Origin of the sequence: Bacillus cereus group sp. RP37, assembly GCF_040459695.1 — a bacterium.
In the GTDB taxonomy this organism is placed as follows: Bacteria; Bacillota; Bacilli; order Bacillales; family Bacillaceae_G; genus Bacillus_A.
In genome coordinates this window covers 625,172-681,564 of the sequence record NZ_JARVHP010000001.1, presented here as the reverse complement: position 1 = coordinate 681,564, position 56,393 = coordinate 625,172, and the positions used below count along the sequence as shown (strand labels likewise).

The window sequence follows — 56,393 nt, the reverse complement described above, 5'->3', positions numbered from 1 at the left end:
CAAACCGTAAATTAATTGGTGATGATGAGCATGGTTGGTCTGATAACGGCGTATTCAATATTGAAGGCGGTTGCTACGCAAAATGTGTAAACCTTTCTCACGAGAAAGAACCACAAATTTTCGATGCAATCAAATTTGGATCTGTTTTAGAAAACGTTATCATTAATAACCAAACGCGTATTGCAGACTATAACGATACTACTTTAACAGAAAATACTCGTGCTGCATACCCTATGCATGCGATCGACAATATCGTACTGCCAAGTGTTGCTGGACACCCAAATACAATCATTTTCTTAACTGCTGATGCATCTGGCGTATTGCCTCCAATCAGTAAGTTATCAAAAGAACAAGCTATGTACCATTTCTTAAGTGGCTACACTAGTAAACTAGCAGGAACAGAGCGTGGTGTTACATCTCCGCAAGCAACATTCTCAACTTGCTTCGGTTCACCATTCTTACCACTTGATGCATCTCGCTATGCTGAAATGCTTGGTGAAAAAATCGAGAAACACGATGCGAAAGTATTCTTAGTAAACACTGGCTGGACTGGTGGCGAATACGGCGTTGGTAAACGTATGAACTTAGGTTACACTCGTGCAATGATTCAAGCTGCATTAAGCGGTGAACTTGCGAAAACTGAAACAGCTACACATAACATCTTCGGTCTTGAAGTTCCACTTCACGTACCAGGTGTACCAGACGAAGTGTTAATGCCTGAACAAACTTGGGCTGATAAAGCTGCTTACAAAGCGAAAGCAATCGAGCTTGCAAATGAATTCAAAGCTAACTTCAAAAAGTTCGACAGCGTTTCTGAAGATATTATTAACTTAGGCGGTCCAATCGCTTAAGTGCAAACTTTCTTTTGGAATCATCCTTTTACTCATATGAATAAGTGTCGTGTAACCGTAAAGTTCCGCGTACTCACCGACAAAACCCAATGCGGCTTAACGGTTACACACACTTACATAAAAAAGAAGCTTACGTTTTTGCGTAAGCTTCTTTCTATATCTTATATAAAGTGAAACGTTAATCTCTTCATCTGTGGCTTAGTTTGTTAATTTACAGAAATTTCAATTTATATTTATTTACTTTTAGTTTTTCATGATACAATTTACATATATAGGAAGGGGTGAAGCCTATGAGAAATTTTTCTCGTACAGGAAAAATTTTATTCAGTTATGGAGCGATCCAAATGTTTTGGGGACTTGTGATGCTTAACGCTAATTTATTCGAGCATACAAGTGAAACAATAAAATATATTATTCTAATTACCGGAATAGCTTTTTGTATTATATCCAACTTTTTCAAAAAAACTAAGAGTCATACTAATACGTGATTTCATATTAACTTATTAGAAGCGTAAACCTGTATTTTATGCAAAGTTACGCTTCCTGTTGTACTATTCATCGCTGGATCTCTTATTCCAGGGTAAATCCATTTTCACACGTACAACTTACGGATTCGAACATATGAATTATATCTCTACTCGCTACATCCTTCTGGTTTTACTCCGCGTGGGGCTCAAACAGGCCCTAACCGCTTCTATCCCCCGCCGGATCCTCTATCCCATCTAAAAAGAGGCTTTTTATCTTTTTAGCTCTTCGTTAATTCTTCCTCATCTTTCATACTATAGTATCCTAAATTCACAACAATTAAGAAATAGCCGCCCATAATCCCTACTGCAAATGCCCACATCACCATGTGGTGCTCAATTTCGTACATAATAATAGCACCTAAAATAGCAGCTGCAAAGCGATTAAACATACCGAGCGTTGGTGCTTTCGTTTTCTTTACGATACTATCTCCAAGCTTTTCAATCCGTCTTCCTAAAAGCCAAACGCAATACATACTTACGATAAGTCCAATTCCAGCACCTAGGAAATGAGCTGAAAACGGTGTTAACATCCAGCCTAGTAAAAGAAAACCTAGTAAATAATACGATTGAATTTTAAACGATCTTAATGACATACTAATCATGCTGTTCTCCTCTTCAGTAATTTTTATCCCACATTAACGGGCAGTAAGACCCTCACCTCAAAATTCAGCGGAAGCAAAGAAGTTAGGTGGGGGATCAACCACCCGTAAAAGCCCGATTGGTTCAACTAATAATTTCTTTCAAGTTTATACTGCTTACATCCATTTCAATCAAATTAAAAACAACATAAACGATATGTTTACGTTGTTTAAATGTTTTTAGGAAATAATATTATACAAGATTTCAAACATCATATTCTTATAATTTGTGACGTTTTTCCAAACATTTTTCGTCCATTTTTGAAAAAATTGATATCAATCTATGAACATACGGATATGATGTAATAAGCACACAAATAAAGGGGGCGTCTAATGATTTATTTTTTAATGGCTCTCATTCACCTTATTATCCCTGCACTTATTGGACTTTCATTGTATTGGTACACGAAAAATCATAGTATTTTCTACGCTGTCCTCGGTGTCCTTCTTCCGGGTATTATTCTTATCACACTCTTCCGCATTCCAGTTTTAAACTTAATTCCACTTATTACTGCTATCTTATTTCTCGTCTTCTTACCAAAAATAAAAAAATAGGAAAGCAGATCATAGGTGATCTGTTTTCCTATTTTGATATAGATTCCTCCACAGTAGAATGCATTTTTACTTTCTCCGATTTCACAAACCATAAACCGAAGAAAATAATAATTCCACCGATTATTTGTTGAAAGGATACATATTCATTTGCCCATACAGCTGCAAATAAAACAGCTACAAGTGGCGTTATATACATATATACCATCGTATGTGACGCCCCAATTTTTTGAACACCAACATACCACATCACTAGACCGAATACCGTTACGAAGAAAATCGAATATAGTAAAGCAAATAGTGTCATTCCATGTGTAATGTGAAATGGCATAATAAATACGTATGGTCCACTTAACAATAAGAGCGGAATCGCACCAACTAATGCTGACCATGCGGTAACACGTAGTGCTGAATATTTTTTAATTAATGGACTTGCTAAAACAGGATAAAGCCCCCAGCATATTGATGTAATTAGTCCAATTCCATTTCCATAAAAAGAACTAGCAAGTGAATGTCCTGCTACTAAAACTAATATTACACCACCAAAGGCAATGATAGAACCGATGAGCTTTCGAGAAGAAAACTTTTCTTGTTTCAAGAAAATCGCAAATAAAGTTGTAAAAATAGGTGAAATAGAAATGAGTAAAGAGGCATTTGTAGCGGATGTATATTTGACAGTTTCCATAAACAACGTTTGATACAGTACAATACCTACAACGCTAACGATGATTAATCTAGGTATATCCTTTCGTTCCATATAAACCGACTTTTCAATAAAAAATGTAAGGAGTAACATAAGCGGTGCCGCCGATATCATCCGAAGTGCAGTAAACTCAATTGCTGTAAATTCTAAAAGTCCATATTTCGCAATCGTAAAATTAATCCCCCAAATAATAACGACTGCTAAAATTAATAACTCAATCCCCCATCTTCTCATGCGTATCCCCTCCGCAAATAAAATTATACAGAAAATTCAATCACATGTACATTTCATTATGTGAAAAAATCTTTGTATTGTATGCAACGTTTTAATGAACTTATATCGGCGATTTTTTAAATATATCGATTTATCAACAAAAAACGATAATAATAGCGACTTATACAATAAAAAAGGTGATTCCAAAATACATTTTGGAATCACCTTTTCTTTACTACACTCGAACGTGTAACTTCATATTTGGATTATAAAATTGGCTTGGGCTCTTCAACTGAAAAGTTCCTCCACCTTCATGCCAATCAACTGTTAACTTATCATCCATAAATACAAGCTTTGTGCGATCTGCGATAAAACTAAACTGGCTTGATTCAATATCTACATCACGCTCATCTTTTTCTGCTACAGCTACTAAATCGATGATTCCGCTCATTACACAACCGCAACCTTCATTATCGTAAAATAACTTTATATATTTTGCTTCACTTGGAATCGTATCCACAATCTTTTTATATGCTGCTTCTGTTACAGTAACGTACATACGTTATTCATCCTCTCTTCTCACATCATTCATATATTGTACCACTATTTTTCTAAATCATTGTATACAAAAAATTAAGACTAACACATGTGATAAAGGAGACTGTATCACAATGTGTCTCTAAATATTTAGTGAAAGAAAAATTGATATATGATTGGTTTAATGCGAATTTTGATGTGAATATTACTTTGCTTCCGCAAGAAAAATGGTTCCTCTAAAACTATTCAATTCTCCTCCCTACTTTTGTAAATCTATATACACAATACAATCGACCACACAAAAATATAGAATTCATAATATATATATAGTAGTTCTATTTTTAAAACTAGGTTTTCAAAACAGAGAAAGGAGAAAATATATGTACCCACGTAATTGTTTTAGTTGCGATGGCAGACGCAACGGCGGTTCTATTGGTAGCACCGGCGCCACTGGACCGACTGGGGCCACTGGACCGACTGGGGCCACCGGACCGACTGGTAGCACTGGATCTACCGGAGCTGGTTTACAAAGTACTACCGCCTTTAGTCTAGCAGCAGCCCCTAACTATAAAACCGGACAAGTGGTCACTTATACGAGCAGCGGCTATGTTGTAAAAAAAGATGCACCTCAAGGGTTTCCCAATATATCTCCAGATTATATCGTATTAGTAGAAAGTGGACCTACTGGTAGCACCGGGTCAACCGGGAGCACTGGACCTTCTGGCAATACCGGACCTACGGGGATCACTGGGCCTTCTGGCAATACCGGACCTTCTGGTAGCACTGGGCCTTCTGGCAATACCGGACCTACGGGGATCACTGGGCCTTCTGGCAATACCGGACCTTCTGGTAGCACTGGGCCTTCTGGCAGTACCGGACCTTCTGGTAATGCTGGAACTACTGGGAGCACTGGACCTACTGGCAATACCGGACCTACTGGTAATGCTGGAACTACTGGGAGCACTGGACCTTCTGGCAGTACCGGACCTTCTGGTAGTACTGGGCCTTCTGGCAGTACCGGACCTTCTGGTAGTACTGGGCCTTCTGGCACCGCGGGTAGTGCCTCATCAAAAAGTATTGTTTTTCAAGGAACAAATGCTGGTTTTCAACGTATAGCGGGTTCTCCTGGAATTGACTCCAATGTTATTCCATATGTTACTGCTGGATCCGGTAGTATAGTCGGATTTTCTGCGTCTATAAATGTAAATAACTTACCTGCTGCTGTTTATACGATTGATATTAGCAGGAATGTCCCAACAAACCTCAATGCCCCTACCTCTAGTTACATCCTATCCACTATTACCTTAACTACTACTGACAAAATTACTGGAACTATGATATTTTCAATTAAAGCGACAGATACTGGATTGGGACAAATTCAAGTGTTTAATCCTACTCCAGCAGTAGGTCCCGCTACTGTAACTTGGACTAGCATTACAACTGGAAACCTCGTTTCGAGAGGAGATGCTATATCCCTTTATATTACTCCTGGAATTACTGCCAGTGCTGTATATTCTGTTTTTCTAATCACTAATATTTAGTTCCCTCTTAAAAATAATTTATTTAACAAAAAAAGCCCCAATAATTGGGGCCAACAAATAGAAATGCAAATGAATTAAAACAAATAACAGACAAGTCTAGTATATACTATTATTGTTAATGTATCCATATTTTGGTTTTTAAATTATATATACTGTACAAATAGGGTAAACACTATCGAATTTTTATTCACAAAAAAGGAGATCATTCTCAAATAAGTGATCTCCCTTTTAAAAATATTTTTTCATTACATCGGCAATACAACCTTTACAGTCGTTCCAACCCCAACTTCACTTTCAAAACTCATTTTACCGTTGTGGTCTTTAATAATTTTTTCTGTAACTACTAAACCTAAACCTGTTCCCGTTTCTTTCGTTGTGTAAAAAGCTTCATTTAGCTTCGGAATTTTGTCTTTTGGAATGCCGCAACCCTCATCCTTAACTTGAACAATGATTGCATCTTCTACAGTCACTTTAATCGTAATCGTTCCGCCAACTGACATTGCTTCGATCGCATTTTTAATTAAATTAAAAAATACTTGTTTTAATCGTTTTTCATCGCATGTAATTGATGGTATGTCTTTACTATATATACCTTGTATGTGCACGCCTTGCTTTAAAGCAGGCTTCCCCATAACTCGAATAACATAAGCGATAATTTCTTCTATATTATGAGTTTCTGATTCTGGTGATTTAGATTTCTCAAATCCACTAAGTTCTGTAGCAATTGTATGAATTCGTTCTACTTCTTGTTTCATAATATCACTATATATTTTATCCTCTGGATATTTATTTGCTTGCTTATTCACAAATTTCTTCAAATTCGCTAGAGGTCTTCTAATTTTGTAGCCAATAACTGTTGCCATTTTCCCAACAGTTGCTAATTTTTCTGTTTGTTGTATTTCTTTATCCATCATCTCAAGCGTACGAACGTAAGACTGAAACCTCAAAAACATAATCCAACATATGATAGTAAATACGCTATATAATGCCATTGGGATTAAGACGAGTGACGATTGAATAATGATTCCTATAAGAGCGTACTTTCCAACAAGTATCCCCGGAACTAACCAAAAATACCTTTTGTTCACAAAGATTGGTGCAAATAAAATGAAAAATCCTTCTACTATATTTCCACCATCAAATTCAGCATCACTACCATAGTAAATCATAAAATTATGAATAAAATCTAATAGATTATATCCAATTAGAATAATATACTTTACTGCAAATGGATTTTTCCATTTCATAAAGTATACTCCAGTACAAAATAAGATCACCATCAGAAAATAAAGCCATAAACCTAAACCATCTTCAAATTCTCCTACGCCGTCTTGCTCTCCTCCTAGGAAAGGTACAATAAATTCGTAGGCAAGATCGTATACAAAAAATATAATAAAAAATAAACTTAAAAATATTTTCAGCGCCTTTATTTCTTCATTTTTAAATATATCGTCTTTATTCATATGGTAACTCCTAGCTTTTCTCCCACTTGAATTTCATTATTTTCACGCTGCTTTGGGAGAATGATATCTATTCTAGTTCCACTATCTCTTTCACTTGAAATATGTAATTCACCTAGGTGCTGCTCGGTAACAAGTCGATTCGCTACCGTAAGTCCCAGGCCAATTTTATCCTGTTTCGTTGTATAAAAGGCCTCTGTAACACGGGCCAAATTTTCCTTCTTAATGCCGTATCCATTATCGATTACACTTAGCATTACATAATCTTGTCCTTTATTTTCTAGTCGTAAATCTAATGTGCCACCTTGCTCCATCGCCTCCAGAGCATTTTTTATGACATATAGCAAGACTCCTCTTATTTTCCGCTCATCACATTCAACTTCTATCGCCTTTTCTTCCACATTAGAAATAAGCTGAACGTTAGATTCATTCATTTTTTCGCGAAGAATTGTTACTGCTTGTAATGCAATTTCTCCTATATTATGTTTCTTATAGATAGAAGGTTTACATGTAGCAACTTCCATCAACTCACTTATCATACTATTCATATTTTCTATTTCAAAAATCATCCGTTTGTAAATAGGGTCCTCTCCATGCTTCTCTCGTTGTAATTGCGTAAACCCTTTTAATGAAGCAAGTGGATTTTTAATTTCATGTCCCACTGTCGCTGCCATTTTTCCGATTACTGCTAATTTTTGTGATTCACTAGCAATCTTAATACTTTCCTTTACAGCTGAAAGGTATTGTATAAATCGATTTAAAATGATGTATACTGCTATTAATACGAGTGTATACATAATGAGGAACATAAACGCTTTTACTTCCCCTAATACAAATAAATAAATTAAATATTTCCCTATAATAGTGACAAGTAAGCACACAAAAAATCTTTTATTTATAAATATAGGTACAAAGAAAATGAATATAATTTCTATTATATTCGTCGCATCAAATGCCACCTTATTATAAAGAATATACGAAAGTATATTCACTATTTCTATCCCTATGTATATAAATATACATGTATATTTAACAAGGTTTGCTTTCTCTTTTTTTACTAAGTATATATTCACGCATAGTATTGCTACTCCACATAAAGCTTGCCACATTCCTTTATGCCAGTTTTCTATTAATGCTTTATTTTCTAATACAATTGCATAAGAAACTTGGTATACACCAACAGTGACATACAACACCCATAAAAAAATTTTCGCATTCCTTTCTTCTTCTTTATATGATAGAAAACTCTCTTTCACTTCAACACCCCTTCAAAATAATATCTCGAAGAATACCATTTATTATAATAAATGATTTTCATAGACAAACAAAGATAAATCGAACAATTGAGGAAAATCATCCCAACATTGCAATCTCCTCAGACTATATGTAAGCATAAAAACTATAAATAATAATACGTATATTATGGGAGGTGCTTTATATGGACGGCAAAAAAAATAAAAAGACAGAACAAATGGAATCCTTCACGCGTGAGAATGAAGGAAAGGAAATGACAACAAATACAGGTGTCAAAATTTCAAATGATGAAAACTCTTTAACCGTCGGCGATCGTGGTCCTACCCTTCTAGAAGATTTTCTTATGCGGGAAAAACTTGCTCATTTTGACCGTGAACGAATTCCTGAAAGAGTCGTTCATGCAAGAGGATACGGCGCACATGGTATTTTCGAGCTATATGAATCTTTAGAAGAGCTAACAATGGCCCACTTTTTACAAGACCCTTCAAAAAAAACACCCCTTTTTGTTCGCTTCTCTGAAGTAGCTGGATCAAAAGGTGCGAATGAAACAAATCGAGATGTACGAGGGTTCGCTGTTAAATTTTATACAGAAGAAGGAAATTTTGATTTAGTAGGAAACAATATTCCCATTTTCTTCATTCAAGATGGTATTAAATTCCCTGATCTTATTCACGCCCTTAAACCTGAGCCGCATAATGAGATTCCACAGGGACAAACAGCACATGATACATTTTGGGACTTCATCGCCAATAACCAAGAATCCGCTGCGATGATGATGTGGATTATGTCTGATCGTGCCATTCCAAGAAGTTTTCGAATGATGCAAGGGTTTGGCGTTCATACATTCCGCTTAGTAAATAAAAACGGAAAGTCGCGATTCGTAAAATTTCACTGGAAGCCAAAGCTCGGCATTCACTCATTAATTTGGGATGAAGCTCAAAAACTAGGGGGTGCCGATCCAGATTACCATCGCCGTGATTTATGGGAAAATATTAATGCTGGAAACTATCCTGAGTACGAACTCGGCATTCAAATTTTAGAAGAAGAGGATGAATTTAAATACGATTTCGATATATTAGATGCGACGAAAATTTGGCCTGAAGAAGATTTCCCCGTTAAAATCATCGGGAAAATGACATTAAATCGCAACGTCGATAATGTATTCGCGGAAACGGAACAAGTCGCACTTCATCCTGGAAGTATCGTCCGTGGTATTGATTTCACCAATGATCCGCTCTTACAAGGGAGGCTCTTTTCTTATACCGACACTCAATTGGCACGCGTCGGTACAAATTATCAAGAATTACCGATTAACCGTCCAATCTGCCCATTTCACAACAATCAAAGAGATGGTGCATCTAAATATATAATCGATAAAGGAAAAATTGCTTACCATAATAATTCCTTAGCAAATAACACTCCTTACACTGTCCCCGGTACAAAGGGTGGGTTTGTTACATATCCTTCTACGGTGTCAGGGCATAAAACGAGAGAAACAGCCGCCAGTTTCAAAGACCATTTCTCTCAAGCACGTCTATTTTGGAATAGTATGAGTAACGTCGAAAAGGTTCATATTATGCAAGCCTTCTCCTTTGAATTAGGAAAAGTAAAAAGTACATCCGTCCGCCAACAAGTCGTAAATATGATTGGCCATATTAGTACTGAATTAGCTACGTTAGTCGCTGAAGCGGTCGGAGCAAAAGTCCCAAATATTCAAGAATCCAGCGTTACAAAATCATCGCCAGCACTCAGTATGGCAAATACGACATTTAGTCCTAATACATTACGAGTAGGTGTCATTGTTGCAAATGGATATGACGGACGAAGCGCGCAATATATAATGAATCAATTCAAACAAGTTGGACTACAGCCAGTGATTGTTTCCGAGCGATTAGGTATTGTGCAAGGAACGCAAAATATACGTTGGGACGTGAATGATACTTTCTTAACAGGATCATCACTTCTTTATGACGGTCTACTTCTTATTGGAGGAAATCTTGATGAACAGTTTCTTAATAAAGCGAGTTCATTTGTCGTAGAATCATATAATCACTTTAAGCCAATTGGTGCCTTCCAAAACGGCTCTACTGTTATTCAGTCTTTAAATATCGAAGGAAAGCCTGGTGTCTTAATAGAACAAAACCCTACGCTCCTGGCGAATGAATTTATTAAAGCTATGACGAAACAACGCTTTTGGGATAGAGCTTATGAATAGGATAGGGGGATAATTTATGTTTGTTACCGTCGAAAAAGATGTGCATATTTTTGTGCAAGACGTGAATCCCGGTCCCGGTAGTAAAACTGTGTTCTTCGTCCACGGCTGGCCTTTAAATCATCAAATGTACCAATATCAACTCAATGTGTTACCACAACATGGTTTTCGCTGCATCGCTATGGATATACGCGGAAACGGGCAATCTGATAAACCGTGGACTGGTTACACATACGATCGTTTAGCAGACGATATCGCCATTGTTCTAGAAGCACTTCAAGTAGAAAATGCTACATTAGTCGGTTTTTCAGTAGGTGGCGCTCTTTCTATTCGGTACATGTCTCGCTACAATGGTCATCGCATTTCTAAACTTGTATTAGTCGATGCTGTTTCCCCCTCTTTCGTTAAAAATCAAGAATCTCCCTATGGTGTCCCAAAAGAACAAGCAGATACCCTCATTAATCAAATGTATGCCAATCTGCCTAAATTTTTAAATGATGTATCTTTATCATTTTTTAATAGAAACTTAGGATCTGCTACGTTAGAATGGTTTTCTTATCTCGGTATGCAGTCTGCTTCCTACGCTCTCATCAAAATATTACAAGCAGCTGCAAATGAAGACGTAACGAAAGATTTAAGTAAAATTGACGTCCCAACAAAAATATTCCACGGTATTCACGATCAACTTATCCCTTACAAAAGCGCTGAACTCACACAAAAGCGGATTAAAAACTCTCAGTTACATCCTCTTACAAATAGTGGTCACGGTTCTCCAATCGATCAAGCGGATGAATTAAATGAAGAACTTATAAAATTTTTACGTTCATAAAAGATAGACTGCAAGTTTTTACAAAAAAATTCACATATTTCTCACAAATCAATTAATAAAACGATTACATTTTTATTTATACTAAATGTACAGGTAATACTCCCTAAACCCAGCTTGTCTGGTTACCCCGTTAAATACTATAAAAAAAGAACTTGTATCGTTATACAAGTTCTTTTTGTTTTTCTATTTAAAAAGTATATCTTTACTATACTGCTTTCCAGCAAGTAAATCATATTGGAGCATTTTATATTGCTCTAACATTTCTTTTTGTTCTTTTGTTAAATCTGTTATCTCTTCCCCATCTTTATTAACCTTTAACTCATCTCTCAGAACCGGTATTTCTTTATGCATTTCCGATAGAAATTGATAAAATGGTGATTGATTTAATCCTGCATAATCAAAAACAAGACTAGAAAAATAAATTGGACTTACTAAACCTAAATTGTCATTTGGCAAATCGAAATTCGCATACATTAACAATGGTGTTTCTGACATAATTAATCTTTCTCTTACCGTCTCTTCATTTTCTATATATCCTGCTTCTTTATAAATAGATTTATTAGTACCTAACATAGGTAAATGATCTCCAAAGAAGACTAATAAAGTAGGTCTGTCTAACTCATCAAGCTGCTCGATTAAATATTGTAGCGCTTCATCCGACAGTCTTACCCCTTCTGTATATGCTTCTAATTCCGCTTTCGATTCCTCTTCTGTTAATCCACTAATTTCTATTTTATTTTCACCAAACATATTTGGTGTATATGGAAAATGATTTTGCATCGTCACCGCATGAATAAATGTAGGTTGTTTTCTCTTTTTTAATTCATCTATTATTTCTTTACTCATAGATAAATCACCAATATTATCTCCAACTACTTCTGTATTTTTCATCGTGTCTTCTGCATTAAAATTATCGAATCCTAATGTTTTATATACATCTTCTCGTTTATAAAACGATCGATTAAAGGCATGAATTGCACTTGCATAATACCCTTGCTTTTTCAATTCACTTGCAATAGATGGAACTTCTTTCTGACTTGGAATAGCTTGTTGATACGGTATAGAACCTGGCATTAAGAGACTCATCGAGTAACTCGTTAATGCTTCAAATTCTGTATTCGCTGTATTCCCTCCAAATGTAGGAGCTATCGTTTGTCCACCTGGGAAATTCTCTGTATAACGATGTAAATTCGGCACTGGATCTTCGCTAAATGAAAGATTCGTTAATTTTGTCGGATCCCACAATGCTTCACTCATAATATATATAATGTTCGGCTTCTCTGCCTTTTTTTGCGCTTTTACTTTACCGCCATATTGCTTTTCTATATCCTTTGCAATTTGCTGCATCTTTTCTTTTGAATATTCCTCTGGCTCTTTTATGACTGTCGTATCTAAATTACTTAAAAATCCTATAACAAAACCATTCCCCTTATAATTTGCCGCTTGATTCCATGCACGGATGTCTACCCCAGCTTTTGTAAATATATTATTCATAAAGGTAGTAGGGTAGTTACTATATGCATACAACATAAACGCAGAACCACATATTAAAATTATCCTCATAATAATATGTGATTTTATAACTGGAATGTATTTTCTTATATACATAACTATAAATATAAGTAAAACAATACTAACTATCATCAGAAACATATTCCAAAAACTGAAATAATCCATAACCATCGGTATAACGGAATTCATATGGCCAATCTGTGTAAAATCAGACGGGTAGAATGGCTCTCCTCTAAAAATGAGCTTAAAATGGTTCACCAGCACAAAAATAATCAAAACTAAGCTAGTTATCGTTGTACTTAAGAAAACTTTTCCAATCAAATTATATGCAAAAACGTATACCATATAAATAAATAATAGGCTTAATATATACTGTCCATATTGTAAATACACCCATGTATTTACTACTATAAGATTCATATCCTCCTGCACTATGATATACATCCAATTCATTGTATGAGCAATTAAAAATAATACGACATAAACTCGAATAGCTGGCCTAAGCTTATGACTGATACCCTTATTTAAATGAATGATGTATAGTAGTACACTCCACAAAACAATAATGAGTATACTTAGCTGGATTTTCCCATTAAAAAATTCTTTAGTTTTCTCGAATTCGAAAGACCTTAACATAACAAAAAACAGCGTTTCTAAACAAATCGCCCACATTCCACTAAGAATGATAGAAATTAGTAGGTTCTTCCTCGGCTCCTGAGGAGAAAAACTAAGATAAAATTCATCTCTTCTTCGTTGTTGTGTTAAAACATTAAAAAGCAATTTATTCCCTCTTTCCTTTACCCCTTCGTCTCGCATCAAAAAACATATTGTCTTATACAAAATAACATATTTGTATGCAGCTAGTCTCCCTATACGCTTGTAATATACACATGTATCCTTAATTTCCCCTTAAAAATACAGTGAAACTTTAATCGGCCCGAACCTTTCAGGATTGAACGGGATAAAACTTCTTCTCTATATTCTAGAAACATAAATGAACTATGCTTCATAAAATGATTACCATAAGAAAAGAACCTATCAACACTGACAGGTTCTCCTTCATTTTAATAGAAATGGGCATATGTATTATATAAGAGAATACATCCATACTTTCCATATAATACATACAAGTACGATAACTACAAAATCAAAAAGATCTAATCTCGGGCCTTTTTTCATATGCATGTCTAACCATATATGAACCCATTTTATGTTTGTATATTTTTGAATGTTTTTCTTTGCAAATTGGTAAATGAGCACTTCCATAATAAAAAATCCAACTACGAAAATAAACAATAGAATGAGAAAATCAACCACTACATTCCTCCCTATTTTTGCAGCGATTTTTCTACTATCTGATTTCTCAAAACCCACTCTTCAAATTGTGCACTTCCAAATTCCCAGCTAAGATCACGAGCATGTACAGAAAAAACGTAATGACCAGCATATTCGTCCATAAATCTACCTGTCTCGATCTCATCTTTCTGAAGACCATACGCTCCAAAATTAAAATACACATCCCACACGTCTTCATTCTTCCGCTTATAAGCGATCGATTCCATATCACATTCTGTTCCGAAATAATCAAGATGTAAATGTACGCTATCATCATATTCGCACTTCATTTTATCACCCCTTATATTTGTACTTCTTTATCACCCAAAAAATTCCTGCTATCTACACTCACATATGGGCACTTACCTACATATCATGCTTGTAGAGTGACTTCTAGGAGGTGTTATATAGTGAAAAAATTAATAACTGTTTTTTGCATCATGTTACTAGCTGTTTTCACATTTGCTGCTTGCAGTAGTAAAAAAGAAGGTACGAAAGAACAAACTCAAAACATTCGCGTCGGCGAAGTTACCCATTCTCTCTTCTACGCCCCGTTATATGTCGGGATTGAAAAAGGATTTTTTAAAGATGAAGGATTAAATATTGACCTCCAAACAACAGCTGGCGGAGATAAAACGATGACCGCCCTGTTATCTGGCGGAATTGATATTGCTCTCGTCGGTTCTGAAACGTCTATTTACGTTCATCAACAAGGCGCAAAAGACCCTGTCATTAACTTCGCACAGCTTACACAAACAGATGGAACATTTTTAGTTTCACGTAAAAAATTAGACTCTTTTAATTGGAATGATGTAAAAGGTGTTACGTTTTTAGGACAGCGTAAAGGCGGCATGCCGCAAATGGTTGGAGAATACGTTTTAAAGAAAAACGGCATTGATCCTCACAAAGATACAAACTTAATTCAAAACATCGAGTTTGCTAATATTGCAAATGCCTACGCATCTGGTACGGGAGAATTTGTACAGCTCTTTGAACCGACTGCAAGTATATTCGAAAAAGAAGGTAAAGGTTATATCGTCGCTTCATTCGGAAATGAATCTGGTACTGTTCCTTATACATCGTTCATGGCAAAGGAAAGTTTCTTAAAAAAGGATAAAGCTGCTGCTGAAAAGTTCACACGTGCTCTCTATAAAGCGCAGCAATGGGTTGATACCCATAGTCCAGAAGAGATCGCTGATGCCGTTTCTCCGTTATTTAAAGACACTTCAAAGGACATTACAGTAAAAGTAATTGAACGGTATAAAAAGCAACACTCTTATGCGACAAATCCGCTATTAGATGCTGAAGAATGGAAACAACTCCAAACGATTATGAAAGAAGCTGGCGAATTACAAAAAGAAGTTCCACATGAAGCGCTCGTCAATACAAAAATTGCCGAAAGCGTTATTAAGAAATAGAGGCGAAGTGTATGAGTTTTTTACAAATACGTAACGTTTCTCACTGCTTTTTCGCAAAAGAGAATGCCAAATTGATTCTCGAAGATATGAGCTTACAAGTGGAAGAAGGCGAATTTATTTCTATACTCGGTCCAAGTGGTTGCGGCAAAACGACACTCCTCTCCATTATTGCCGGGTTACTTGATCCTATTGAAGGTATCGTCTTTTTAGATGGTGAGCCTATTACAACGAAAACTGCATCTATGGGATATATGTTACAGCAAGATTACTTGTTTCCTTGGAAAACAATCGAAGAAAACATCATGCTTGGGCTTCATACCCGAAAGATTTACGATGAACAGACGAAAGAACACACTTTAAAGCTTTTAAAACAAGTCGGTCTGCATGATGTAGAAGAACAATACCCTCGTGAACTATCCGGCGGTATGCGTCAACGTGCCGCTCTCGTTCGAACATTAGCGACCGATCCGAAAATTTTATTGCTAGATGAACCATTTTCCGCTCTCGATTATCAAACGAAGTTGAAACTAGAAGATCTCGTCTTCACATTATTACGTAACTATAAAAAAACATCACTACTCGTGACACATGATATTGAAGAAGCCATTGCAATGAGTGATCGTATTTATTTACTACAAGCGAACCCTGGAAAAATCGCAAAAATATTTATCGTCCCAGAAAGCATCCGTTCCTTATCACCGTTAGAATCACGCCACCACCATGACTTCCCATCCCTCTTCCAAGAAATATGGAAGGAGCTGGAACGCCTTGGATAATATAAAGCAACTACATGAACAGTTTCGGAAGAAAGAACGCAGGCGCGCATGGTTAGCCAGGTCTTTACAGCTTTTACTGCTCATTCTTTTCTTTGCACTATGGGAAATAGCTAGCAAAAAAGAGTGGATTGACCCTTTACTCTTTAGCTCTCCTTCAAGCATTTGGGATCTCTTCCTTAGTAAATGGCTTGACGGTTCGCTTTGGGTCCACATATGGACGACATTACTTGAAACGGGAGTAGGTTTCATTCTTGGAACAGTACTCGGCGCTATTATCGCTACTTTCCTTTGGTGGATCCCCCTTCTCGCCCGCGTACTTGATCCATATCTTGTCGTTCTAAACGCTATGCCAAAAGTGGCACTTGGTCCTATCATCATTGTAATCTTCGGTCCAAATATTTCTTCGTCGATTGCAATGGGAGTAATCATTTCCATCATCATTACCATTCTCGTTATTTACAGTGCATTTCAAGAAGTTGATTCTAACTATATAAAAGTGATGGACACATTTGGCGCAAATAAATGGCAATGTTATAAGCAAGTAGTTCTCCCTGCATCCTTCCCAGCCATTATTTCAACGTTAAAAGTGAACGTTGGTTTATCATGGGTCGGTGTTATCTTCGGCGAACTTCTCGTCTCTAAACAAGGTCTTGGCTACTTAATTAGCTATGGATTCCAAGTTTTCAACTTCACGCTCGTCTTACTGAGTGTACTACTAACCTGTGTCCTCGCCACACTTATGTATGTGTTTGTTGAGGCATTTGAAAAACTTCTAATTGGAAAACGAAAAAAAAGCTGACTTAGGACGATAAACTATAGTCAGCTTCTTTCTTTTACTTTTTATCACACATCTTTGTTTCATTTTTAACGTTTCCATCCGCAACTGTAACTGTATGGAAACAATCTTTCACACGTACTGTAACGACATTATCTTTTCGATCTATTACATGATAGTCATTAAACTTTTTATCCAATGCACTACGAATTTGCTCCCCTTCAAAAATCGGAAAACCGTGAGACATTACCCAAATGAGACCAGCAACAGCAAGAATCGTTTTCATACGTTTCATTACCTCCTCGAGAGTAAACTTATAGCCCCTACAACACGCGCATTATAATTGTGTCTAAATTGTGACATTTTTATACTAATTCTATTTTATAGCGCTAGTTCCTTCTTCTTTTTAATAAAAAGACAGAATTTTCAATTTTATCAACAAAAAAACGCAAAGAACTAAAATTCTTTACGTTTTCTTAGTTAAATGATATAACTCGCATTAGTGTCCACTTTGCTGTTCTATCGTTTTCGAAACATCATATAATCCCGCCAACACTTCCGCTCTCATTTTTACAAGCTCAGGGAACTGATAGAAGAACGCAATTTTTTTATACTTTAACTCCGATCCTTCTTTCACCTTTTTTGAATCTTGCAAAATAAACGCTGTAAACGTATCAGCAATATCTTCTGCTACATTTGTCGTTCCATACTGTGATACAAACTCATCATGCTTTTCTTTAAAAAATTCTATTTGAGTTTCTTCACTTTCTTCTACTTTCTTTTCTGTCCACTCCTGCTCAATAGGCTTCCAGAAAGAGTTATAAAATTGATTAATATAAGATTTTTCCTTCGCACATCCCTCTTGTAAGAAAAGATTTCCACATTTATTTCGGTACGTTGAAATATCTTTATCTTCTTCAAAAGCCTTTACATAGTTTTCATCTACTGGTATTTGCTTATGCCCGAGCGTCAACACGTGAGCCGTCTCATGAATTAATGTTTTCATCACTTCATCGATATTTACCGCAGAATCAAGCGTATCTAAGCTAAGAGTCCAGTCTTTTGGATTCTCCATACTAGGCATAACGTGGGCAACAACACCGTCATAACCATCCGTTATTAAATCAAATTCTGTTATATTCCCGCGATATTTAGCTGGAATGAGTGTACGATACATATCCCATAAATCTTCATGATAACCTCTATCTTGACGTTGTTGCAGCACCTCTTCTTTCGCTTCTTTATCTTCAGCGAATACTTTATTTAAACGTTTCCGTTCTATTTTTTCAAAATAAGGATCTACAATTTCATCATCATCAATATAATAAGAAGCTAAAAAGAAATAATTTTCATCCTCTTCTTTTTTCTTCTCTGCTTTTTTCATATCCGCACTTTCATGCTCTTCTATATCATAATCTTCTACTGCTTCAAGCTCAGATAATCCATCTATTTTTTCATATACTTTTTGAAGTTTCTTATCTCCTATTTCCACGCATTCTTCTTCTGTTTTACAAACTTCTTTTTCCTTCACACTCTTCATAGAACTATCGCATCCTGCTAGTAAACCCATTGCGACGATAACCCCTACTAACTTGCCACACAGTCTCTTCATACAATCCTCCATTATTCCATTCTACAAAAATATCATAATCATTTTTTAACGAATATGCGATAATTAATTATACGAACTGTAAGGAGGTTTCTCATGATTCGAGCAGTCTTATTCGACTTAGATGGAACACTATTAGATCGGCGCCAATCTCTAGAACAATTTATTCATGATCAATATAATCGCTTTGCCTCTCACTTAATGAACATAGAAAAATCAGAGTATTGTTCTCGATTTCTTGAGCTCGATAATAATGGCTATACGTGGAAAGATAAAGTATATGCTACTCTCCTTTGCGAATACAACATTACCACTTTAGCACCAGAGCAACTACTGCACGACTACATTACAAACTTTCAACATCATTGTATTCCTTTCCAAAACATGCATGAATTACTTCAACGTTTAACACAACAAAATATTAAAATTGGCATTATTACAAACGGCTTTACTGACTTTCAAATGAACAATCTTCGTGCACTAAACATACATACGTATACAAATACAATTCTCGTTTCAGAAGCGGAAGGGATTAAAAAACCACATCCTGAGATTTTCGAACGAGCTTTGCAAAAGCTAGACGTTAAGGCCACAGAATGTCTTTACGTTGGAGATCATCCAGAAAACGATGTGCTTGGTTCTGAACGAGTAGGGATTGTTGGTGTATGGAAGAGAGATTCATTTTGGGATGATTTTGAGCATCCACGTATAGTGAACGATTTGTTGGAGGTGCTTTCGTTTTTAGAAGTAAAGATGAAAACAATATGATAGTACATGGGATTTTATTAGCAATATGGCAAGAAATATTAACTTATCAACAAAAAATCATAAAGGAAGAGGAGGTCGTTATTCAAAAACGCCTCCTCTTCCTTTATGATTCATATACTGTAAACTGCGGTTTACTCGGATGATCTTTAACTTGCGCATCATCTGGAAACTTTGACACTTTTTGATATAAGGCAATGTCACCGATGCAACCTGCTGTTAGTAAAATCCCTAAAAATGAGATGGATTGCATATTCATAGCTAATCCAATTACAATTGGCAAAATTCCAGTTGGTAAAAACGGCAGCATTAACACTTTCTTCATTTGATTTACTGTAATCGCCTGTTTAGAATGAGCATATGCAACACCTAGTTTCCAATTAACACCCCATTTCAGTTCACTCCACGGCACACCACCGATATAGCGAAACCCTATTAAATGTATCGCTTCATGAATACAAACGAGAACAAGCATTGCGATAATAAAAAGAAACATAGTTGGTAACGTAATTTCAATTTGAAATCCACCTGAAAGAAGTGAATGTAAAAAACTAACTCCAATCGCCAGAACGAATGCTATACAACATGAATAGAAATTTAATTTAGCCATCGAAACAGTAACAGTCGTTTCTTTACTTTTATCCATCTTTCCCCTCCTAAAATGTAAATATATCTTTACAAAAATTGTATAATATATCCAAAATTATGTAAAGATATATTTACATTTATTCTTTCGCACAAAAAAAAGAAACCAGCCACTTTACTTCGTAAAACAGCCGATTTCTTCTATATGTTTCATCGTACGCGCCAATACATCGTCGCGCATTATAAAGCTAAATTTTCTATCCGTTTTAATATTGTCAGGAATGTCTGTTAATAAAACAGACCCTTTCGTTTCTTCGTAATGCGTATGTTCTTCTACCGCACTAATTGTTGCAAAATAAATGTTTTTAATGATTATTTTGTCTTTTCCAGATACTTTATATTGTCCTAAGTAAGTTAAATCAGAAACGATGCCGCCGGTTTCTTCATGAACCTCTCGAACTGCCGCTTCTTCCGGTGTTTCCCCTAGTTCTACTTTACCACCTGGAAATTCAAGACCGCGACGTAAATGATGCGTTAATAACCATTGATCCCCGTACCGGCATACAACCCAAACATGCTTTGGCTCAGGAGAAAATGGATAACGTTCAAACGATAATTGTACAGTGTTGTGGTAATAATCTTTAAATTTGTACATGCCATTACTCCCCTATTGATGGTTACAAGTTTTTCCTACCACAAATTGTAGCATATTCTCGCTTTTCTGCATAATATTATCCAATTACAATCCATTGATTATTCCCATTTGCGCGACTAATTCTTTCGTCTCATGATTTCCTAAATCGTAAATCATTTTATATGCTTTTTGTAGTTGTTCATCATATCGGTCATTATTTGAATCGTGATGATACTCAACAAATGGAACATGAGAACGTACAAACGAACCTAAATCCTCTACATATGCTTGATCGAAGTACTCTCTTAACTCCGTAATTTCCTCATCACTTGCGGAAATTTCAAAATTATACGTATCCGCCGTCTTCACTTGTGAAATTTGACCGTTTCCTATTGATATATAATATGTTTTTTTCGTCTCCATGTAACACCCTTCTTTCATCCTTTTAATTTCTATTGTTTTCATCAATTACAAAATTATGTAAAATAAAGAAAAGGAGGGATCCCATGTTCAAAATATTAATTATCGGTATTATCATCGTCCTAGTCATACTAGTACTCTCCGTCATGACGATTAACAAAGGCTACGCTTATAAACATTCTGTTGATAAACCAGAAGATAACCCTTATACAAAAAACAGCAAGAAGAATTCATAATACGCTTCATATACTACTTATTTAGCCCACATCATATCCAGTATTCATTTACTGGCAGTTCAACATAACTTTCTACCACTTTCACAATTGCTATTAAAAGCTTTACCGTTTCTTATTACCATTGAACAAATAAGGAAAAAGGATTCATATCGATTGTTCTCATTATCAACTATTTAAAATAACTGGAGGTATATATATGCTAAAAGGGATACAGATTACTTTTTCACTTATCGCTTTATGTATAGCAATCTATGGATTTTTTACTGGCAATAGAGAAATAATGCCTTATATGTTCTTTTTCTTAGGATTAATGGCTTTCACTGTAGCGCTAGGAGAAATAAAACAAGACAGAAAATCTAGCGGTATACTCGCTTTCATGGCTGGCGCTGGTGCTTTATTTCTTAGCTTCTCAGAACTATTTCGATAAATAATCTATTTAAAAGGTGGAGATTTGTATGCTAAAAACATTACGAATTGTATCCGCTCTTATCGTCATCGCTCTCGCTCTATCCGGAATGTTGACAAACGCACTTGTTACAATGCCTTATATGCTCATCACCTTATCTATTATGACCTTCATCATAAGTGCAGAAGAAAAACAGAAACAAAAGAAAGTACACAGTACACTCTCCTTCTTTTCTGGCGTATTCACTTTAATCGTTGCTATTATAATTTTTGTCTCTCGGTAATTACATTTCTACTAGGAGGTTAAAATGCATATAAGAAAATTACAGCTAAACATCGTTTTTATTACTTTAATTTTATGTTTATACAGCACATTTACAATGAACTTTCAAACCTTTTCACCTATCATTTTGTTCCTCTTTAGTTTATATGGTATTTTAGTAGGAATTGAGACGATTCAAAAACAGCAAAAACAAATTGGAGCTATTAGCATCGGTTTAAGTATTTTTACGATTGTTTTTGTTAGTCCATTTATTCTGTTCTTCTAAAGGAGGCTTATATGTTAAAAAACATTCGAATTATACTAGCAACGATTGCCCTCATTCTTGCTATACTTAGCTTCTTTGCAAACTTCTCTATACTTTTGTCATTCGTATTCATCCTTTTGAGTATTATGTTTATCTTTTTTGGAATTGATGAAATGAAGAAACAGGAAAAAGCAAAAGCATTTGTTTATTTTCTCGGTTCTGCCTTTGTCTTATATGTTGGGTTGTCTAGTATACTTTCATAAAAAAGAAGAGCATGGTCGCTCTTAACACAATAAAAAAACTGCCCTTTCACAGGCAGTTTTTCTTTATCCAAACACTTTCTCAAGTTCATCTTTATCTTGGCTTAACCAGAAGTTCATTAAGCGTTGTGCTCCTTCTAAGTCATGAAGCTTCGCTTGGCCACATTGTGTTTCATTTGCAGCTGGAATTTCTGTAATTTGAACCGCATCTTTTAATGTTAGTTCTAATAAATCAATGATTTCTCGAACTGTCGGTGTTCCGCTTACTACAAGATAGTATCCTGTTTGGCAGCCCATCGGTGAAATATCGATAATATCAAAATGCGGATAACGATCAATATATTTACGTAAATTAAATGCTAATAAATGTTCTAACGTATGAATAACATCTGGTTTCATTGCTTGTTTATTCGGTTGGCAAAAACGAATATCGAATTTATTTACAATACCGTCACTACCTACATTGTGAACTCCGCAATGTCTTACATAAGGTGCCTTTACAATCGTATGATCTAATTCAAAGCTTTCTACTGATGGCATACAACATCTCTCCCGCTTTTAATTTAATTCCGTTATATCCAATATGATATAACGGAAATCAACATTAGTAAAGTATTATGTACAGTCGTGCTATAATACTTTAAGAATATGCTGAAAAGGAGACCATTATGAAACAGATTTTTATTAGCATTATACGCTTTTATCAAAAATTCATTTCTCCAATGACACCACCAACGTGCCGCTTTTACCCAACTTGTTCTCATTACGGATTAGAGGCGTTTCAAAAGCATGGCGCACTCAAAGGCTTTTTGCTTACTTGTAAGCGTATATTAAAATGTCACCCTTTCCACCCGGGAGGATTTGATCCTGTCCCAGATAAAAAGGATGACAAAGTAAATTCTTAATTGTCGTAACCATTCACAACTAAATCTAATTTTCCTGTGTCAGGATCGATAACAAGACCGTGAACAGGTACTTCTTCTGGAAGTAATGGATGGTTGCGAAGTATTGATACGCTATGTTCTACACTTTCTTCTACACTAGAGAACCCTTGTAGGAATCTTTCTAAATCGATTCCAGAATAACGAAGTGTATCTAATTTCTCTTCTGTTATACCGCGCTCTTTCATCTTCTCAATTGTACTGCTTGCTTGAATTTTTGCCATACCACAATCATGGTGACCAACTACACATACTTCATCAGCACCAAGCTCATATACAGCAACTAAAATACTACGCATAATACTTCCGAATGGATGTGAAATAACAGCGCCTGCTACTTTAATAATTTTCACATCACCGTTACGCATATTCATTGCTTTCGGTAGTAGTTCCACAAGACGAGTATCCATACAAGAGATAATTACCATTTTTTTATTTGGGAATTTTCCTGTTTCATACTCTTCGTATTTTTTTTCTTCAACGAATTTTTCATTGTATTGTAAAATCTCTTCTAATGACTTCATAGTAAAAAACCCTCTTTTCTCTCATTTACATTACTTATATAGTGTACCAAAATTTAAAAAACTCAAAAAGAATATTGTTTTATAGTAAAAATAAGATATTTTCAGATAACCGCCATAATTTTTTCAAAATATACACACAGCTTTGTAACAAGTCTCATATTCTTTAACCACATTTTCACTATAAACTGATTGTAGATAATGTAAAAAAGGAGTGAATATTTATTATGTCCGACGTTCTGTTACTGAGTCGTTTTCAATTTGCAATTACTATTTTTTATCACTTTTTATTTGTACCTTTGACAATCGGACTTGTTATTTTGGTAGCATGTATGGAAACTCAATACGCCCGCACATTGAATCCAACATACCGCAAAATGGCAAATTTCTGGGGGAAATTATTTACAATTAACTTCGTAATGGGGATTATAACCGGGATTACGATGGAATTCCAATTTGGAACAAACTGGTCTGAGTACTCCAAATATATGGGAGATATTTTCGGATCACCTCTCGCAATCGAAGCACTTGTTGCCTTCTTCTTAGAATCTACTTTCATGGGAATATGGTTATTCGGTAAAGACAAAATTTCACCAAAGTTCCGTGCCTTCTGTATGTGGATGGTTGCACTTGGAACAAATATTTCCGCACTTTGGATTATTACAGCAAACGGCTTTATGCAAAACCCTGTTGGCTACGTAGTACGTAATGGCCGCGCTGAATTAAATGATTTCTGGGCACTTGTTACAAATCCATATGCTTGGAACATGTTCTTCCATACTGTAATTGGTTGTTATATTGTTGGTGCTTTCTTCGTTATGGCAATTAGTGCCTATCACTTATTACGTAAAAATGAAGTGGAATTCTTCAAAAAATCATTTAAGTTTGGGTTACTGTTAGGTTTATTCGCCGCAACAGTTACACCATTTATGGGACATCAATCTGGTGTATCCGCCGCTAAATATCAACCAGCTAAAGGTGCTGCGATGGAAGCTGTTTGGGAAACTGGAAAAGGACAAGGCTTCTCGATTATTCAAATTCCTGATGTGAAAAACGAAAAGAACTTTGAATTCCTTACGATTCCGAAACTAGGAAGCTTCTTCTACACAAACTCATTTGATGGTGAAATTGTTGGTTTAAAAGATATTCCAAAAGAAGATCGTCCAAACGTTAACCTCGTGTACTATAGCTTCCGCTTAATGGTTGCACTTGGTATGTTCTTTATGGCATTAACTTGGTTCGGTTTCTATTTAAACCGAAAAGGAAAACTAGAAAACTCAAAACGTTATTTAAAAATTACAATGTGGTCTGTCTTACTACCATATATCGCAATTAACGCTGGATGGATTGTCGCCGAAGTAGGTCGTCAACCATGGACAGTTTATAAACTAATGCGTACAGCAGAATCTGTATCGCCTATATCTGTCCCACAAATTTGGTTCTCATTAATTAGTTTAATCTTATTCTACACTTTACTTTTAATCGCAGACGTATACTTAATGCTGAAGTTCGCGAAAAAAGGACCAGCAGCATTAGAAGAACCTGCTACTGAGGGAGGTGCAGCTCATGTCTCATGATATGCTTGCAATCATCTGGTTTGGTTTATGGGGCGTGATTTGGACAGTTTACTTCATTCTTGATGGGTATGCACTTGGTAACGGAATGATTTTCCCGTTCGTTGCGAAAGACCGACAAGAACGAAATCAATTACAAGAAGCAATTGGCCCGTTCTGGGGTGGTAATGAAGTATGGTTAATTACAGCTGGTGGCGCAACATTTGCTGCCTTCCCAGTCACATATGCAAATATGTTTAGTTACCTATATACACCACTATTTTTAGTATTACTTGCACTATTTGCTCGTGCCGCTGGACTGGAATTCATGCATAAAGATGATTCACCAATTTGGCAAAAAACTTGTAAATGGGCATTTACAATTGGTAGTTTCCTAATCGCTTTCTTATTCGGAGTTACGTTCGCTAACCTTTATTATGGACTACAAATCGGAAAAAATGGCTATGAAGGAAATTTACTTAGCTTACTAAATCATTACGGTATTTTAGGAGGTCTGTTCTTCACTGCTATATTTGTCGTATCTGGTGCCCTTTGGGTTATGATTAAAACAACTGGTGAAGTATCTGATCGTGCTTATAAAATCGCAAGACCATTTTCAATGGCAGCTGCTATCATTTTAGCTATTTTCTATGTAGCAACTGCAAATCGTACAAATTTATTCCAAAACTTCACAGAATATCCGGTACTATTCATTCTTCCGGTACTTGCCATGTTAATGAGTGTACTCGCACTTATTATGGTGTACAAACATAAAATCGGTCTCGCATTCACATTCGTTTGCTTAACAATCGCAATGTTTATGACAACTGGCTTTGCAGGTATGTTCCCAAGAATGTTACCATCTCGTATTAATGATGCTTATAGTACAACGTTATACAACGCAGCTGGCAGTCAATTAAACTTAAAAATTATGTTCTTCGTTGCAATGGTTATGGTACCAATTGTTATTGGATATCAACTTTGGAGCTACAGTATCTTTAAAAATAAAATTCATAAAGACTCTGCTAAAGGGTATCACTAAGGTGAAAAAAGACACTTCGTTAGAAGTGTCTTTTTTATACGTATGATTTTCGATAAGATGTTATATTTCCAATCTAACAACTATAATACAGAAGAATCATTAACAGCTCACAGCTAGATTGTATCACAGGACAAACATGTTACTTTATGCAATTTTGCATATAAAAATTATAACGTAGATTGGATTACTTGATCATACACATCGTTGTCCCCTACATCCGCTGTACTAATACCACTAAATGTTTGTACTTTCATTCCTGTATTCGATGATCCCGATCCATTATAAGCTTTCGTTTTTTCAATTGGTTGCACATTATATTTATCACCTAAATTAATTATTCCGTTACAATTTTCAATAATAACACCTTCCACAACTGACGGCATTTTTTCACCTACTTTCATTTCGTTACTTTTATTTTATGAGAATCGCCTAAAAAAATAGCATGTTTCCATAAGAAAAAGCACTCAGGACGAGTGCTTTTTCTTATTTACCGCTCTTCTCTCTCTCACAAGCAATTCCATCGCCATCACGATCTAAATGCTTACCGTAGTATGGACTATCTCTTGTAATATCATAAAATCCAGCATCATTTGCTTCTTTACAATTAGCAAAGCGCTTTGGCTCTTGATTTGCTCCTGGTCTTTCCTCATATGGTAATGTCGCATTATATAAGAACTGTACATATTGTTCACGAGTCACATTCATCTTAGGTGAAAACATATTATCACCTGTTCCCGCGGCAATTTTATTAGATTGCACAGCGCTAATCGCTTTATTCGACCATGATTTTCTATCTACATCTACAAATGTATGCTCCGATTTTGCCACTAATTTATATGCATTTGTTAACACTTGAGCCATTTCTTCACGAGTCAAAGAAGCTTTTGGTCTAAAGTTTCCTTTTTCATCCCCTGCAAAAATCCCCATTTCTGTTAATGCTAAAATTTCCTTTTTAAAATTTGTTGAATGATCATTAATATCATTATACGGATTATTGTAATTCTCTTTCGATTCCGGCTTTAGCTGGAGATACATAAGTCTAGCAACTTGCTCACGAGTCACATCATCACCAAACCCAAAAATTCCATTTCCGTACCCACTAACAATATTTTTGCTTGTTAAATCTAAAATTGCTTTATAAGACCAATGCCCTGTTGGAACATCTTTGAAGATAATACTTGCTTGTGCCGTTCCAATAGATGTAAAGGCAGTTGTTACGACAATCGCGCCTGTTAAAAATAGTTTCTTTAAATTCATTCTAAGATCCCCTTTTACTTTTCTTACTAACCATTTAACATAATAACAAATTATAAAAATACAATTTGTCATATTATGTCGAACACAAAAAAGAATCCAGTAGGATTCTTTTTTGCTAAGCATGAATGGCAATTTTGGAGACAGTTGACTTCTTCAAAAATTTATTAGGGGTAATATTTTGAAAAAGAAAGCCTTTCATATGTAGGTTAACACCACTGGAATATATAGTAAATTGATAATATTTATACGGAAGATTGCTAATGTTTAGTATAGATAGTTTCCACTATATTAACAGTGAAAACTATCTATACTAAACAACAAAAAGGTGCCTTCAAAGAAGACACCTTTCATAAACAGACACTATAAAACAGAATTATTTATTGTTATACGATTGTTAGATACAAAAAGTAGAGGAAAATGTTTGTATTAAATTCTGCTTTATAAATTCTGCCTATAACTTATATTTTAATCTTCTTCATTTAAAAATAAATATAATATGCATAATTACATACCTAAAAGAAAAGACACTCCATAGAGTGCCTCTTCAACCATTTTACTTTTAATATATCGCCTTTCATACATTTTAACATATGTATCCATATATTTTATTGAGAAAATTCAAAATCATTTTTCCTTTCATTTTTAATTATAAAATCATGTAATATAAAAGGTATGTCAAATTCTTATACAAATTGAGGTGTACTATATTTATGTATTTTGGAATCATTCCTCTTATATTGTTTATTATTTTTCTTATCTCATATTTAAAAGATCCACGAAAAATAATAAATGGCTTTTTATTTAATGCCTTTTTCTGTTCATTTCTATTATTTTGCGCTATAGCCTCTTATGAGTCTGGTAGTAATTCTTTACATTTTATTGTTATTATTCCCATGTTAGCGCTAATTGTAATGATACCTTTTGCTATAGTCGCTTTAATGTTTGGACTATTTCTTAATGCAAAAATTTTAATGCAACGTGAAGGAAGACGCTTCACAAACTCTTTAACTTTAATTGCTGCTTTAGGGATTTTATTCTTTATAATGCTCCCTATTATAAATCCAGCAAGTTTATTCTCAGAGCATTTTCAATTTATTTTTGCTGCTATATCTCTTATAACTATGTATTTCTTTGTGCATTTATCTAACTTCTTAAGCGCGTATTTTTTATACCAATTCAATAGACCAAGACGTAATCAAGATTTCATCATCGTTCTTGGTAGTGGCTTAATTAATGATAAAGTACCACCTTTACTTGCAAGTCGCATTAATAAAGCAATCGACTTTTATTGGAAACAAGCCTCTGTAAATACACCACCAACAATCATTTTCTCTGGTGGACAAGGTCCAGATGAAGGTCTTCCTGAAGCAGAAGCAATGCAAAAATATGCTGTTGAAAAAGGAATTCCAATTGAACATACAGTACAGGAAAATCGCTCTGTCAACACATATCAAAACATGTCGTTCTCTAAAGAAATTATGGATTCTTTAAAACCAGAAGGTAAATATAAAAGTATCTTTACAACAAATAATTTCCACCTTTTCCGCGCTGGTATATATGCAAGACAGGCTGGCCTTAATAGCCAAGGAATCGGATCAAAAACAGCCTTTTATTATTGGCCTAACGCAATGATTCGTGAATATGTCGCAATTGTTGTAATGGGACGTAAGCGCCATATGAAAGTGTGCGGGACTATTTTAGGTTTCGCTTTATTCCTAACAGTCCTTAGTTTTATTGTTTCTTAACATTCTCCCATCCTTTCATAAGGATGGGATTTCTTATACTTATTTCAAAAATATTTTAAAGATAATATGGTGATAATATTCCCTGCATACATCCATTAAAGGAGAATTTTTTCAAATTAAATGTTAAAATGGAATTTAGGTGTGAATTACGTAACAAATAAGAAACTAGTTTGAAACGAGGAAATTACATGGAGAAAATTATCAAAAACAAGCCCAATAAGCTAAAAATCGCTTCAAAAGCTTTGATGATTATTATTGGGGCATTTATCACAGCGTACGGATTAGAATCGGTATTAATTCCAAATAACGTATCAGACGGTGGTGTGACTGGTTTAAGTATCGTTAGTTCAAGATTATTTGGATTGCCATTAGGAGCTCTAATCGCAGTTATTAACATTCCTTTCGTTTGGTTAGGATACAAACAAATTGGTAAAAGTTTTGCAATTTATTCTATTATCGGGATTGCTTCATTAGCAATAGGTACCGTTGTCATGCACGGAATACCAATTATTATTGAAGGTGATACATTACTCGTTACAGTTGTTGGTGGTATTATTATCGGTTTCGGTATGGGACTAGCATTACGTAACGGCGGCGCATTAGATGGAATCGATATGCTAGCTGTATTACTTTCTCGTAAGTTACCTTTTGGAACAAGTGACCTTATTTTATTCTTAAACATGTTCGTGTTTATTTTCGTATCAACAGTATTCGGCCTTCAAGGAGCTATCCTTTCGGCAATTGCTTACTTTATCGCTTCGAAAGTGATTCATATCGTTGAAGTTGGTTTAAGTGGTTCGAAAACATTTAAAATCATCACGAAAGAGCCTGAATTAATGGTAGAAACAATTCGCGATCGTTTAGGCCGAAGCGCAACGTATAACGAAGTATACGGTGGTTATTCAAGAGAGAAATTTAAAGAAATTTCTTGCGTAATTAACCGTTTAGAAGAAAGTAAAATGAAAGACTTAATTAATGAAATCGATCCAAATGCCTTCATTACAGTTTATGATGTAGCAGAAGTAAAAGGCGGTAACTTTAAGAAACGTGATATTCATTAATCATTATAAAAAAAGAGGGTGCGCCAGCAATTTGGTGCACCCTCTTTTTATTATGAAATTGCGGTCGATATATTTCAATAATCGCCGATATCATTTCACTTCCCCCATCTTCCTCCGTTCTTAATCCATGCTACGTATTTTTGAAAGGCGGGCACTTTCTGTTGAAAGCGAAGCTTAACATATAGAAAGAGAGTACATGTACATAGTATCCATAGAATACCTACTACAAAGTGAAATTTCATCGTTGTGCTAATAAACAAACTGAGGAATAAGACGAGGAACATAATCAAACTAAACCTTTTATATATAGTCATACTATTCTCCTCCTTATAACTTAATTGTACCAGCTAAAAGGAACTAATTTCCATATTGAAAAGACCGAAAAGCAAATTCCACTTTTCGGTCTCTATAACTATCTTCTCTTCGTAATCTTTCCTGAACCACCAACCCTTGTTTTCGGGGGAGATGTATTCCTTGGCGGCGTTTTAATAGATGATTTCGGCTTCACATCTGATCCGCTCGAGCCACCTGGTGTTTTTGTAATTTTTCCTTTGCTTCCAGTAGAAGGTGGAGGCGTATTACTTCCTTTTTCCGTAATACTTCCTGTATCTCCTACAGAAGATCTCGAATCTACATTATCGCCTCGCTTAATGATAGATCCTTTCCCTTCCTTCGTAATTGGAGGAGGGGTTTTCTTTTCTTCTTTCGTAGGTGGTCTTTCTGGAATAACTGGTTTATGATTTTGTCTGTCATTATACCCTCGGTAATCACCGGATGATGATTTTTTTGAACCGAATATATCGTTTAATATACTTCCCATAATATATCCTTGCAAGAAGGATGGTTGGTAATTTTGACGGACAAATTCTTCATTACTTACTTCAATTAACGTATCAGATGGTTTCTCTTTATCCTTTTGCAAATTATACATTTTATCAGAATAAACGAGGAACATTTGATTTTCGTCTTCTTTAGATGCTTGCTTCGGTTTCCTTTCGGCTATAAGTTCCTTTGCGACTTCAGGAACTGACCGATTGGCGGCCCTATACACGTAAGATTCTTGTTTACCTTCCTTTGCGACAGATTCAAGTGGATAACGGTCTTGAATCGACTTTGTCTGCCCGCCTTGACAACCTGATAAGGCATATCCAGCAACAACAAGTAATATAACGATAGCAAGTATAGGGATTACGAACGATTTAATCATGGTAAACAATCGGTTTGACATGATTACGCCCCCTTACGTTGCTCTTATAATTTGTACATCAGCAGGAATAATTGCTTCTCCCTCATACATCATTGTGCGACCATTTTGCCATTCAATACGCAATAATTTTCGGTTATCTGATTGGAATTCCCATACGTACTGTTCTTCTGAAGCAGAGAATGGTGTTTTCCCCATCACAACAACACGTCCGTTATATTGCTCTTCCATATGGTACTCTGTATCATCCATTTCAATTGTCGTCGGAACTTCATCAATAGAATCTAAACGACCATCAATTGGTGTATATAATTTGTAATACGTATTTTCACGGTCTTCAATTTTTAAATAACGAATATCTTTCCCGTCTTGCAACGTTAAAACAATTTCTTTACGAGAATGCATACTCGTTTTCCCAGTTAATTCATACATGACTAATGAAACTTCAATCATATCGCCAGGAGCTAACGTTAACAAACTTTTCTCTGGTTTCGGCGGCTCTGGGCTCTTCATTATATTTTTAATTCGTTTAAATAAACTCACGATCTACCCCTCCTTCTCTCTTTATAAACAAGCACCTAAAATAAGTGCACCAACGATATGTAATGATCCAGCCAACATCGCATGGGCGACACTGCCTTCTTTCGTACCTTCTTCTAAATCTAAGCCAGACATTTTCTTTAACACAAATTCGATAAACATTTCTACCACTAATAAAATAACGAAAGAAACTGCTGATGCAAGTAGCGCTTGCCATAAGTCATTTGCTTTCGTTATAGATTGAGATAAAATGTACCCTTGCGCGAATAATTTCATAACGAAACGCGTTGTTACAGCTGTATTTCCATTCTTTATTTCTTTTAAATCATTGTATTTAGTAAAAATTGAATCAATCCACATAATTGCAAATAAAAGTACTGCACTTGCTCCAGTCCATACAAGCATGGCTAACACATTTGTCCATGTCATTGCAAAACCTCCTATTAAATGATAATAGAAAACCGACATGAATTTATTTAGACATGTCGGTTCATTTGTCTCTATTCTATATTATTTCTCATACTGCTTCATAATACGAGCTAATTCATCGTCAACAGCAGAATTTTTGTTTAAGCTTGCGAATTCGTCATCTAATGATTTTTCTTTTTTGTACACTTCACCGCTTGCTTCTGCTTCAGCCTCTAATTGAAGAGCTTTCTCTTCCATACGGCTTAAACCAGCTTTTGCTGAATTTGAATCAAATCCAGACATCGCCTGATTAATATTCTTTTGTGCTTTCGCCGCATTTACACGTGCTACAAGTGTTTCACGTTTATTTTTCAGCTCTGTTAATTGCTTACGCATTTCTTCTAGCTTCAGGCGAAGGTTATCAGCAGCAGCTTTGTTTTGCTCATAGCTTGCTTTATACTCATTCATCTTTTGTTCTGCGTTTTGTTTTTCTTCAAGAGCACGACGCGCAAGGTCAAGATTGCTTGCTTGAACAGCCATATGAGCTTGCTCTTCACGTTTTTTCACAAGTGCTTCTTGCTCTTCAAATAATATTTTGAATTTCTTCTCAAGCGCGATTTGAGCTGCTACACTTTTCTCAGCTTCTTGTACATCCGCTTGCATATCGCGTAAATATTGATCCGTCATCTTAACTGGATCTTCCGCTTTTTCAATTAGTGAATATACATTTGACATTGTTAAATCTCTTAATCGTTTAAATACAGACATTCTAATTCCTCCTATGACTTACCTCGTATTTCAAATTCACTACTTGGAAAACTGAAAAATCTCCCTTTACAGTAAAGAATATTCATTTTTACAACCTATGTGTTTATTATAACAAAACTAATATGTCCTTACATGTTATTTCCAAAATACAGCCAATATAATATGACATTCCAGATAAAACATTGTATTCCTAATATATTCTCATTAATCCTCTTCAGAATTGAATTATTTTTATAAACTTTCACTAAATCACATTATTGTAATGTTACTGTAGGCTAACTCGATAGTTACGTTTCAATATTTTTTATACACTAATACCAGAAGCAACAAACAAGCTTCTCATACTGTAAAGACTAATACAAAAGTTGTATTTACTATAAAGTGAAACAAAAAAGGCTTTGCGAATTTCGCAAAGCTTTTTTGTTATTTATGAGCAATTTGCTCCATATCCGGACTACAAGTTTGTGACTGACATGACTTATTTAAAGAACATGCTGCGCATTTTCCTTTTTTACTTCTCTTTACAAAATTCACTAGCGTATATGCTGCATAACCAAAAATGATAGCTCCAATTATAATATTGACCATCATCACAATACATCTCCTTCTAGAATCCGAGTAAGGATCCAACTTGGTATATAATGAACGTTAATACATAAGCAACAACTAATGGATAAGCGACAGAGAAAATTGTCCATTTCACCGATCCCGTTTCACGTCTAATAACAGCTACTGTCGCTAAGCACGGAACATATAATAAAACAAAGAACATAAATGCATACGCTGATAACGCTGTATAATGTGCTCCCATTACATTTCCTAGCACATCTTCTTTAACCGCATAAATAATCGCCATTGTTGAAACGACAACTTCTTTTGCCAAAAATCCTGTTAAAAGGGATGCCCCAGCTTGCCAAGTTCCAAAGCCAAGCGGTGCAAATAGTGGTGCGATAAATCCACCAATCATCGCTAAGAAACTGTCTCCCATGTCAACACCAAATCCTGATGGACCTGCATAATTTAATAACCAAATGACAACCGAGCCACCGAAGATGAATGTACCAGCTTTACGAACAAATCCTTTCCCCTTCTCCCATGTGCTCAGCCATAACGTTTTCGCTTGCGGCACGCGGTAAGGAGGTAGTTCAATGACGAAAATAGACTTCTCCGCTTTTAAAATTGTCAGAGACATAATTTTTGTAACTAATAACGCTAGAACAATACCTGCAACATATAAAGAGAACACAACAGTTGCCTGACTATGAGGGAAGAATACTCCCGCAAATAACGCATATACAGGTAAACGTGCCGAACAAGACATAAATGGTGTTACAAGCACTGTAAGTAATCTTTCTTTTTCTTGTTCAATCGTTCTCGCTGCCATAATACCTGGAACATTACATCCAAAACCGATAATCATCGGAATGAATGCTTTTCCGTTTAAACCGAAGAACTCCATAATTCTATCCATAACAACTGCAATTCGCGCCATATATCCTGAGTCTTCTAATAATGAAATGAAAAAGAATAGTGCAAAGATTTGTGGCACGAATACTAATACCGCACCAACACCAGCAATAATACCTTCTGTAACGAGTGCTTGAATAAAGTCAGAAGCACCAATACTTGTGAGTCCAGCCGTTACCCAATCCGTAAGCTGCCCGCCAAAAAATCCATCTAACATATCAGATAAAGGTGTACCAATCCACGTAAACGTAACCTGAAAAATAAAAAACATAACTGCTAAAAAGATTGGAAGTCCTAAAATTTTATGTGTAATTAACCTATCGATTTTTTCCGAAAAAGGAATTTTTCCTTCTTTCTCATGCTTCATAACATTTGTTTTTAACTTTTCAATATACGCTTCACGAGTTTTGTAAATGTGCTCCTCTAACGTACAATCGAGTTTTCCTTCTAAGCGAGATCGAATGGCTACAAGTTCCTTATAAATTGGTAATGCTTTCATTTCTTTTTCTACTACTTCGTTATTGCTTAAAAATTGAAGGGCTAACCATCTCGGATGCTTATAATTCACTGTCTCTAAAAGAGCGATTACCTCTCCAATTCCTTCATCCATTGGTACACCATATGAAATAATGAATGGTTTTTTCTCATTTTTGTCATTTTCTTTAAGAGTAGTAAGCAGTTCTTCACAGCCTTTTCCGCTTCTTGCAACGACAGGAACGACTGTTACACCTAATAGTTCTGATAACCGTTTTACATCAATTACAATGCCTCGTTGCTTTGCCACATCGACCATATTTAATCCAATTGAAACCGGTTTTCCAAATTCAAGTAATTGCAACGTTAAATGCATATTTCGTTCAAACTGCGAGGAATCCACAATATTTAACATATGATGAAATTCGTCTGTTAGTAGAAAATTCGTAACGACACCTTCGTCACGTGAAACTGGATTCAAATCATACACTCCTGGTAAATCAATTAATGTTCCTTGCTTATCTTTTAATTTACCAACCTTTTTTTCTACTGTTACACCACTCCAGTTTCCTACATATTCATAAGAACCAGTAAGTGCATTAAATAATGATGTCTTCCCTGTATTCGGATTCCCTAGCAAAGCTACCTTATTCACGCTAATTCCACCTTTATCATTTTCGCGTCACAATGACGAATACTAATTAACTGTCCACGACACTCCAATGTACAAGGACCTTTAAACATCGCTTTCTGTTTCAAGCGAAGTTCGCTTCCTTCCGCAAGACCGAAAGCAGCTAGTCTACGCTTTAATAACTGATCTAAAGACTGAATACTTTTTACTAACACTTTCTCGCCAATTTTAATATCTACTAAGCTCATAACCTTCCCCCTCAGAAGAGAATGATAATTATTTTCAAAAAAATTATAGCATATTCTATTTCATTTGGACTATATCTTTTCGCTTCATATTTATTAACATTTCAATACAATTATATTTCAATTATTGTCATACTTGATTCATTTGCCATTCTCATCCATTTCGCTTACAATAAACAATAGCAAATAAAGAATCTCGTTATCACAGGGGGAGCCATGCCGCTGAGAGGGAACACTTCGTTCCGACCCTTCGAACCTGTTAGTTAATGCTAACGCAGGGATTGTGCAAACGTCCGAAATACATACCTCTTTTTTATTTACGTATTTCGTATCCTCCTATGATACCTATTCTTTTTTGTACAACTTGGATTTAGGGGGAGACAACATGCGTAACACCAATTTACAAGCGATGATCGAATCTGCCATTCTTGCAGCCTTCGCCTTGGTCATCGACATTTTACCATTATCAATCAAACTTCCAACAGGCGGTTCCATCTCATTCGCTATGATTCCTATTTTTATTATCGCATACCGCTGGGGCTTCAAAATGGCTTTCTTAGGAGGCTTAATTTGGGGATTATTACAAATTGTCGTTGGCGATGCCATTATCGTCACACCAATTCAAGTACTCATTGAATACTTCGTTGCTTTCGCATTCATTGGATTTGCTGGTTTATTCTATCGTCCAATTCAAAAAGCACTTTTAACATCCAATGAAAATAGCGAAGACCAATCCAATTTAGGTAGCCGTAAAGACAAACCTTCTTCAAAACAAAACGAAGGAAAGAAAGTTATTGGTTACATTATTGTTGCTACATTTGTTGGTAGCTTTGCTCGCTACTTCTGTCACTTCATTGCCGGTATTATTTTTTGGGGACAATATGCACCGAAAGGTCAATCAGCTGTGCTATATTCATTAATCGTAAATGGTAGTACAATGATTGGTTCCTATATTCTATGTACCGTTTTACTTATCTTTTTATTTATCACTTCACCACGTTTATTCAAGAGTATCAATGCTTATCGACTAAACTCAAACAAAAAGAGCGCTTAATGAGCGCTCTTTTTTTCATATCGTAATATCAATTAAAAATACAATAAATGCACAAAAGAAAATAAATACCATTATACTTAGCCAATTGCTATGCACGGTTCATCGACTCCTTACATAACCTCATTTTCTAATCAGATTATATCGCTTAAAAATAAAGATTAGGTAAAGATAATATGAAAATAAATTAAAAAAGCGTAGCATGCATCATCTACGCTTTTTTCAATAAGTAGAAATAAAATAATACACCATCTTCTGTATTCTTTACTCCATATTCAACACCGTGTAGTTCTAAAATATTCTTTGAAATGGCAAGCCCAAGACCTGTTCCACCTTGCGAACGCTGGCGAGCTGCATCCACGCGATAAAAACGATCCCAAATTTTATCTAATTGTTCTTCTTCAATGTGAGTACCTTTATTTTCAATACATACTTTTATACGATCTTTTTCATCTATTGTAGAAATAATAATATCTTCTTTATTTGGTGTATAACGTATGGCATTCGTAATGAAGTTCACGATGACTTGTTCAATCCGGCCTTGATTTGCTATCACTTCAAATGGACCTATATTTTTATGAACACGAAGTTCTTTTTTCTCTATTTTTACAGAAAGGTGTTCACATATATCTTCAATTACTGTATCGATATAAAATGAATCCATTTTCATTTTATATGTACCTGACTCAAATTTAGCTAACTCAAGCATATCCAAAATTAACGTATCCATTTTATCTACTTCTCGTTCCATTGCCTGAAAATAGTACTCTTTTTTATGCTCAGCTACTCCATCTTTTAAAATAGAAATACAGCTTTTCATAATGCTCAGCGGTGTTTTTAATTCGTGCGAAACACCAGAAATAAATTCTTTCCGCGTATTTTCTAGCTTTCTTTCCTTTTCAATATCTTGTTCTAGCTGTCCAATATGCGAATGGAGCTTATTGGATAATACATTAATATTTTTCGACAAATCACCAATTTCATCTTTTGAAGTGATCGGTATTTGTTCTGTGAAATCTAAATGCGCTATTTTCTTCGTTGTATCATTTATTTTTAATAACGGTTTTGCGATTTGTTTAGAGTAATAGAACGAAGCGAGAAAAATAAGAACAACTACAAATGCAATGATGTAGATGTAATAATCTTGTACCATTTGTACAGCCTCATCTACAGGCTGTAAGGAAGCCATCGCATATATATATGTTATGGATCCGTCTTTTTCTTTTATCGGTTGCATTAATAATTTATATTTTATATCATTTTTTTCATAGTCCATTGTCTTTGTTGAATACTCTATTGGATTACCCTCTTTTAGTACTACATCCGTTTGAAATTCTTTTATGCTATCCAAAAATAAAGTGTTTTTATAAATTGGATTTACGGGGCCTTTTACATCTGGAAACTGTACTTTCGTAACACGCCCTCCTATGATAGCATCTGGTTCTTGGGCAGCTGGTTCTTGGGCAACTTGCTCCTGAACGACCGGCTTCTTTTCCTTACCAACTTGTTCACCCGCTGCTTTCTTTTTCTCCTGATCTAATTTACTCATTTTCTCCTTAAATGCTTTTTCTAACGGTTTATTCCATCCGCTTAAAGTCTGCTTAGATAACGAGAAAGTGAATGGAATAAAACTATCTTCTTTTTTCATTCCAGAAAAATAAATTTCTTGGCCTAAAAACTGTTCTGATGATTTATTATCAATCTCCTCAATATTGACGAGATTGTATAAGGGAATTTTGAATATTTGATGTCCAAAACTCTTCTGTTGCCTACGATCTATCGTTACCTCAAAATAAAAATCATCTGCATGTTTTAAATTCCCGTTCTGATCTAATGTCGTAATCCACGTATTATTTTCTCTTAAAAAGTCTTGCTCCAGCTTCTGAATTCCTTCTGCATTTCCGGCATTATTTAAATAATTCTGTTCAAAGGAATTTAAATTCACTTTAATATCTTCCACTTTTCGATTCGCATAATATTGTTTAAAAAATATCGTTTGTCCAATAAATATCGTCGCTAAAATTAACATACATAGTGCCGTTGTGAGAGTAAATAATTTTAGTACAATCCCTTTTCTCATACATTCCCCTCAAATTTATATCCGGTGCGTACTACAGTTGTAATGTATTTTGCTTTCGCTCCTAATTTATTTCTTAGATTACGAATATGACTATTAACCGTTCGATCATCACCGGCAAATTCGTATCCCCAAATTCTTGAAATGAGTTGCTCTCGTGTTAAAACAATCCCTTGATTTTTCATAAAATACGCTAATATTTCAAATTCTGTATGTGTTAAATTAATGTCTGTTTTATCTACCGTAACAGTACGTGACGGAAAATGGACGTGAATACCATGGATTAATAATGTATCATCTTCATTCTCTAAAAGTTGCTTTGTTACTTTTCTACTTTCTAACAACCTTTTCGCTCTTGCTAATAAAATTGGTGGGCTATACGGCTTCGTCACATAGTCATCCGCCCCAAGTTCAAATCCAAGTAACGTATCGTCTTCATCTACACGCGCCGTCAACATAATAATAGGAACCTCAGATGTCTTACGGATTCTTCGGCAAACGGACCACCCATCAAGTTCCGGCAACATAATATCTAAAATAACTAAATCCACCTCTTCTTGCTCAAATACAACTAAAGCTTCTTTCCCATCTCTTGCTTCAAACACTATATATTGCTCACTCAAAAAATAATCTTTTAATATTTCACGCAAAATATCTTCATCTTCCACAATTAAAATGTTTTTTGCCATAACTTATGTATCCCCTTCCCACTTTCAAAAACTACAATCTTATTTTGCATAGCTCGCAGTTAACTTCGCTTCGATAATATATCTATCTGGTGCATCCCCTATATAATCAAATGGATAGCAAGTTGTCAGTGTTAATATCGGTTCTTCTTTTTTTATAATAACAGTACGATCATCCGCATGGGTAATCCATGTCTTTTGAATTTCATATGTGTAAATTTTATTATCATACTCTAAAACAAGGGTATCTTTTTCTTTTAGCTCCCCTAAATCGGTAAATACAGTATCCCGGTGCCCACTTAGTACAGTATGTCCACCTCCAGATGGCGTTGTCGTTACATCACTAACGAACATTCCAACCCCTTTCTTCAAAGTTGCATCATCCGCTCCCCAATATATAGAAAACTTCTTCTTTATTTTGGGTATATTTAATATCGCTACCTTTTCTCCTTCTTTATGTTCTGTTTGAGAAGAAGGCACTTGAGAAGTTACAGATGTTTCGTGAGAAAGTTTATTATCTTGTATATTGTTAAGGCTCTTTATTTCTTCTTTCGTTAATTGTTGAGCAGAGCTTTTTCCTTTATACCATTCCACTGCGTAATATGATCCCATAAATAGCCCGATGGCCATCAATATGATTCCGATATAATTAAGTAACTTCAATTTTCATCCCTCCATGCAAAAAAATGGTAGGAATAACCTACCATTTTTAATATGTGAAATTTTCCCGCTCTTTATAGGACAATATTTTATTTACACCTTAACTTTATTACGACGATTCAAACCAAATAATGTACCTATTGCGACAAGACACGCGCTTAACCCCATCATTACTACATTATTTGATGCAGTGTTTGGTAATTTTTCACCTTGTACAACCGGCTTTGCTACTTCTTTTTTTGCTGCAGCATTTTTTTGCTGTTCCTTAATTGCTGCTTCTTTTTTTGCCATATCATTTTTTAACTGTTCTTGTGCTATTCCCTTTTTCTCTTCTTCACTTTTTTGTCCAGCTTTTATCGCTTCCTCTTTTTTAGCCATATCATTTTTTAACTGCTCTTGCGCTATTCTCTTTTTCTCTTCTTCACTTTTTTGCTGTTCTTTAATCGCTGCTTCTTTTTTCGCTTTATCTTGTTGCAGTTGCGTTGCTTCTTCCTTTGTTACTGTTCCAGTATCCGCACTCGCTACTGAAGAATATCCTACTGTTAAAAGTGCCATCGCACAGATTGGTAATAGTTTCTTTTTCATTTTATTTCTCTCCTTTTATACGTTTTACATCACTTCGCATCGGATGTATCACTAGAATAAACAAGAGATATAAATATAAGATGCAGATAAAATATATTTCATTTAAAGATTTCATTGTAGAAAAATAAAAAACATCGCAATATATACGATGTTTTTTCGGGTGTGTGTCTCAATATTTACATGTTACTTTCGCGTGATTTAGAAGTAGAACGGGCCGGAGCGATAACTAATTGTCTCGGCTCAGTTTTCTTGAAGTGATTTTTGACGTTACACTTACGACGTTGAACGATCCACGCTTTAATAGGGTTTGTCAAAATAATCTTTTGCTCTTCATTAGGGGTCTCTTCTTCAAACCTACAACTCTCGCTCCATTTATTCCATTTCATTGTAAATTTAGAAGAAGAATGATCATCTTCTCGATCAAACAAGTGCAAAAAATCCATTTCGCCAGCTAGCATTACGGTGTTGCTAGTTGCTAGAAAAGAAAAGGTCGTCCAACGTTTCTCCATGCCCTCCTACTCCTTTTTCACATATAGAGTGCCTAAAACTTAATTTACCTAAAATATGCTTGCCTTTTACCTTACACTTATAGTTTATCCAAAACACTACTATGCAACTATCGATTTGTCTTACAACTACCTTACATTTTTGTAAGAAACAAAAAACCTTCACTCTCTATACGTGAAGGTTTCTCATTTCTCATCTATATGATCTTTCATATGATTGACTCCAGCTTCTTGCAGCTGTGACATCATACCGTGGGAAATTGCGCCTAATACTAAAGTCATTCCAATTAGTGAAATCCGAATCGCTGGTACATCAATTATGTAAGCCAAACTACCAAGAACAATTGTTAAAAGTAATGCTTTTATAAATGTTGCACTTGTATACTCTTTCTTTCTCATCATAATCACCCTTTATGGAAGCGTTTTCTTAATATAATCAGTATATCATATCATCTGACTATTTTGTGGGGATTTTTGTAAAAACCTTATGTCTTCTTTGACTTTTTCCTTTCTATCCTTTACAGTCGAAATGTTCGCAAGTTTTACACTGTAGGAGGACTCCAATGAATATTGAAATAAAAGACACTTTAATTTCTGAAGAACAATTGCAAGAAAAAGTAAAAGAACTAGCACTTCAAATCGAACGTGACTTTGAAGGAGAAGAAATCATAGTCATCGCTGTATTAAAAGGATCTTTCGTATTCGCTGCTGATTTAATTCGTCACATTAAAAACGATGTAACAATCGACTTTATTTCTGCATCTAGCTATGGAAATCAAACAGAAACAACTGGAAAAGTAAAACTATTAAAAGATATCGACGTAAACATTACTGGAAAAAACGTAATTGTAGTAGAAGATATTATCGATTCTGGTTTAACACTTCACTTCTTAAAAGATCACTTCTTTATGCATAAACCGAAAGCGTTGAAATTCTGTACGTTACTTGATAAACCTGAGCGTCGTAAAGTAGACTTAAAAGCTGAATATGTTGGCTTCCAAATTCCAGACGAATTTATCGTTGGCTACGGTATCGACTGTGCAGAAAAATATCGTAACTTACCATTTATCGCTTCAGTTGTAACGGAATAATATAATAGAATGAACTTTCATCAATTACTGATGGAAGTTTATTTTCTATCACGATTCGTAAAAGACAAAGGGAGAGAATAAAATGACAAAAACAAAATTTGAAAAAGTACTCCTCATCGTAAATCCAAAAGCAGGGCAAGGCGATTTACATACGAACTTAACGAAAATCGTACCACCTCTTGCGGCAGCTTTTCCTGACTTACATATCCTTCATACGAAAAAGCAAGGTGATGCAACAAAATATTGCCAAGAGTTTGCTAGTAAAGTAGATTTAATTATCGTCTTTGGTGGTGACGGCACTGTATTTGAATGCACAAACGGCTTAGCACCTCTTGAAACTAGACCTACACTTGCAATTATTCCCGGCGGAACTTGCAACGACTTCTCTCGCACACTCGGTGTTCCGCAAAATATTGCAGAAGCAGCAAAGCTTATCACAAAGGAACATGTAAAACCAGTTGACGTCGCAAAAGCAAACGAACAACATTTCTTAAACTTTTGGGGTATTGGACTCGTATCTGAAGTATCAAACAATATCGATGCAGAAGAGAAAGCAAAGCTTGGTAAAATTGGTTACTACCTAAGCACCATTCGAACTGTCAAAAATGCTGAAACATTCCCAGTAAAAATTACGTACGACGGACAAGTATATGAAGACGAAGCTGTCCTTGTTATGGTTGGAAATGGTGAATATCTTGGTGGTATTCCTTCCTTTATCCCAAACGTAAAATGCGACGACGGAACACTTGATATTTTCGTTGTAAAATCAACAGGGATTCAAGCATTTAAAGATTACATCGGAAAGAAATTATTTGAAGACTCAAATGAAAATGATATCTTCCACGTAAAAGCGAAATCCATTCATATTGAAACAGAGGAAGAAAAAGAAGTAGATACAGATGGAGAAAGCTCGCTTCATACACCTTGTCATATTGAATTATTGCAAGGGCACTTTACGATGATTTATAATCCTGCGGTTGTGTAATACAAAAAGACGAGCTAAAGTTTTAACATTTTAGCTCGTCTTTTTTATTAGAAAGGTATTTTAACCTAGTTTTCATAATCAAACTCCACCCAATTTTTCCAATGTGTATTAGCGTTCTTATTCACAATAACACTTGGATCTTTCTTCTCTATTGCAGCGGCTACTGATTGGAAGAATTCATTTTCACTTACTTTTTCATCCTCAACATGTTGCCATTCTTCCGTTTCATACGCTACTTCCCAATCACCTTCTAAACCGCACTCTTCTAAAATTTCTTCTTTATCCCACCATACTAATTTTCGAGCTTCATCATTAGTAGCAAGCACACGCATGAAATATGTTGAATAAGACTCTGTCGTTTGTACTTCTATTCCATGATTCACATAATCTTCTTCTGTAAATTCATATTCAAAATGATGATCACGAATTTTCACACTACCTTTATGAATATCCAATACAAATTCACCTTCATCATCAAATAATTCATAATCTCCATCATTTAATTGCAAAATGCCATCACCATATATTTGAATATCATTACATACACCTAATGATCCTACACCAACAACCTGAAACACCATTAACCAATCCTTATTATCTTTAAAGAAAAGAGAGAATTTCACTTGCGAAATAGCCATATCTTCATTATCAAGGGTAGGAAATTCATACTTACTTTGCTTTTTATCTAATAGTTTCAAAATACCTTTTTGCATATGTATCATCTTCACCTCTATATAAACTTTTCAATTTCACTAGAGTATAACATAGCCATTCTTGCCTGTGACATTCTAATAATGCTACTTAAAAATAGCAGAATGCTCTATTTGCATGCTCTAGTTATTTTTAGGTAAAATGAAGGAAAGAAGCACCTTGATATAAGGGAGAGGACAAACTTTGTTCAACCAACAGTTAGTTAATTTACGCATTGATTTTGCATTTAAACAATTGTTTGGTACAAATGATAGTGAAGATATTCTAATCACTTTTTTAAACGCGATGTTACAAAAATCTTTAGAGTCACCCATCGCTTCTCTACAATTAGAAGATCCACATTTACACCGGGAATATGAAGATGATAAGTTATCAATTCTAGACATTTCAGCTACGTTAAACACGGGAACAAAAATAAATGTAGAAATACAACTTAATAATAATCACGATATGATGAAACGCAGTTTATATTATTGGGGAAAATTATACACATCTCAATTACAAAAAGGCATGCCATATAGTGCACTTCGTAAAACCATCACCATTAATTTATTAAACTTCATAATGTTTTTAGATCACAAAGAATTTCATACAACGGGCACGTTATGGAATACACAACAACAAAAACTCTTGAGTGATGACATAGAGATTCACATTGTAGAAATGCCAAAATTAATAGAACAATGGCATGAAGAAAAAGTAAATCCGTGGAAAGATCCATTTGTTCGTTGGCTTTTATTGCTTTCAGCAAATGAGGATGAGCACTTAACTAAAACATTGGAGGATATTGCTATGAACCAAGATCCTATTTTACAAAAAGCGATAAATAAATGGGAACGTATGAGTCAAGATTCTTCTTTCCGACAAGCTTATGACGCAAGGGAGAAGGTTCTAATGGATGAGGCCGCAAAATTCGCTCACGCAGAGCAAGAAGGAATAAAAAGAGGAATTGAAAAAGGGCTTGAACAAGGGCTTGAACAAGGCATTGAACAAGGCATTGAACAAGGCATTGAACAAGGTCGAAAAGAAGGTGTTCAACAGGGCAGAATGCAAATGATTAAAAGCATGTATGATCTTGGTATGCCACTTGAAACGATTGCTAAGGCAAGTAAATTAAGTGTGCATGAGGTTGAACATATTTTAGGACATAAATAGTAATAAAAAAAGGGCTTGAATTGTTTCAAGCTCTTTTTTATCAACTTTCCTCAATTCGTTCAATCTTCCAAACTAAATTATCTGGATCGTTTTTCTCTAAAAAAGTTAACATCCACATAGTTTTCTCTTTGTCGTTCATCAACATTACTTTATGGTTTAATTTCCAAGCCACGTCACTAACATGATTAGACATTTTATACATATCTTCTTCTCTAATAAGCTTTTCCTTTTTGATTAGTCGTCTCGTTCTATACTCCCTTATTTCTAAGTACATATCAGCATACATCACTTCATGCTGCCAAATTATACTACATACATATTTTTTATTTGGACTACTCTTCTTTATATAAATAAATTCATTTTTATAATCCAAATCCAGTACCTTATTGTATGCTTTTTCTAACATCTCTATATCCCAATCACATTTCAGTATGAACGATTTTAAAGGCTAATTCTTTTTTCTCTCTATCTGATAAATATGGGAAATCCTTTACACTCCCATATTCTACAAACACATTCATATATTCAGGAAAAATTCGATATTTCTCCTCCCACTTATTTAATAATGAAATATCATCCACACAGTGAATCCAGATACCTTTTTCATAGTCTGTTCTTAACTTTGGTATATGTCGCTCGTATAAAGAAGTAATACAGTTCGTTTTTTTGAAATAGCACTGAAATTTCCCAACGGTTTCTTCAAAAGAACAATCCAGCACCATACAAAGTGATTCGGCGGACTTACTTGAACTAAAATATTAAATTACATTTCGAACAAAAAGGAGCAGCATTCCCTCTTCTAATTTTCGCATCACATTTTGGACAATATACGTATCGCTCTTCTATCTTATCTCGTTCTATCATATGTAAAGATACTATTCTCATACTACACATGATTCCAATTAAAATAAGGCTAACAATGAGTAGCATAACTTACTCCTCCCTCCCCCTATATTTTACCATAAAATAACAAATCTAATTCTCTCATTAAGAATCGGATTCATACTTACAATCCTAACTTTGCTTCGTCCATCAGGAGTCATACCCATCATTACTTGCATTTTATCATGTAAAAACTTTCCCTTTGTAAGCATATTCCAGTACGAACCTTTTGTTAATTTACCTACTTCATTAATAGTTGCTTCTTGTTCCTTACCATCCCTATTGTTTCGATAAATTTACACTATAACAAAAGAGGAGTGGCATTATAAATAAACAAGAATTTATTGAACTCGTTAATTCCAAATTCACACTTATCCGTGTTGAAAATGATTTATCACAAGAAAAAATGTCAGAAGTTATTGGTTTATCGAAAAAAACATTAGTAGAAATTGAAAAAGGTAGAAAAATGAGGAGAAGGTTGACGTCACACACCGTGTCAAATTGAATGATTACCAAAGCTTTCAACGATAATTTATAATCCTTAGCTTATATAATCCTTATTCCTCTATACTTTAACAATTACTAACCTTCGCATTTTTCCAAAAAACAAAGTATAATGAACTAATACAAAGAAGGTTGTTAACAAAATCGTTAACAACCTTTTTTGTTTTTCTGAAAAACTTTTCAATTTAAGGGAGCGATCACATGTATTGGAGAAAAAATGATAAACCTGTAGAAGAACCAGAAGCAATTGCTGTATGGGAGTGCCAAGAAGAAAACTGCCGTGGATGGATGCGTAAAAACTTTTCATTAGAAGCAGAACCGAAATGTCCGTTATGCAAAAGCGATATGGAAAGCGGCGAACGCTTATTACAAAAGATATAATAAATTCTCTTCTTCACCTTTTATAAACTGAAACATAGAGGATTCTCTTTCTCCTTATTTACAATGTGAATCGAAAGAAAATAAACTATACAAAAAGCTTTGCGTATCCTCGCAAAGCTTTTTCAATATCTCAAACTCATTCCAACTATCATTCTTTACTAAAAAACAAATTACATTTTGAATAAAAAGGAGCAGAATTCCCCTTTCTAATCCTCCCATTCCACTTAGGACAATACATATACAAACCTTTTTCTCTCTACTATCCCAAAAACTACTACTTTCATCCCGGTCATAATTCCTATCGAAATGATGTTAAGAAATCAATAACATAGTGTATCCTCTCTTACAACAAAAGTAATATATCAGGAAATCTTCCGTCATATTTTATACCCCTATATTCATTAAATCAATTCGCTACAATCATTTCTATATGTTTTCAAAACACTCTAATATAAACTTTTACTAGATTTATATCTAGGCTTATATACTACACTTCTTTCGGAAGGACAATTTTTTTATACAATTGAACTGTAATGAAATAATAAAACACGTAAATGACTAAGAAAATAATAATCGGCAGCCAAATACGGAAATATGGATTATCTATTAAGAACGAGAACATGCTCATTCCGACTAATACGTGCATTATACCTACGATCGCTGGGAACAAGAAAACGAAAAGTAACTCTTTATAAATTGATTTCGTTAATAGCTCATAACGCACACCAATTTTACGAAGCATTTGATAGCGAATAATATCTTTTGAAGCACCAGAAAGAATTTTAAACATTAAACAGCTTGCCAGCATCGCTAAGAAAGCTATGCCTAAGAAAAACCCCATAAATACTGTTCCACTGTAAGTACTGTAATATCCTTCATACAGCATATATTTACTCAAAAGATGTACTTCTTTCATATCTTTATATTTAGCTAATTCTAATTCATCGATTTTTTTCCATTCTTCTTTATACGTTATAAAATGGTCCGTTTTCCCCAGTATTATAATTTCTTCTTTACCTTGTATCCCGTCATACATCTTTTGATCTACAATTTGTATCTTTTGACTAGGATTCATATATGTCTTTTGAAGAGACCGTAAAACATTTCCCCACTCTTCTGGAATTACATTGGTATTATTCTCATTTTTTTCTTGGCTATGACTTAAAACGGATCCCGCAACTAGTTCCCTCGAAATAGGAATGAATCGGCTACTATTCTCGTCCTTTCCAGTACGTGTTAGCGGACGATTTCTTTCCAAATCTTCTTTCAATTGATAAATAAACTGCTCATCTACTTTGTATCGATATTCATTCTTTTCTTTAAATGTAATACTATCTAATATTTTCTTTTCTTCTGCTGTGGGATTTTTAATTTCGACATCATAGTATTCTGCACTCTCCACCATATTTGTGACATTATTTTTTAACGCCATACCACTGGAGATTGCACCCGCACCGAGAGCCACTAACATAGCAACTGTCGCTAATACTTTCGTTAAACTATTAATAGAAAAACTTAACTGTGCAAACGTAAACGCATTGATTCCTTTTTCACTACGATTTTTATTCGCTTTTAATTTGTTAATAATAATGGGAAGGAATGATGCAAATAGCATATAAGTTCCTAATGTTACTGTAATTGTTGCAATGATAAATCCTGATTCCTTTAGCTCCTTCATACAAATCATCGAAACATAGCCAACTGCTAATAAAATAATCGATAAAAGTGCTACTATACTTGTTAGTTTTCCTTTAGTAGGCGTACGCTCTGTTTGACTATCGGAGTGAACAAGTTGTAATAGAGAATTACGCACTAGTTTCATACCATTCATAATTGCTGATAACATAAATAAGGAAATGAAAAAGATGAAAGTAACAAAGATTGATGGTACATAAAATGCATGATAACCACCTCCAGTAAATTCCATCTCCTTCATCAGTAAATGTCCAACACCTTGTGCCAAGATTATACCGACTATCACACCTACTATAAGAGATACTATTCCTAATACAATTGTTTCAATAAACATGAGCAATGTAATTTTATGCTTTTTTGCCCCTAATACCATATACATACCAAATTCTTTTTGCCGAAGTGATAATAAAAATGAATTGGCGTACAAAATGTAAAATAATGTAATAAAACCTAATAAAAATGAGCCCGTTTGAAAGACGGAAAAAATCCCGTCCATTGAATTCCCTTCAATAAACGTTTTATTTAACGCTAACGTTTGAAACATATAAAAAATTGAAATAGACATAATAAGCCCAACTAATAAGACCATATAGTCTTTTCGTTTACTTTTTAGTCCCGACATGGAAAGTTTGAATAACATGTTGAACCTTCTTTCTTATGCTTTTTGTGTACCTAAATCCGCAAGCACATCTAAAATTTCTTTATAGAACTCATCACGCGTACCTCTGCGATGAATTTCTTTATACAGTTCTCCGTCTTGGATGAATAAAATACGTCGGCAGTAACTCGCACTAAATGGATCATGTGTAACCATCATAATCGAAACATCCTGTTCTTCATTTAAGTTGGTCATCGACTCTAATAAACTTTTCGCATTTTTAGAATCAAGCGCTCCTGTTGGCTCATCTCCTAAAATAATGGCTGGCTCATGTACAAGTGCACGGGCCGCTGCCGAGCGTTGTTTTTGTCCACCAGATACTTCGGACGGATATTTTTGAAGAATCTCTGAAATCCCTAACATTTCTGCTACCTTTTTCACCTTTGATTCAATTCTTTTCGAATGAACACCTTGCAGAGAAAGCGGTAATGCAATGTTTTCATAGATTAATAAATTTTCAAGTAAGTTAAAATCTTGAAAGATAAACCCTAGTTTCTCTGAGCGAAAATCTGATAATTCTCCCTGCTTCATTTTCGTAATATCTATTCCAGCAATTTCAACAATTCCACCTGTTGCCTTATCTAATGTAGAAATTACATTCAATAACGTTGTTTTTCCTGAACCAGATGGTCCCATAATTCCAACGAATTCACCCTCTTGAATTGAGAACGATACATCCTTTAGTGCATGTGATTGACTCTCATCTTTTTTACCGTATACCTTTTGTACATTCTTTACCTCTACAACCGATGCTTTCATATATATCCTCCTACACTTCTTTTTCCTATTTTTATTTTCCTTACATATTTTCCGAGCATTTCTTAACCCATTTTTAAGTATAGATAGCATTTCTTAATAAATAGCAGCGAATATTCTTAACATTTCTTTAAGAATATGAAAAAGCCCCAAAGCTAATAGATTGGGACTTTTGATTTCTATATTCTATTTTTGAGTAAGAAATAAAGACTTTTTTCCCTCTTAATCTTACTCTACCTAAAAAAAGAAATGATATTCATCTATACTTTACTAATCTTTAGGTTCTACCAAAATAACATCTTCTAAATCATATAAATTCGCCTTTGGTTTTGCATAAATAATATGTGCAAGACCATATTGATCTGGTTCTTGCTCTATCACCTCTGCTACCTCAAGACCGGGTGGTATTTTCTGACTTAATTTAGAGGTAATAATGCTATCACCTATTTTTATTTCTTTCGCTTCATCTGATGGAATATTATCAATTCGAAGAGCTTGTTTTTCCTTATCATACCCTGTAACAAATCCTAAAATGGATGAGTTACTTTGGAAAGTGATTGCTAAACGATTTGTTCGTTCATCTTTCGTAATTAATTTCACAACAGATGTATATTGATCTACACTCTCTATCTTTCCAATAAGACCACTCACCGTCATAACAGCCATATCAACCTTTACACCATGTTGTACCCCTCTATCAAGAGCGATTTTCCCATACCAATCTTTTGCTACACGCCTTACTACTGTAGCTTGAATTAAATTATATTTCCCTTGTTCCTTTAATTCTCTCGTCTTGTTGATAAGCTTAGTAAGGTTTTCTTTCTCCTCACTTAATATTTGCACTTTACTCTTTAACGATTCTTGGTTCTCGATTTTTTCTTTCAATAATTGATTCTCTTTATATACTTTATAAATGTCTTCTATATTGTGAATAATATTTTGTACATGCCTATTATTCGTACATACATACATCATCAATAAAACAAAAAGAATAATTGAAAGAAATAATAATATTTTCCTCTTAGAAACCTGCATAATCACCCTGTTACTCCTTACCATTTTTTATCTACACAATATAGAATACTAGTAGTTGTATACAGAAGAAATGCAGTTTCGATAAAGTTCAGATAATCTTTATCTTCTTTATAAAAATTTTAGAAATTATCATATACTGCCATTACATTTGTAAGCTTGATCGTTACTTTATCTATTAAATACAACTTATCATTTCTATAACTAGACATGCTTTATTGTTATTTTTTCTTTTGCTTTAGCGGGCATTTCGTCACCTTGTATTTCTTCCCATTTTATACCACAAGTCCCTTTAGACTTAATCTTTACATATGCTCCTATTCGTAAATGTTTTGAAGAAGTCATCATAATTTTTTGTTCTTTACCAGATTCATCATATCCTTTAAATTTATAGTTCCATCTACCAAAACCATTACTTTTGGCTTCATATTCCCCATCACTGTCGACAACAGCATAATAAATATCTTCTTTAATAAACGGATTGAGTTGATCTACAATCGGTCCACCTTTCACTACAAGTAATGTAGCTCCAACTATAATCAATACGATAAACGCACTTAATTTTTTCATATAACCTTCGATTCTCCACTTCTCTGTTTTATTAGTCAACGTCCACCTGAATGATGAAATAAGCCTCTCTCTAAATCAATAGCAATACTATCACTCATTCTTCCCTAATTAGAAGGTAACCGATATTTCTAATGCCCTTCTAATTAAATTGGCAATAAGATAATAAATTGAATAACCCCATTTCCATATTCCGCTCGAATTTCTCCTTTGTGCAATTCAACAATGCTTTTTGCAATTGCAAGCCCCAAGCCTGAACCTTCTACAGCTCTACTTCTAGATTGATCTTTTTTATAAAAACGCTCAAACACATTCTCCAATTCTGTTTTTGTAAATTCTTCACTATGATTCGCTATAGAAATTTTGATATGCTGTTCTTCTCTTTGAAGCGAAACTTGAATTTCTGCTTTATCTATACTGTATTTGATTGCATTTATTAAGAGGTTTTCAAACACACGCACCATTTTTTCCGAGTCCACAACGGCATACATACGATCTTCCTCAAATTCTTTCACAAACGAAAGATTATGTTCCTCTGCTTGTGGTACTAGCTCTTCTATTAACTGATCAAGTAATTCATTCATACACACTTCTTGCGAATCTAACACCATATTTTCATCCGTTAGTTTTGTATAATCAAACAAATCCTCTATTAACATCTTCAACTGCTCTGATTTTGAAAAAGCAATTTTTATATACTCATCATGCTGTTCTTTATTTTCATATTTCGCATCGCCTAGTAAGCGTAAATACCCCATAATAGAAGTAAGTGGTGTTCTTAAATCATGTGATACATTTGTAATCAATTCACTTTTTTGTTTCTCTATTTGTTTTTCTTTTTCTATATTAGCCAAAAGCTTTTCTGCCATTTGATTAATATTTGAAGTTAATACCCCTATTTCATCTTGACCTGCCTGTTTGATTTTATATTGTAAGTTCCCTTTCGAAAACTCTCTTACTCCTTCTGCCATTGCTTCAATCTGATTCATCTTTCTTTTCGTTATATAAAAGAAAGAAAGTAGAAAAGTAATAAAACCTAGTAAAGATGGGAATGGACTACTACCGTTCACTACATACTTTACATTTCCTTGTGGTATACCACTTGCAATGACATACATATTTTTCATATTAACAGTAACCGGATAAAAAGTTGTAAACTCCTTACGCCTTTGTTCAGCTCTATCTTGATTTAAATTTTGTGCCTCTACATATCGTACTTGATCCATTTTAAAATCCATTACATTACGCATCGTCTCATGAAGATTAATCTGTTCTTCTGATGCTCCCTTTGTTTTATAAACCACTTTCCCATTCTCATCTATTATTAAAACCTTCAATTGATTTTGATGATTTAATTGATCCAGCAGTTCTTGTATATTAATTTCCTGACCTTCTTCTGTCATACTTTCAACAAGCCTTTGTGTCTGTCCATCAATGGCTTCCATACCTGATGCATAATCAATGATAGAAATTTTATTCGCATCCTCGAAAAAGGAAGATGAAACCCCTCCTACTAATACACCAAGTAATGTACAGAAAGTAAATGTAGTAATTAGCTGTACCCGTATGCTCTTTTGCAAATAACTCACTGTTTTACCTATCATTTTTTTTAAAACTTGATTCATCCATATTATCGGTTTAAATATCTTTTTCAATCTTGTAGCCAACTCCCCATACTGTTTTAATGTAACGAGGCTTCCTTGGAATTTCCTCTATCTTTTCACGTATTTTCCGAATATGTACCATCACAGTATTATCGGATTGGAAAGCTTGCTCTTTCCATACCCTTTCATAAATTTGCTCTGCATTTAATACCATTCCTTGATTTCGTACAAGCAATTCTAATACCTCAAACTCTCTCGGTGTCAATTTCACCTCTTCATTTGCAATAATGACCTGCCGCGTTGCTATATTTATCTTTATATCTCCAACTTCAAACACATCTTCATCTTTTACACTTGCCCCGCTCATTTTCATATATCTCCGAAGTTGTGATTTAATACGAGCAATGAGTTCAAGTGGATTAAATGGTTTTGCTACGTAATCATCTGCTCCAGTTGTTAACCCTAAAACCTTGTCCATATCTTGCGTTTTTGCCGAAAGCATAATAATGGGCATTTCCGCTATTTCTCTCACTTTCATACACATATGAATACCATCTATTTTCGGCATCATAATATCAAGTACAATTAGATGCACTTCTCTTTTCCTTACTATTTCTAAACCCTCTTCACCATCTCCAGCTTGTAATACTTCATACCCTTCATTCTTCAAATAGATGGTGATAAGTTTTCTAATTTCCTTCTCATCGTCCACGATAAGTATCGTTCCTTTATTCACAAAATCTCCTCCAGCATCATTTACCAAACTATGAATGTTACTTTATTTCACTCACCACTGTATTCTTCTTATGCATATACACATAAGAAATAATAGAAACTATGATAACGATGCCACCAAAATATATACCATACTCGGTCACAAGGGTTGCTATCATTTCTATATGCTTTCCAAATATAGAGCCTAGTACAAAGTAAACTAACGTCCAAACAAATCCTATTACATATGAATAAATCGCATACGTTTTAAATGACATGTTATTCATTCCAACTAAATACGGTACGATATGTCTTACAACCGGTATGAAGTAACTTATGACTAACGCATAATGACCATACTTCTCTACTATTTGTTGAGATTTTAAAAGATATTTCGCCTTTTTCTTTTTCATTAGCTTATCAAGTACTTTCGTACCAAATATTTTCCCTAATATATACCCTAAAGAAAGCCCTGAGACAACGCCTAAATATGTTAACAAAAATGCAGGAATAACACTTAATATACCGAGTGAAGATACAAAACCACCACTCATGACAATCATTTCGTCTGGAATTGGCATACCAATAATACCTAACCATAAACAGAAAAATAACGCCCAATAACCGTATTGTTCAATATAAGATAATAATTCATGTAATTCCATTATGCATATGCTCTCCTCAATTCTTTTTTACAGCTAAAGACGTACGCTGGTGGGAAATTGAGCCACACTTTCTCTAGCGTAATTTCGGGAAAGAAATGCTGTATAAATCCTTTTTTCACAAGCGAATATTGAAATGTTATGAATTCCCCATTCTCATGTATTGCTTCCATCGTATTGTTTAAAATGCGTTTTGAAACTTCTTCTGGCAAAGAAGTAAAAGGCAATCCTGATAAGACGTAATCAATGCATTCTATATTGAACGCTTCCATATACTTCTTTATATTTTCAGCTGAACCGTGTACAACAATAACATTCTGTTCATTTTTAAACTTTCTCTTTAACTCTTTGAAAAACACTTCATTAATTTCAATAAGAAGAAATATTGTCTCCTTCTTCTTTCTCTTCATAATTTCTTTCGTGAAAGCCCCTGTACCAGGCCCTAGCTCTACAATGCATTTCGCTCTATTAAAATCAATTACATCTACCATTTTCTTTGCTAATATTTTTGAACTTGGCGCAATTGCACCAGTATGTTTCGGATGTTTAATAAATTCGTGTAAGAATGTTATGAGCTGCATGTAACCCTCTCCCCATTCGTTCAATAGTTTTAACTTGTTTCTAAGTATAACTATCGTTTCTTAATAAAAATTGAGGAGATTTCTTAAGATTTTATGAAGAAATCAAAAAACAGCTACCGCTTATAGCGATAGCTGCTCCTTTATTATTTCGCACTCACAATCTTATAATAAGAACGAACTGTTATGAAGTAATATCCGATATAAATGACACCGTATACTCCAATACTAATTAGAAGCGGAATCATAATTTCAAATGGTAGTATGTTCCCTAAACCTTTTAATGCAAACAAGCTGTGCAGGATTCCGATTACTAACGGAATCGCAAAGATAAAGCTTACTTGTTTTGCGATAGCTTTTTTCATTTCTTGTTTTGTGACCCCTACTTTGTGAAGTACAATATAGCGCTCACGATCAGCATT

General features: G+C 34.7%; 67 protein-coding genes, 3 pseudogenes and 1 riboswitch (2 of these 71 running past the window's edge). Of the genes and pseudogenes, 27 read left to right on the top strand and 43 right to left on the bottom strand.

Going from position 1 to position 56,393, the window contains the following annotated elements:
* Nucleotides 1-851, top strand: partial view of a phosphoenolpyruvate carboxykinase (ATP) gene (pckA, locus tag QCI44_RS03560; protein ID WP_016085854.1) — the 3' portion only. 736 nt of this gene lie to the left of the window's left edge; 851 of the gene's 1,587 nt are visible here — the last part of the coding sequence; its start codon lies off the left edge, out of view; the stop codon is at nt 849-851.
* A 290-nt stretch (nt 852-1,141) separates the two neighbouring features.
* Complete coding sequence (locus tag QCI44_RS03555) at nt 1,142-1,339, top strand: hypothetical protein (protein WP_033659787.1); 198 nt, start codon at nt 1,142-1,144, stop codon at nt 1,337-1,339.
* A gap of 257 nt (nt 1,340-1,596) precedes the next feature.
* Here QCI44_RS03555 and QCI44_RS03550 read toward each other — a convergent pair whose 3' ends face one another.
* Entirely contained in the window at nt 1,597-1,980 is a 384-nt protein-coding gene (locus QCI44_RS03550) for an ATP synthase subunit I (protein WP_016085852.1), read from the bottom strand.
* 369 nt (nt 1,981-2,349) lie between these two features.
* Between QCI44_RS03550 and QCI44_RS03545 the strand changes: the two genes are divergently transcribed.
* The gene (locus tag QCI44_RS03545; protein WP_016085851.1) at nt 2,350-2,571 is read left to right on the top strand and encodes a hypothetical protein; all 222 of its coding nucleotides are present in this window, start codon (nt 2,350-2,352) and stop codon (nt 2,569-2,571) included.
* Nucleotides 2,572-2,599: 28 nt separating this feature from the next.
* On the opposite strand, the gene QCI44_RS03540 is transcribed toward QCI44_RS03545, so the two are convergent.
* Together QCI44_RS03540 and QCI44_RS03535 are read right to left on the bottom strand one after the other, a co-directional pair.
* Nucleotides 2,600-3,505, bottom strand: a complete 906-nt coding sequence (locus tag QCI44_RS03540; RefSeq protein WP_016085850.1) for a DMT family transporter — start codon at nt 3,503-3,505, stop codon at nt 2,600-2,602.
* Between the two features lie 214 nt (nt 3,506-3,719).
* Nucleotides 3,720-4,043, bottom strand: coding sequence for an iron-sulfur cluster biosynthesis family protein (locus tag QCI44_RS03535; RefSeq protein WP_098560095.1), 324 nt, complete (start codon nt 4,041-4,043; stop codon nt 3,720-3,722).
* Nucleotides 4,044-4,135: 92 nt separating this feature from the next.
* Between QCI44_RS03535 and QCI44_RS30610 the strand changes: the two are divergent.
* Nucleotides 4,136-4,261 (top strand): annotated as a pseudogene (locus QCI44_RS30610) (Nif3-like dinuclear metal center hexameric protein); the annotation flags it as partial.
* A gap of 140 nt (nt 4,262-4,401) precedes the next feature.
* Nucleotides 4,402-5,562, top strand: a complete 1,161-nt coding sequence (locus QCI44_RS03530) for a collagen-like domain-containing protein (RefSeq protein ID WP_353811002.1) — start codon at nt 4,402-4,404, stop codon at nt 5,560-5,562.
* 245 nt (nt 5,563-5,807) lie between these two features.
* Here QCI44_RS03530 and QCI44_RS03525 read toward each other — a convergent pair whose 3' ends face one another.
* Both QCI44_RS03525 and QCI44_RS03520 read right to left on the bottom strand, forming a co-directional pair.
* Nucleotides 5,808-7,025 (bottom strand): ATP-binding protein, encoded by a 1,218-nt coding sequence (locus QCI44_RS03525; RefSeq protein WP_016085847.1) that lies wholly within the window; start codon nt 7,023-7,025, stop codon nt 5,808-5,810.
* A complete protein-coding gene (locus tag QCI44_RS03520; RefSeq protein WP_016135513.1) occupies nt 7,022-8,278 on the bottom strand; it encodes an ATP-binding protein in 1,257 nt (418 codons plus the stop codon). Before QCI44_RS03520 ends, QCI44_RS03525 begins: the two co-directional genes overlap by 4 nt.
* A 182-nt stretch (nt 8,279-8,460) precedes the next feature.
* On the opposite strand from QCI44_RS03520, the gene QCI44_RS03515 reads away from it, so the two are divergent.
* Nucleotides 8,461-10,491, top strand: a complete 2,031-nt coding sequence (locus tag QCI44_RS03515; RefSeq protein ID WP_016135514.1) for a catalase — start codon at nt 8,461-8,463, stop codon at nt 10,489-10,491.
* A 16-nt stretch (nt 10,492-10,507) separates the two neighbouring features.
* Nucleotides 10,508-11,317 carry an alpha/beta fold hydrolase gene (locus tag QCI44_RS03510; RefSeq protein WP_098560617.1) on the top strand — a complete coding sequence of 270 codons (810 nt, stop codon included), beginning with the start codon at nt 10,508-10,510 and terminating at the stop codon, nt 11,315-11,317.
* Between the two features lie 183 nt (nt 11,318-11,500).
* Here the strand turns inward: QCI44_RS03510 and QCI44_RS03505 are convergent, their stop codons facing one another.
* The 3 genes from QCI44_RS03505 to QCI44_RS03495 form a co-directional block, all read right to left on the bottom strand.
* Complete coding sequence (locus QCI44_RS03505) at nt 11,501-13,645, bottom strand: LTA synthase family protein (RefSeq protein ID WP_048894646.1); 2,145 nt, start codon at nt 13,643-13,645, stop codon at nt 11,501-11,503.
* 270 nt (nt 13,646-13,915) lie between these two features.
* Nucleotides 13,916-14,146 carry a hypothetical protein gene (locus QCI44_RS03500; protein WP_016085842.1) on the bottom strand — a complete coding sequence of 77 codons (231 nt, stop codon included), beginning with the start codon at nt 14,144-14,146 and terminating at the stop codon, nt 13,916-13,918.
* A gap of 11 nt (nt 14,147-14,157) precedes the next feature.
* Nucleotides 14,158-14,454: a DUF3986 family protein gene (locus QCI44_RS03495; RefSeq protein WP_016085841.1), complete on the bottom strand. Its 297-nt coding sequence runs from the start codon at nt 14,452-14,454 to the stop codon at nt 14,158-14,160.
* A gap of 120 nt (nt 14,455-14,574) precedes the next feature.
* On the opposite strand from QCI44_RS03495, the gene QCI44_RS03490 reads away from it, so the two are divergent.
* Genes QCI44_RS03490 through QCI44_RS03480 form a run of 3 tightly spaced genes read left to right on the top strand, consistent with a single transcriptional unit; the run spans nt 14,575 to nt 17,157 of the window.
* Nucleotides 14,575-15,582, top strand: coding sequence for an ABC transporter substrate-binding protein (locus QCI44_RS03490; protein ID WP_016085840.1), 1,008 nt, complete (start codon nt 14,575-14,577; stop codon nt 15,580-15,582).
* Between the two features lie 11 nt (nt 15,583-15,593).
* Entirely contained in the window at nt 15,594-16,358 is a 765-nt protein-coding gene (locus QCI44_RS03485; RefSeq protein WP_016085839.1) for an ABC transporter ATP-binding protein, read from the top strand.
* Nucleotides 16,351-17,157, top strand: coding sequence for an ABC transporter permease (locus tag QCI44_RS03480; protein ID WP_016135516.1), 807 nt, complete (start codon nt 16,351-16,353; stop codon nt 17,155-17,157). The genes QCI44_RS03485 and QCI44_RS03480 overlap by 8 nt, the downstream gene beginning before the upstream one ends.
* Before the next feature lie 34 nt (nt 17,158-17,191).
* On the opposite strand, the gene QCI44_RS03475 is transcribed toward QCI44_RS03480, so the two are convergent.
* Both QCI44_RS03475 and QCI44_RS03470 read right to left on the bottom strand, forming a co-directional pair.
* Complete coding sequence (locus QCI44_RS03475) at nt 17,192-17,419, bottom strand: hypothetical protein (protein ID WP_000849109.1); 228 nt, start codon at nt 17,417-17,419, stop codon at nt 17,192-17,194.
* 213 nt (nt 17,420-17,632) lie between these two features.
* A complete protein-coding gene (locus QCI44_RS03470) occupies nt 17,633-18,745 on the bottom strand; it encodes a hypothetical protein (protein WP_098560619.1) in 1,113 nt (370 codons plus the stop codon).
* Between the two features lie 93 nt (nt 18,746-18,838).
* Here QCI44_RS03470 and QCI44_RS03465 point away from each other — a divergent pair, with 93 nt between their 5' ends.
* The gene (locus QCI44_RS03465) at nt 18,839-19,510 is read left to right on the top strand and encodes an HAD family hydrolase (protein WP_353811001.1); all 672 of its coding nucleotides are present in this window, start codon (nt 18,839-18,841) and stop codon (nt 19,508-19,510) included.
* Nucleotides 19,511-19,613: 103 nt separating this feature from the next.
* Here QCI44_RS03465 and QCI44_RS03460 read toward each other — a convergent pair whose 3' ends face one another.
* From QCI44_RS03460 to QCI44_RS03450, 3 genes are all read right to left on the bottom strand, one after another.
* Nucleotides 19,614-20,153 carry a DUF3267 domain-containing protein gene (locus tag QCI44_RS03460; protein WP_088084451.1) on the bottom strand — a complete coding sequence of 180 codons (540 nt, stop codon included), beginning with the start codon at nt 20,151-20,153 and terminating at the stop codon, nt 19,614-19,616.
* Nucleotides 20,154-20,267: 114 nt separating this feature from the next.
* Complete coding sequence (gene mutTA, locus QCI44_RS03455; protein ID WP_000276386.1) at nt 20,268-20,747, bottom strand: antimutator 8-oxo-(dGTP/GTP)ase; 480 nt, start codon at nt 20,745-20,747, stop codon at nt 20,268-20,270.
* Nucleotides 20,748-20,831: 84 nt separating this feature from the next.
* Nucleotides 20,832-21,149, bottom strand: coding sequence for a hypothetical protein (locus QCI44_RS03450; RefSeq protein ID WP_000448410.1), 318 nt, complete (start codon nt 21,147-21,149; stop codon nt 20,832-20,834).
* Between the two features lie 83 nt (nt 21,150-21,232).
* On the opposite strand from QCI44_RS03450, the gene ytzI reads away from it, so the two are divergent.
* The 5 genes from ytzI (at nt 21,233) to QCI44_RS03425 (ending at nt 22,577) form a co-directional block, all read left to right on the top strand.
* Complete coding sequence (gene ytzI / locus QCI44_RS03445) at nt 21,233-21,382, top strand: YtzI protein (protein ID WP_000472802.1); 150 nt, start codon at nt 21,233-21,235, stop codon at nt 21,380-21,382.
* Nucleotides 21,383-21,578: 196 nt separating this feature from the next.
* Nucleotides 21,579-21,809: a YczI family protein gene (locus QCI44_RS03440; RefSeq protein ID WP_016135522.1), complete on the top strand. Its 231-nt coding sequence runs from the start codon at nt 21,579-21,581 to the stop codon at nt 21,807-21,809.
* Between the two features lie 28 nt (nt 21,810-21,837).
* Entirely contained in the window at nt 21,838-22,071 is a 234-nt protein-coding gene (locus QCI44_RS03435) for a DUF3953 domain-containing protein (protein WP_088084452.1), read from the top strand.
* Between the two features lie 24 nt (nt 22,072-22,095).
* Nucleotides 22,096-22,335 (top strand): hypothetical protein, encoded by a 240-nt coding sequence (locus QCI44_RS03430; protein ID WP_088084453.1) that lies wholly within the window; start codon nt 22,096-22,098, stop codon nt 22,333-22,335.
* 11 nt (nt 22,336-22,346) lie between these two features.
* The gene (locus QCI44_RS03425; RefSeq protein WP_016135525.1) at nt 22,347-22,577 is read left to right on the top strand and encodes a YczI family protein; all 231 of its coding nucleotides are present in this window, start codon (nt 22,347-22,349) and stop codon (nt 22,575-22,577) included.
* A gap of 63 nt (nt 22,578-22,640) precedes the next feature.
* On the opposite strand, the gene luxS is transcribed toward QCI44_RS03425, so the two are convergent.
* Nucleotides 22,641-23,114, bottom strand: a complete 474-nt coding sequence (gene luxS / locus QCI44_RS03420) for an S-ribosylhomocysteine lyase LuxS (protein WP_001141371.1) — start codon at nt 23,112-23,114, stop codon at nt 22,641-22,643.
* A 128-nt stretch (nt 23,115-23,242) separates the two neighbouring features.
* Between luxS and yidD the strand changes: the two genes are divergently transcribed.
* A complete protein-coding gene (yidD, locus tag QCI44_RS03415) occupies nt 23,243-23,479 on the top strand; it encodes a membrane protein insertion efficiency factor YidD (protein ID WP_016135526.1) in 237 nt (78 codons plus the stop codon).
* On the opposite strand, the gene QCI44_RS03410 is transcribed toward yidD, so the two are convergent.
* Nucleotides 23,476-24,039, bottom strand: coding sequence for a beta-class carbonic anhydrase (locus QCI44_RS03410; protein ID WP_000838167.1), 564 nt, complete (start codon nt 24,037-24,039; stop codon nt 23,476-23,478). The two genes, yidD and QCI44_RS03410, sit on opposite strands and share 4 nt — an antisense overlap.
* Before the next feature lie 224 nt (nt 24,040-24,263).
* Between QCI44_RS03410 and cydA the strand changes: the two genes are divergently transcribed.
* Both cydA and cydB read left to right on the top strand, forming a co-directional pair.
* Nucleotides 24,264-25,613: a cytochrome ubiquinol oxidase subunit I gene (cydA, locus tag QCI44_RS03405; protein WP_016085828.1), complete on the top strand. Its 1,350-nt coding sequence runs from the start codon at nt 24,264-24,266 to the stop codon at nt 25,611-25,613.
* The gene (cydB, locus tag QCI44_RS03400) at nt 25,603-26,631 is read left to right on the top strand and encodes a cytochrome d ubiquinol oxidase subunit II (RefSeq protein WP_000017650.1); all 1,029 of its coding nucleotides are present in this window, start codon (nt 25,603-25,605) and stop codon (nt 26,629-26,631) included. The genes cydA and cydB overlap by 11 nt, the downstream gene beginning before the upstream one ends.
* Nucleotides 26,632-26,798: 167 nt before the next feature.
* On the opposite strand, the gene QCI44_RS03395 is transcribed toward cydB, so the two are convergent.
* Both QCI44_RS03395 and QCI44_RS03390 read right to left on the bottom strand, forming a co-directional pair.
* Entirely contained in the window at nt 26,799-27,032 is a 234-nt protein-coding gene (locus QCI44_RS03395; protein ID WP_033659789.1) for a spore germination protein, read from the bottom strand.
* A gap of 82 nt (nt 27,033-27,114) precedes the next feature.
* Entirely contained in the window at nt 27,115-27,888 is a 774-nt protein-coding gene (locus QCI44_RS03390; protein ID WP_016135527.1) for an S-layer homology domain-containing protein, read from the bottom strand.
* A gap of 710 nt (nt 27,889-28,598) precedes the next feature.
* Here QCI44_RS03390 and QCI44_RS03385 point away from each other — a divergent pair.
* Both QCI44_RS03385 and QCI44_RS03380 read left to right on the top strand, forming a co-directional pair.
* Nucleotides 28,599-29,633 (top strand): YdcF family protein, encoded by a 1,035-nt coding sequence (locus tag QCI44_RS03385; RefSeq protein ID WP_016085825.1) that lies wholly within the window; start codon nt 28,599-28,601, stop codon nt 29,631-29,633.
* A 188-nt stretch (nt 29,634-29,821) separates the two neighbouring features.
* Nucleotides 29,822-30,694: a YitT family protein gene (locus QCI44_RS03380; RefSeq protein WP_016135528.1), complete on the top strand. Its 873-nt coding sequence runs from the start codon at nt 29,822-29,824 to the stop codon at nt 30,692-30,694.
* Nucleotides 30,695-30,789: 95 nt separating this feature from the next.
* On the opposite strand, the gene QCI44_RS03375 is transcribed toward QCI44_RS03380, so the two are convergent.
* From QCI44_RS03375 to QCI44_RS03340, 8 genes are all read right to left on the bottom strand, one after another.
* Complete coding sequence (locus QCI44_RS03375) at nt 30,790-31,008, bottom strand: hypothetical protein (RefSeq protein WP_088084454.1); 219 nt, start codon at nt 31,006-31,008, stop codon at nt 30,790-30,792.
* Between the two features lie 98 nt (nt 31,009-31,106).
* Nucleotides 31,107-31,922 (bottom strand): DUF4247 domain-containing protein, encoded by an 816-nt coding sequence (locus tag QCI44_RS03370; RefSeq protein ID WP_088084455.1) that lies wholly within the window; start codon nt 31,920-31,922, stop codon nt 31,107-31,109.
* Between the two features lie 12 nt (nt 31,923-31,934).
* Nucleotides 31,935-32,441: a DUF4178 domain-containing protein gene (locus tag QCI44_RS03365; RefSeq protein WP_000051753.1), complete on the bottom strand. Its 507-nt coding sequence runs from the start codon at nt 32,439-32,441 to the stop codon at nt 31,935-31,937.
* Nucleotides 32,442-32,462: 21 nt separating this feature from the next.
* A complete protein-coding gene (locus tag QCI44_RS03360) occupies nt 32,463-32,867 on the bottom strand; it encodes a DUF350 domain-containing protein (protein ID WP_016085820.1) in 405 nt (134 codons plus the stop codon).
* An 81-nt stretch (nt 32,868-32,948) separates the two neighbouring features.
* Nucleotides 32,949-33,614: a PspA/IM30 family protein gene (locus QCI44_RS03355; protein ID WP_000110287.1), complete on the bottom strand. Its 666-nt coding sequence runs from the start codon at nt 33,612-33,614 to the stop codon at nt 32,949-32,951.
* A gap of 423 nt (nt 33,615-34,037) precedes the next feature.
* Nucleotides 34,038-34,205 (bottom strand): FeoB-associated Cys-rich membrane protein, encoded by a 168-nt coding sequence (locus QCI44_RS03350; RefSeq protein ID WP_000989597.1) that lies wholly within the window; start codon nt 34,203-34,205, stop codon nt 34,038-34,040.
* Nucleotides 34,206-34,221: 16 nt separating this feature from the next.
* A complete protein-coding gene (gene feoB, locus QCI44_RS03345; RefSeq protein WP_088084456.1) occupies nt 34,222-36,210 on the bottom strand; it encodes a ferrous iron transport protein B in 1,989 nt (662 codons plus the stop codon).
* The gene (locus QCI44_RS03340; RefSeq protein ID WP_000060512.1) at nt 36,207-36,434 is read right to left on the bottom strand and encodes a FeoA family protein; all 228 of its coding nucleotides are present in this window, start codon (nt 36,432-36,434) and stop codon (nt 36,207-36,209) included. Before QCI44_RS03340 ends, feoB begins: the two co-directional genes overlap by 4 nt.
* A 194-nt stretch (nt 36,435-36,628) precedes the next feature.
* A riboswitch (TPP riboswitch) is annotated at nt 36,629-36,730 on the top strand.
* A gap of 86 nt (nt 36,731-36,816) precedes the next feature.
* Here QCI44_RS03340 and thiT point away from each other — a divergent pair.
* A complete protein-coding gene (gene thiT, locus QCI44_RS03335) occupies nt 36,817-37,485 on the top strand; it encodes an energy-coupled thiamine transporter ThiT (protein ID WP_016085815.1) in 669 nt (222 codons plus the stop codon).
* A gap of 208 nt (nt 37,486-37,693) precedes the next feature.
* On the opposite strand, the gene QCI44_RS03330 is transcribed toward thiT, so the two are convergent.
* The 6 genes from QCI44_RS03330 to QCI44_RS03305 all read right to left on the bottom strand — a co-directional run bounded on the left by QCI44_RS03330 (nt 37,694) and on the right by QCI44_RS03305 (nt 42,398).
* A complete protein-coding gene (locus tag QCI44_RS03330; RefSeq protein WP_016135530.1) occupies nt 37,694-39,562 on the bottom strand; it encodes a sensor histidine kinase in 1,869 nt (622 codons plus the stop codon).
* The gene (locus tag QCI44_RS03325) at nt 39,559-40,248 is read right to left on the bottom strand and encodes a response regulator transcription factor (RefSeq protein ID WP_098506182.1); all 690 of its coding nucleotides are present in this window, start codon (nt 40,246-40,248) and stop codon (nt 39,559-39,561) included. The genes QCI44_RS03330 and QCI44_RS03325 overlap by 4 nt, the downstream gene beginning before the upstream one ends.
* A gap of 39 nt (nt 40,249-40,287) precedes the next feature.
* Nucleotides 40,288-40,908 carry a class D sortase gene (locus QCI44_RS03320; RefSeq protein ID WP_016136886.1) on the bottom strand — a complete coding sequence of 207 codons (621 nt, stop codon included), beginning with the start codon at nt 40,906-40,908 and terminating at the stop codon, nt 40,288-40,290.
* Nucleotides 40,909-40,998: 90 nt separating this feature from the next.
* A complete protein-coding gene (locus QCI44_RS03315) occupies nt 40,999-41,490 on the bottom strand; it encodes an LPXTG cell wall anchor domain-containing protein (protein ID WP_098560626.1) in 492 nt (163 codons plus the stop codon).
* Nucleotides 41,491-41,666: 176 nt separating this feature from the next.
* Nucleotides 41,667-41,999: a hypothetical protein gene (locus QCI44_RS03310; protein ID WP_016135532.1), complete on the bottom strand. Its 333-nt coding sequence runs from the start codon at nt 41,997-41,999 to the stop codon at nt 41,667-41,669.
* Between the two features lie 183 nt (nt 42,000-42,182).
* Nucleotides 42,183-42,398: a hypothetical protein gene (locus tag QCI44_RS03305; RefSeq protein ID WP_016085809.1), complete on the bottom strand. Its 216-nt coding sequence runs from the start codon at nt 42,396-42,398 to the stop codon at nt 42,183-42,185.
* A gap of 161 nt (nt 42,399-42,559) precedes the next feature.
* Between QCI44_RS03305 and hpt the strand changes: the two genes are divergently transcribed.
* Together hpt and QCI44_RS03295 are read left to right on the top strand one after the other, a co-directional pair.
* The gene (gene hpt, locus QCI44_RS03300; protein WP_016135533.1) at nt 42,560-43,087 is read left to right on the top strand and encodes a hypoxanthine phosphoribosyltransferase; all 528 of its coding nucleotides are present in this window, start codon (nt 42,560-42,562) and stop codon (nt 43,085-43,087) included.
* An 82-nt stretch (nt 43,088-43,169) separates the two neighbouring features.
* On the top strand, nt 43,170-44,072 hold the full coding sequence (locus QCI44_RS03295; RefSeq protein WP_016085807.1) for a diacylglycerol/lipid kinase family protein: 903 nt from the start codon (nt 43,170-43,172) through the stop codon (nt 44,070-44,072).
* A 65-nt stretch (nt 44,073-44,137) separates the two neighbouring features.
* Here the strand turns inward: QCI44_RS03295 and QCI44_RS03290 are convergent, their stop codons facing one another.
* Nucleotides 44,138-44,794 (bottom strand): DUF7003 family protein, encoded by a 657-nt coding sequence (locus tag QCI44_RS03290; protein WP_353811000.1) that lies wholly within the window; start codon nt 44,792-44,794, stop codon nt 44,138-44,140.
* Nucleotides 44,795-44,966: 172 nt separating this feature from the next.
* Between QCI44_RS03290 and QCI44_RS03285 the strand changes: the two genes are divergently transcribed.
* On the top strand, nt 44,967-45,938 hold the full coding sequence (locus tag QCI44_RS03285) for an Rpn family recombination-promoting nuclease/putative transposase (protein WP_098413115.1): 972 nt from the start codon (nt 44,967-44,969) through the stop codon (nt 45,936-45,938).
* A gap of 40 nt (nt 45,939-45,978) precedes the next feature.
* On the opposite strand, the pseudogene QCI44_RS03280 reads toward QCI44_RS03285, so the two are convergent.
* Nucleotides 45,979-46,600, bottom strand: a pseudogene (locus QCI44_RS03280) (hypothetical protein); the annotation flags it as partial.
* A gap of 88 nt (nt 46,601-46,688) precedes the next feature.
* Nucleotides 46,689-46,868 carry a hypothetical protein gene (locus QCI44_RS03275; RefSeq protein ID WP_000924670.1) on the bottom strand — a complete coding sequence of 60 codons (180 nt, stop codon included), beginning with the start codon at nt 46,866-46,868 and terminating at the stop codon, nt 46,689-46,691.
* 277 nt (nt 46,869-47,145) lie between these two features.
* Here QCI44_RS03275 and QCI44_RS03270 point away from each other — a divergent pair.
* Together QCI44_RS03270 and QCI44_RS03265 are read left to right on the top strand one after the other, a co-directional pair.
* Nucleotides 47,146-47,286 (top strand): annotated as a pseudogene (locus QCI44_RS03270) (helix-turn-helix domain-containing protein); the annotation flags it as partial.
* A 239-nt stretch (nt 47,287-47,525) separates the two neighbouring features.
* Nucleotides 47,526-47,705: a cold-inducible protein YdjO-related protein gene (locus QCI44_RS03265; protein WP_000289926.1), complete on the top strand. Its 180-nt coding sequence runs from the start codon at nt 47,526-47,528 to the stop codon at nt 47,703-47,705.
* A 487-nt stretch (nt 47,706-48,192) separates the two neighbouring features.
* Here QCI44_RS03265 and QCI44_RS03260 read toward each other — a convergent pair whose 3' ends face one another.
* The 9 genes from QCI44_RS03260 to QCI44_RS03220 all read right to left on the bottom strand — a co-directional run.
* Nucleotides 48,193-50,040: an FtsX-like permease family protein gene (locus tag QCI44_RS03260; protein WP_353810999.1), complete on the bottom strand. Its 1,848-nt coding sequence runs from the start codon at nt 50,038-50,040 to the stop codon at nt 48,193-48,195.
* A 15-nt stretch (nt 50,041-50,055) separates the two neighbouring features.
* A complete protein-coding gene (locus tag QCI44_RS03255; protein WP_016085801.1) occupies nt 50,056-50,817 on the bottom strand; it encodes an ABC transporter ATP-binding protein in 762 nt (253 codons plus the stop codon).
* Nucleotides 50,818-51,084: 267 nt separating this feature from the next.
* Nucleotides 51,085-51,849 (bottom strand): rod shape-determining protein MreC, encoded by a 765-nt coding sequence (gene mreC, locus QCI44_RS03250; protein WP_098560629.1) that lies wholly within the window; start codon nt 51,847-51,849, stop codon nt 51,085-51,087.
* A 201-nt stretch (nt 51,850-52,050) separates the two neighbouring features.
* A complete protein-coding gene (locus QCI44_RS03245) occupies nt 52,051-52,416 on the bottom strand; it encodes a YxeA family protein (protein WP_016085799.1) in 366 nt (121 codons plus the stop codon).
* A gap of 143 nt (nt 52,417-52,559) precedes the next feature.
* The gene (locus QCI44_RS03240) at nt 52,560-54,068 is read right to left on the bottom strand and encodes a sensor histidine kinase (protein WP_016085798.1); all 1,509 of its coding nucleotides are present in this window, start codon (nt 54,066-54,068) and stop codon (nt 52,560-52,562) included.
* Complete coding sequence (locus QCI44_RS03235) at nt 54,052-54,753, bottom strand: response regulator transcription factor (RefSeq protein ID WP_353810998.1); 702 nt, start codon at nt 54,751-54,753, stop codon at nt 54,052-54,054. The genes QCI44_RS03240 and QCI44_RS03235 overlap by 17 nt, the downstream gene beginning before the upstream one ends.
* A 37-nt stretch (nt 54,754-54,790) precedes the next feature.
* Nucleotides 54,791-55,396, bottom strand: coding sequence for a DedA family protein (locus tag QCI44_RS03230; RefSeq protein ID WP_016085796.1), 606 nt, complete (start codon nt 55,394-55,396; stop codon nt 54,791-54,793).
* A complete protein-coding gene (locus QCI44_RS03225; RefSeq protein WP_016136891.1) occupies nt 55,396-55,974 on the bottom strand; it encodes a class I SAM-dependent methyltransferase in 579 nt (192 codons plus the stop codon). Before QCI44_RS03225 ends, QCI44_RS03230 begins: the two co-directional genes overlap by 1 nt.
* A 143-nt stretch (nt 55,975-56,117) precedes the next feature.
* Nucleotides 56,118-56,393: the 3' end of an ABC transporter permease gene (locus QCI44_RS03220; RefSeq protein WP_016135539.1), read on the bottom strand. The gene runs 1,674 nt beyond the window's last position; the window shows 276 of its 1,950 coding nt (coding positions 1,675-1,950); its start codon lies beyond the right edge, outside the window; the stop codon is at nt 56,118-56,120.

What these genes read in the sequence shown, in the direction of transcription:
- QCI44_RS03315 (WP_098560626.1), bottom strand. Translation starts at nt 41,490, where the DNA reads ATGAAAAAGAAACTATTACCAATCTGTGCGATGGCACTTTTAACAGTA.
- QCI44_RS03515 (WP_016135514.1), top strand. Translation starts at nt 8,461, where the DNA reads ATGGACGGCAAAAAAAATAAAAAGACAGAACAAATGGAATCCTTCACG.
- QCI44_RS03260 (WP_353810999.1), bottom strand. Translation starts at nt 50,040, where the DNA reads ATGTTATTCAAACTTTCCATGTCGGGACTAAAAAGTAAACGAAAAGAC.
- QCI44_RS03305 (WP_016085809.1), bottom strand. Translation starts at nt 42,398, where the DNA reads ATGATGAGAAAGAAAGAGTATACAAGTGCAACATTTATAAAAGCATTA.
- QCI44_RS03380 (WP_016135528.1), top strand. Translation starts at nt 29,822, where the DNA reads ATGGAGAAAATTATCAAAAACAAGCCCAATAAGCTAAAAATCGCTTCA.
- QCI44_RS03450 (WP_000448410.1), bottom strand. Translation starts at nt 21,149, where the DNA reads ATGGAGACGAAAAAAACATATTATATATCAATAGGAAACGGTCAAATT.
- mreC (WP_098560629.1), bottom strand. Translation starts at nt 51,849, where the DNA reads ATGCAGGTTTCTAAGAGGAAAATATTATTATTTCTTTCAATTATTCTT.
- yidD (WP_016135526.1), top strand. Translation starts at nt 23,243, where the DNA reads ATGAAACAGATTTTTATTAGCATTATACGCTTTTATCAAAAATTCATT.
- QCI44_RS03255 (WP_016085801.1), bottom strand. Translation starts at nt 50,817, where the DNA reads ATGAAAGCATCGGTTGTAGAGGTAAAGAATGTACAAAAGGTATACGGT.
- QCI44_RS03495 (WP_016085841.1), bottom strand. Translation starts at nt 14,454, where the DNA reads ATGAAGTGCGAATATGATGATAGCGTACATTTACATCTTGATTATTTC.
- QCI44_RS03325 (WP_098506182.1), bottom strand. Translation starts at nt 40,248, where the DNA reads ATGGCAAAAAACATTTTAATTGTGGAAGATGAAGATATTTTGCGTGAA.
- QCI44_RS03460 (WP_088084451.1), bottom strand. Translation starts at nt 20,153, where the DNA reads ATGGATAAAAGTAAAGAAACGACTGTTACTGTTTCGATGGCTAAATTA.
- QCI44_RS03425 (WP_016135525.1), top strand. Translation starts at nt 22,347, where the DNA reads ATGTTAAAAAACATTCGAATTATACTAGCAACGATTGCCCTCATTCTT.
- QCI44_RS03540 (WP_016085850.1), bottom strand. Translation starts at nt 3,505, where the DNA reads ATGAGAAGATGGGGGATTGAGTTATTAATTTTAGCAGTCGTTATTATT.
- QCI44_RS03295 (WP_016085807.1), top strand. Translation starts at nt 43,170, where the DNA reads ATGACAAAAACAAAATTTGAAAAAGTACTCCTCATCGTAAATCCAAAA.
- hpt (WP_016135533.1), top strand. Translation starts at nt 42,560, where the DNA reads ATGAATATTGAAATAAAAGACACTTTAATTTCTGAAGAACAATTGCAA.
- cydA (WP_016085828.1), top strand. Translation starts at nt 24,264, where the DNA reads ATGTCCGACGTTCTGTTACTGAGTCGTTTTCAATTTGCAATTACTATT.
- QCI44_RS03275 (WP_000924670.1), bottom strand. Translation starts at nt 46,868, where the DNA reads ATGCTACTCATTGTTAGCCTTATTTTAATTGGAATCATGTGTAGTATG.
- luxS (WP_001141371.1), bottom strand. Translation starts at nt 23,114, where the DNA reads ATGCCATCAGTAGAAAGCTTTGAATTAGATCATACGATTGTAAAGGCA.
- QCI44_RS03535 (WP_098560095.1), bottom strand. Translation starts at nt 4,043, where the DNA reads ATGTACGTTACTGTAACAGAAGCAGCATATAAAAAGATTGTGGATACG.
- QCI44_RS03410 (WP_000838167.1), bottom strand. Translation starts at nt 24,039, where the DNA reads ATGAAGTCATTAGAAGAGATTTTACAATACAATGAAAAATTCGTTGAA.
- QCI44_RS03290 (WP_353811000.1), bottom strand. Translation starts at nt 44,794, where the DNA reads ATGATACATATGCAAAAAGGTATTTTGAAACTATTAGATAAAAAGCAA.
- QCI44_RS03355 (WP_000110287.1), bottom strand. Translation starts at nt 33,614, where the DNA reads ATGTCTGTATTTAAACGATTAAGAGATTTAACAATGTCAAATGTATAT.
- QCI44_RS03225 (WP_016136891.1), bottom strand. Translation starts at nt 55,974, where the DNA reads ATGCAGCTCATAACATTCTTACACGAATTTATTAAACATCCGAAACAT.
- cydB (WP_000017650.1), top strand. Translation starts at nt 25,603, where the DNA reads ATGTCTCATGATATGCTTGCAATCATCTGGTTTGGTTTATGGGGCGTG.
- QCI44_RS03245 (WP_016085799.1), bottom strand. Translation starts at nt 52,416, where the DNA reads ATGAAAAAATTAAGTGCGTTTATCGTATTGATTATAGTTGGAGCTACA.
- QCI44_RS03440 (WP_016135522.1), top strand. Translation starts at nt 21,579, where the DNA reads ATGCTAAAAGGGATACAGATTACTTTTTCACTTATCGCTTTATGTATA.
- QCI44_RS03475 (WP_000849109.1), bottom strand. Translation starts at nt 17,419, where the DNA reads ATGAAAACGATTCTTGCTGTTGCTGGTCTCATTTGGGTAATGTCTCAC.
- ytzI (WP_000472802.1), top strand. Translation starts at nt 21,233, where the DNA reads ATGTTCAAAATATTAATTATCGGTATTATCATCGTCCTAGTCATACTA.
- QCI44_RS03530 (WP_353811002.1), top strand. Translation starts at nt 4,402, where the DNA reads ATGTACCCACGTAATTGTTTTAGTTGCGATGGCAGACGCAACGGCGGT.
- QCI44_RS03350 (WP_000989597.1), bottom strand. Translation starts at nt 34,205, where the DNA reads ATGATGGTCAATATTATAATTGGAGCTATCATTTTTGGTTATGCAGCA.
- QCI44_RS03435 (WP_088084452.1), top strand. Translation starts at nt 21,838, where the DNA reads ATGCTAAAAACATTACGAATTGTATCCGCTCTTATCGTCATCGCTCTC.
- QCI44_RS03550 (WP_016085852.1), bottom strand. Translation starts at nt 1,980, where the DNA reads ATGATTAGTATGTCATTAAGATCGTTTAAAATTCAATCGTATTATTTA.
- thiT (WP_016085815.1), top strand. Translation starts at nt 36,817, where the DNA reads ATGCGTAACACCAATTTACAAGCGATGATCGAATCTGCCATTCTTGCA.
- QCI44_RS03395 (WP_033659789.1), bottom strand. Translation starts at nt 27,032, where the DNA reads ATGAAAGTAGGTGAAAAAATGCCGTCAGTTGTGGAAGGTGTTATTATT.
- QCI44_RS03465 (WP_353811001.1), top strand. Translation starts at nt 18,839, where the DNA reads ATGATTCGAGCAGTCTTATTCGACTTAGATGGAACACTATTAGATCGG.
- QCI44_RS03330 (WP_016135530.1), bottom strand. Translation starts at nt 39,562, where the DNA reads ATGAGAAAAGGGATTGTACTAAAATTATTTACTCTCACAACGGCACTA.
- QCI44_RS03390 (WP_016135527.1), bottom strand. Translation starts at nt 27,888, where the DNA reads ATGAATTTAAAGAAACTATTTTTAACAGGCGCGATTGTCGTAACAACT.
- QCI44_RS03470 (WP_098560619.1), bottom strand. Translation starts at nt 18,745, where the DNA reads ATGAAGAGACTGTGTGGCAAGTTAGTAGGGGTTATCGTCGCAATGGGT.
- QCI44_RS03510 (WP_098560617.1), top strand. Translation starts at nt 10,508, where the DNA reads ATGTTTGTTACCGTCGAAAAAGATGTGCATATTTTTGTGCAAGACGTG.
- mutTA (WP_000276386.1), bottom strand. Translation starts at nt 20,747, where the DNA reads ATGTACAAATTTAAAGATTATTACCACAACACTGTACAATTATCGTTT.
- QCI44_RS03430 (WP_088084453.1), top strand. Translation starts at nt 22,096, where the DNA reads ATGCATATAAGAAAATTACAGCTAAACATCGTTTTTATTACTTTAATT.
- QCI44_RS03230 (WP_016085796.1), bottom strand. Translation starts at nt 55,396, where the DNA reads ATGGAATTACATGAATTATTATCTTATATTGAACAATACGGTTATTGG.
- QCI44_RS03545 (WP_016085851.1), top strand. Translation starts at nt 2,350, where the DNA reads ATGATTTATTTTTTAATGGCTCTCATTCACCTTATTATCCCTGCACTT.
- QCI44_RS03310 (WP_016135532.1), bottom strand. Translation starts at nt 41,999, where the DNA reads ATGGAGAAACGTTGGACGACCTTTTCTTTTCTAGCAACTAGCAACACC.
- QCI44_RS03525 (WP_016085847.1), bottom strand. Translation starts at nt 7,025, where the DNA reads ATGAATAAAGACGATATATTTAAAAATGAAGAAATAAAGGCGCTGAAA.
- QCI44_RS03340 (WP_000060512.1), bottom strand. Translation starts at nt 36,434, where the DNA reads ATGAGCTTAGTAGATATTAAAATTGGCGAGAAAGTGTTAGTAAAAAGT.
- QCI44_RS03370 (WP_088084455.1), bottom strand. Translation starts at nt 31,922, where the DNA reads ATGTCAAACCGATTGTTTACCATGATTAAATCGTTCGTAATCCCTATA.
- QCI44_RS03385 (WP_016085825.1), top strand. Translation starts at nt 28,599, where the DNA reads ATGTATTTTGGAATCATTCCTCTTATATTGTTTATTATTTTTCTTATC.
- QCI44_RS03555 (WP_033659787.1), top strand. Translation starts at nt 1,142, where the DNA reads ATGAGAAATTTTTCTCGTACAGGAAAAATTTTATTCAGTTATGGAGCG.
- QCI44_RS03505 (WP_048894646.1), bottom strand. Translation starts at nt 13,645, where the DNA reads ATGCGAGACGAAGGGGTAAAGGAAAGAGGGAATAAATTGCTTTTTAAT.
- QCI44_RS03360 (WP_016085820.1), bottom strand. Translation starts at nt 32,867, where the DNA reads ATGACATGGACAAATGTGTTAGCCATGCTTGTATGGACTGGAGCAAGT.
- QCI44_RS03375 (WP_088084454.1), bottom strand. Translation starts at nt 31,008, where the DNA reads ATGACTATATATAAAAGGTTTAGTTTGATTATGTTCCTCGTCTTATTC.
- QCI44_RS03265 (WP_000289926.1), top strand. Translation starts at nt 47,526, where the DNA reads ATGTATTGGAGAAAAAATGATAAACCTGTAGAAGAACCAGAAGCAATT.
- QCI44_RS03485 (WP_016085839.1), top strand. Translation starts at nt 15,594, where the DNA reads ATGAGTTTTTTACAAATACGTAACGTTTCTCACTGCTTTTTCGCAAAA.